The following is a 42,936-nucleotide window of genomic DNA, read 5'->3' as shown; positions in this document are numbered from 1 at the left end:
CCATAACAATGTTGTGAAATAACGATATTACGTCCTTCTAATTGTTCTTCGTTAAATTCTGAAATATGCTTAGATTTACTATTTACAGGTAGTTCTAACATTTGATTAAAATCACAATCAAATAAATAGCCATCCCAACTAATTGAGAGCGTATTTGTACACATTACGTTAGCAACAGCAGCTGGATTGTAAGCTTCAACAAGTGAGTACATATAATCTTCATAGTTTTCTGAAGCAATTAAATAATCCAGAAAACGTGCTATTGGTAAATTGGTAATAGCAAAAAGATTGTGAAATTCAATTCCAAAATCTTCCATTAACGCTTTTTTAAAATCTTTTTCCATTGCAGATTGATCTCCTGGTAAAAATGCTCCGGATGGGTTATACACCAAGTCTAACCGCAAGTCGCTATCTGGCATTCCGTAACCAACAGCATTGAGTTCTTGTAGTGCTTTTATTGATTTATCGAAAACACCATCTCCACGTTGTTTGTCTGTTTTTCCTTTTGTCCAGTGTGGCATTGAGCTTACGACATGAACGTTATGTTTTTTGAAAAACTCCGGCAAATCATAATATTTTTTGTTGGCTCTAATAATCGTTAGGTTAGAACGTACAATAAAATCTTTGACCCCAACTTTGGATGCTTCTTCAACGAACCATCTAAAATCTGGATTCATTTCTGGCGCTCCTCCAGTTAAGTCTAAAGTATGTGCTCCAGAAGTTTTTATAACTTCCAAGCACTGTCTCATTGTATCACGTGTCATGATTTCTTTCCGGTCTGGACCAGCATCAACATGGCAATGATCACAAACTTGGTTGCACATGTAACCAACATTGATTTGAAGAATTTCTAACTTTTTAGCTGTAAGCGGAAATTGACTCGTCTCAGAAATTTTAGTTTTGAATGTTGGTAATTCTCCGTTTTGAAAAATACCATTAGATAAAATGTCGAGCTGTTTGTTACTCTGAGCTAAATCGCTTCCTTTTTTTTGTAGGGATTGGGTCTTTAATTTCGTCATTTACTATTAACCGTCTAATTTATTTACTTTATTCATCATTTGGACACCATGCACTAAGGTTGCACCACTTTTTATAGCAGCACCAACATGAATGGCTTCCATCATTTCTTCTTTTGTCACACCACGTTGTAAACCATCTTTTGTGTAAGCATCTATACAATAAGGACACTGCTCAGTATGGGCAACAGCTAAAGCAATTAAAGATTTTTCACGAGCTGTAAGTGCGCCTTCCTCAAAAACTTTCCCGTAGTATTCAAAGAATTTGTTACCTAATTCTTCTCCCCATTCGGTGATTTTACTAAACTTTCTAAGGTCTGCAGGATCGTAATATGTTTTTGACATGTTGATTTTTCTAAGGGTTATCTTATTTACGTAATAATTATGTATCGGGTTTTTAAGTCGCTATTTTTTATCAAACTTAACAGAAAATTTAGGAGAATACTAATTTTTTTTTATCGCAAAAATGAAATATGGTTTGCACTAAAAAAGGCTTACTTTTAAATTCTCTTTTAATCAAGAATGAAGAATTGGATTGAATTATTATCAGAATTTAAAGAAAAGCAACAAGCTGTGGCACTTGTTACTGTGACAAAATGTTATGGGTCAACACCTTGTGTTCTTGGTTCTCGAATGATAATTACCGAAAACAATGAGCTCTTTGGAACTATTGGAGGCGGTAAATTAGAATATTTAGCTATTGGACAAGCCTCGAAGGCTTTGCGCGACAATAAAATAATTGAATCTGGCTATACTTTAGGGCCAGAGTTTGAGCAATGCTGTGGAGGAAAAGTAGAATTTATAATAGAACCGATGAACCAATCACCAGAATTATTTTTATTTGGAGCTGGACATATTGGGCAAGAAATCGTGAAATTGCTCATCGCGACACCATTTAAAGTGACCCTTATTGATTCTCGAAAGAATTGGTTTGAAGAAAAACAATTAGACGATAGTATCAATCAATGCGAGGTTAGTGAAATAGATTTTAAAACGTTTAGAGATGCTGTGCGCTGGGGACGAAGTTGTTACGTTCTAGTATTGACTCATAACCATGCCATCGATTTTGATATCATATCAATGGCCTTAAAAGAAGATACTAAATTTTTGGGTCTAATAGGCAGTAAGACAAAAAAAGTACGCTTTAATAATATGCTTATTAATGACATGGGGATTGAAGAAGGAATGAGTAATGTTGTGTGTCCAATTGGTTTGCCAATAGGTGGAGACACACCAAAAGAAATTGCGATAAGCGTTGTTGCACAATTACTGCAAGTGCATTATAAAAATGAAGAATAACAAATCCATCATAGATAAATTAACTGCACTTTGGGCTTTAAACGAGTCTGGTCTCGGGGGTTTTTTACATGTTTTTAATACACCTTTTACGGGGTTAATTGTTGGCGGAATTGCCATTTTACTTATTAGCTTAATTGCGTATTATGCTGAAAATAAATGGCAAACTATTTTAAAAGCGTTACTCATTGTTTTGATTATAAAAATGGCTGTAAGTCCGTATTCGCCGTTTGGAGCTTATGTTGCTGTTAGTTTTCAGGGGCTTTTTGGAGCATTTTTGTTTACTCAGTTTTCATGGAAAGGAGTCACTTTGATGATTTTAGGAATGGCGACGTTTTTAGAGTCTGCAGTGCAGAAAATATTCATTCTTACGATCGTATATGGCGGCGGACTTTGGGAAGCTATTGATCTCTATGGTGCTTGGGTTCAGAAGAAAATGGAATTTGTTTCAGAGATGTCTACAACCTCTGTTTTAATAACTATCTATCTTTTGGTCTATGGCATTTGCGGGCTTCTAGCAGGACTGTTTATCAAGAGTATTATGAATATTATCGCGAATAAAAAAGAAGCTTCTTTTTATATAAAGACGGATAATTTAGATTCAGATAAGACCACATCAAAAGTGTCTTTTAAAACTAAAGCAATTTGGATTTGGTTAATTACGGTCGCAGTAATTGTTTTAGCATTTTCATTCTTTGGAGGTGATTTGTTCGGGTGGAAAAAAGGTATTTATATCGTGCTTCGTAGCTTCTTAATTTTAATGCTTTGGTATTTGATTATTGGTCCTTTACTATTGAAATTAATTCGAAAACACCTCAATAAAAAAGAATCACAATACAAAGAAGATATTACGAATGCGATGGATTTGTTTCCCTATTTTAGACAGATTATTTCATACACTTGGAAAGAGACTAAAGAGTTAAAAGGTTACACGCGATTTAAATATTTTATGGCAAATAGTATATCTAACTGTATTCATTTTAAAATGCCATCACAATGATTTATATACTAACAGGAGATATCCGAACAGGGAAAACAACAGCCCTGTTAAATTGGACAGATCAAAGAGATGAGGTTGATGGATGGTTATGTCCAGATAATGAAGACGGGAAACGTTATTTCTTGAATGTGAAATCCAAGGTGGAATTTGAACTTGAAATTGAATCTGAAGTTGATAGCACAAAAATTGTATCAATAGGGCCATTTAATTTTTTGAGATCTGCATTTAAAAAAGCAAATGATTACCTAATTTCTCTTACTTCGGACAATGAAAATCAATATATAATTGTAGATGAGTTGGGGAGATTAGAACTTAATAAAGAAGGTTTACACACTGCCGCTGAAGATCTAATCCCTAAATTTTTGAAGGATACTAAGCATCATTTAATTCTTGTGGTTCGCAGTTATTTATTGGATGATATTATTCATTTTTATAATATTTCTGAATATCAAACTTTAAAGAAAGAAGATTTAAGTGATCTGTTATTCTAAACTTGATGGGGAATGTATTTTGCAGATTTAAAGAGATTCCTGATTTCGCAGGAATTTGTCAACTAAATAAAGTCTCACTCATCGCGTAATAAATCGCCATTAAAGCAGAAAAAAGAGCACTTCCCATAAATCGCCATTTTAGTTTAAATCGGTTTTGAATGATATAATTCGCCACAAATGAAATTGGAATATTCACTATAAATGACCAAAAAGCAACTTCCATAAGATTAACACCAATAGCTTCAAATTGTCCAGAGAATAATTTGATAAACAGCAAATGTCTTGCAATCCATAACGGGTTAAAATATAAAATAGCTAAAACAGTTTTGGTTAACGTTGCTTTTAAACCCTTGATAGATTCTGTTTTTTTGACGATCCAATCAAAATAATTTGGTATTTCAAAAGCGTAAAAAGTGGCGCCAACGAACATCATGCCTAATACACGATACCAAGAGAATTCATCTAATAAAAGTGCAGCAATCGTGTCACCAGCGCTATAAATTACAGCGCCTTTGAGAATGTTTGATTTTTTATAATGCAGTGCGATATCCTTGTTTTATCCTGCAAGGCTTTTAAAACCTTGTAGGTATTCGTTCATATTATCTTATTTGACAAAAGATTAAATAAGGTTTTGTCAATATTTGTGCTTAACGTTCGTTTTTGGAAAACGCTAACCTAGGCTAGCTGTTTTGTCTAAAAAGCATACCTGCAAGCTCAAAAAGAGACTTCGCAAGAGACTTGTACTCTTATGTTTAATCTGCCTTTGTTGGTGTTTTTACCAACAGTCGTTCTGTATAATCAATGTTTTTTGGAGAAAAACATTAACAAAGGCAATTTTATTTTTCATACAAACTCATCAATACTTTTTCAGGAGTCATAGGTGCATGGAATTTCAATTGATGTTCAGGATTAAAGGCTTTAATCGCATTTTGAAGCGCGAAATAGGCGCCAATTCCATACATTAAGGGTGGTTCTCCAACAGCTTTTGATTTTAAAATAGCCATAGCATCACCATCTGTTTCTAAAGGAATCACCTCTACATACTTAGGTACAGAAAATATGTCTGGTATCTTATACGTTGATAGTGCGTTTGATAGCAAGCGTCCTTCATTATTATAGGCAATTTCTTCCATTGTCATCCAGCCAAGACCTTGTGCTAACGCTCCTTCTACTTGACCTAAGTCAATGCCTTCACTCATACTTTTTCCGTAGTCATGAACAATCTTAACACTATCAAATTCATAAGTTCCACGAGTACAATCTACAGTGGTTGTAATAATCGCTGTACCGTAAACATGATAGGCAAATGGATGTCCTTTTTCTTTAGTTTTATCAAAGTGAATCTCTGGTGTCGCATAATGAGCATTTTCAGTTAGAGCCACTCGTTTTAACATGGTCTTACTAACGAGATCTGTCCATGATAATTCTGATTTTTTTTCATTGATATACACGAATTCAGCTTTTAATTTGATGTCTTCTACGGAAACATTTAAATCTTCTGAAGCGACTTTTACCAATCGTTCTAACAATGTATTGCAAGCCATTAAGGTTGCTTTTCCATTTAAATCTGCAGTAGAACTCGCAGCCGAAGGTGACGTATTCGCAACTCTAGTCGTATTGGTGGTTTCAATTTTTATTTTTTCAATGGGAACCGAAAACACATCAGATGCAATTTGCATCATTTTCGTATTGACACCTTGTCCCATTTCGACAGCAGCTGTGCTAATTCCAATACTTCCGTCGAGATAAACATGAACTAAGGCACGCGCATGATTCATAGGCGTATTCGTAAATGAAATCCCAAAAGTAATTGGCATTAATGCCAATCCTTTTTTGAAAGTTGAGTTCGCCTTGTTGAATTCTTTTACATTGCGTTCTAAGGATTCAAGATTAAATATAGATTTTGCAGAATCCCAAGTGTTTTTAGATTCCACCTTTTTAGCAATTTGACCATAAGAGAACGTGTCGTTTTCATCTAATAAATTCACTTCTTGAATTTGTCTAGATGACACTCCAATTTCACTTGCGGCTCTAGCAATAGCAGATTCAATGACAAACATGCCTTGCGGTCCACCAAACCCTCGAAAGGCAGTGTTAGGTGGTAAGTTAGTTTTACAACTAAGAACCGTTGTTTTTACATTTGGGACATAATAACTATTGGTCGCATGAAACAAGGTTCGTTCAGCAATTGCAGGTGATAAATCTGCTGCAGCTCCAGAGTTTTGAAGAAATTCTGCTTCGTAAGCCAGTATTTTTAAATCTTTTGAGAGTCCAATTTTATAAGAACTTTCATAGGGATGGCGTTTGCCTGTCATTCGTAAATCGTCGTGGCGATTCAATATTAATTTCACTGACTGATTTAAATGATAGCTTGCCAAAGCAGCCATTACAGCCCAAGGTGTTGCTTGATCTTCTTTGCCTCCAAAGCCACCACCAAGACGTGTGACGTCCACTTCAATTTTATGCATTGCAACACCTAAAACTTGTGCTATTGTTTTTTGAACTGCAGTTGGGCCTTGAGTTGATGAGGTGATTTTTATGTTTCCGTTTTCTTGAGGTTCTGCATAGGCACCTTGAGTTTCAATGTAAAGATGTTCTTGTCCGTTTGAGAATGTTTCTCCTTCAAAGACATACGCGCAAGCTGCAAATGCTTTTTCAGAATTGCCTAAACTAAAAGAGCGCGGTGCATTGATAAAACTACCTTTAGCTTTAGCTTCTTTTGCAGTTGTTATCACTGGTAATTCTTCTATGTCTATTTCAATTAATGCTCTGGCTTTTCTTGCAATAAATTCAGATTTCGCAACAATTAAAGCAATTGGCATTCCCCAAAAATGAACTTCGTCTTCTGCAAACAAAAGTTCGTCTGGTATGATGCCTCCAATTTGGTTTGCTCCTGGAATATCTTTATAGGTGAAAATACGTTCAACTCCTTCTAAAGCTTCTGCTTTAGAATAATCGATGTATTTGATTTTCCCATGTGCTTTTGGGGAATCAAAAACAACGCCATGAAACGTCCCTTGTTTAATATTAATATCATCAACATATACCGACTCACCGCGAACATGAGTGAAAGAGTCCATGTTTTTGATACTTTGTTTTATAGACATGGAAACCGCCTCTAATTTAGAATCTAAGGTATTATTTGATTTTTGTTTATGCATACTGAACAAAGTCGTTTAATGTGAATTGCTTCGGAAATAACTCCATGAAATGCGCAAAGAATAATTGTCGAGCCAATAGGCTTTTGTAATCACTCGTGCCACGAACATCGCTTATTGGCGAAATTTCACTTTGTAATAGATCATTGGCTTCTAATATCGTTTCCGAAGAGAGCCTTTTTCCTGTTAAAAATTTTGAAGTCTCATGTAAATACTTAGGAATAGCAGCAACACCACCAATCGATACGTGTGCTTTTGAAATTATATTGTTTTCTACGGAAATATAAATCGCAGAGTTGACACTTGCAATATCTAAATGGGTTCGCTTACAGACTTTCTCGAAATTGAAAAATGATTGCATAGGCGGTAATTTGAAGCTAATAGCTTTTAATAATTCACCGTCTTTTAAATCATAAGTTTTGTAGCCTTGATAAAAGTGTTTGAGTGCTTTTTTCCTTTCTTTTCCTTCGGGATCTAAAATAATGACATCACTATTAAGTGCTAAAAAGAAAATCGTCATATCTCCAATAGGAGAGGCATTAACCAAATTACCACCAAAAGAAGCCATATTTCTAATTTGCTCTGAAGACACTAATTTTAAATGTTCTTTTAACTTTGGAAAACAGGTGTTTAGTTCACTGTGATTCCATAAATCTGAAACCGTAGAATTGGTCCCTATTGTGCACACATCGTTTTCAATACTGATACCTTTTAAATAATTTTTATCTGCAATAAGATGTACCGAATTATCTACTAAATGGTCGGCTTGTTGTACATATAAATCTGTTCCGCCAGAGACATATTTTCCTTTAGGTTGATTGATATCTTTAGCTTCTAAATCTTTTAATCGTTCAGGAATTGTTGCAAAATATTTAGGTATAAATTCGTTTTCAATCAGCCAATTGAATGAGTAATCTTCCGTTTTGTCTTTTAAATTAGAAACAACTTGATGTGCCGCTTTTTCGATAGCTTTGTACCCTGTACATCTGCAAATATTACCACCAATAGCGTCTAATGCATTGCTGTAGTTTTTTTCAGAATTGGACAATGCAAAACCTGTAAGTGATACGACGAAACCTGGTGTGCAAAACCCACATTGAGTTGCATAATTTGCTTTCATGGCTTCTTGCTGAGCAGTGAGTTTATCTTTTAGATTTGTGCCTTCAATGCTAACAATGTGCTTGCCATGCGCATTTCCGAGGGGAGAAATACAAGAGGTGATACTTTGGTATTGGATCACATCATTTTCTACGGTGCCAACAAGAATTGTGCAGGCGCCACAATCGCCTTCACGACAACCAATTTTGGTTCCTGTAAGACGTTGTTCGTAGCGTACAAAATCCAATAAGGTCATCCCAGAATGTTCTGACGTTTTTATGGTTTTGTTATTTAGGATGAAGGTTATCATCTGCTAATACTCAGTTTTATCCATTTTTTTAGTCCATTCTTGGAAAGGTTCTAATGCGATTTCACGAGCTAATTGCTCAAATGGGATGCTTCTTTCTGAATAAGGCAAGGGGATTTCTTTGTAAATGAATTCATCATCAAAGCCAATATTTGCTGCATCTACTTGGTTACTTCCGTAATACACTTTATCTGGTCGAGCCCAATAAATAGCACCTAAACACATAGGGCAAGGTTCACAAGACGTATAAATTTCGCAACCGTTTAACTGAAAAGAATCTAAGTTTTTACAAGCATCTCTAATAGCTGTAACTTCGGCATGTGCTGTTGGATCATTGGTAGACGTAACTTTATTATTACCTCTACCAACAATGTTCCCATCTTTTACGACGACACAACCAAAAGGGCCACCTTCGTTGTTATTCATTCCTTTGAGAGCAGCATTTACTGCTTCTTTCATGAATTGTTCTTTATTTGTCATATATAATTATTTGAGTTGGGTTTGTATATTGAATGTAAGATATTAAATTCAAAACTAATAGGATAGATTGATTTAAACTAAGAACGCTTGAAATTTATAACACTTAAAATGAATAGCCAATTGCAAAATTAAGTACAGGCTGATCAAACTGAAAATCAAATCGCTGGCCTTCTTCTAAGGATGGATCGTGAAAAGGTGCAGCTAAGTTAAAACGTATTACAAAATCCTGTATGTCAACTCGTAAGCCAAGCCCTGTTCCCATCCCTAATGCATTAATAAAATTTGAAGTGAATGTATCATTACCGTTGAAAGCAGGATTGGCTTTTGAATTCCATACATTTCCTGCGTCAACAAAAAGTGCACCCTTAAAAAAGGAGTAGATAGGAAACCGATATTCTACGTTAGCCTCTAATCTAATGTTCCCAGTTTGGTCAAAAAATGTTCCATCGCTATTGGCATCAGTTCCTTCATCGTATGTTCCAGGACCTAAAGAACGAATTCTAAAAGCTCTTACACTACAAGGTCCTCCAGAGAAGTATTGTTTTGCAAATGGAAGAACCTCAGAGTTTCCATAGGCTACTCCATGACCTGCAAATAATCTTGCGGCAATAGTTCGTTGTTTATCTTTTTCGAAGTTGAAATGAAATCGTACGTCTACATCTGCTTTGGCATATTCAGCGTATTCAAGTCCTAAAAATGTTTTGGTGAACCTGTCGTGTTTTCTCCGCTTGCAAATTGCGTTTCATAACCAATATTTGTACTCAGATTAAGGGTTTCTCCACCTTTAAAAAGATTTTTGTTACTGCAGGTGAATGCGAGGTTTGGTCCTGCAAAGTTATTAGATTTTGTAACTGCTTGTAACTCTGCTCTAAAAGTACGTTTTATTAAAGGGGATAAGAAAATATTAGCTTCGAGTACACCCAAACTATCGGTTAGAAGAGAATCAATTTCTTTGTATTGAATATTCACATATTTATATGCACCAATGTCTGACAAGTGTCTGGATGTGTTTTTTGAAATTTGCGGACTGTAATAATCACCTTCCTCAATAGTGATGAATTTGTCTAAATGTTTTGATTTGAAAAATAACGAACCTTGATGATAACTTTTTAAATTGAATCGCTCTTCTTAAACCGTTATTGAATCTTGTAAATCATAATCTGGTTATACACTAACACGCTAAATTTGATACGAAACGGTTGCTTTCTTCGGAATGTGTGCTTCGAGTTTGCCTATTTGAAACCTACTATCAATTCCCGTAACTGCATTATTAAACAAAATATAAACAGTACTAAAATTGAGCTTGCCAATCAATAATGGGAGAGAAGTAGAACGGGTGTCTACAGCAACTGATGTCGCTTTAGCCCAAACAAAAGCATCAAGCAGAAATTGGAAATTATATCGATAAATACTGTCTTTTCGTATGACATTCGCACGCAAACCGTCCCAATCTACAGTGTCAACACCGACAGCTTCGCCATTGACGATTTTCCATAATGGAATGTTCGCCTCCAGTGATTTTGAATAGACTAATGTAGCGCCTTTTTTATCTTCTAATATAGAGGCCATCGAGTTGTAAATCGTCATCAAAAGGCTTGAATAGTTTGTCTATAACGACTTTCTTATGAGTTTTGTTGGAGGCGCAGTTTATTGCCTCATTAATAATAATATGTTATCCCCAAAGACTTCTCGCAAATGGAATAATTATGGTTCAGTCCAGGAGTAAACTTCTAATAATAATTAATTAAGCGAAGTTATTAAGTTGCTTCTAGTAGTCATTTAGTGCAATTAAGAATATTAATTTTTTAGTCAAATTGACCTTTAAAATATTTGAAAAGCGTTAGTTTACACTTTAGTGTTTAAAATCTATTTATGCTGTATTATATTATCTTTATTGCTCTTTTGTTCTTTATTATTTATGCATTTTTTAAAATGTATTCAAAAAAGACCAAACAATTTCCTTCACATTGGCATATTATCCTAGCTAAGGAAGTAGCGTTTTATGAGACTCTAGATTCTAATGAGCAAAAACGTTTTCAAAACAGAATGATGCAGTTTTTAGGTGAAGTTTATATTGATAGTGTTGGTTTTGAAATTGAAGAATTAGATAAAATTTTAATCGCTTCGAGTGCTGTTATACCTGTGTTTGGATTTAAAGATTGGCATTATCCAACGGTCACAGGTATTATCATTTATCCAGATAATTTCAACGAAGATTTTCAGTTTTCAGATAAGGATGGATCAAAACAAATTGCAGGAGTCGTGGGAACAGGTCGCCTAGAGAAAAAAATGATTTTATCTCGAAAGGCTTTGCATCACGGATTCAAGAATTCAAATGATAAGCGCAATACGGCTATTCATGAATTTGTGCATCTCATTGATAAAATGGACGATAATGTCGATGGGGTTCCCGAAGTCTTGATGCAAAACACATATGCGATTCCATGGATGAAACTAGTACATGATGAGATGGAAGCCATCAACAATGATACATCAGATATTAGAGCTTATGGAGGCACACAACAAGCTGAATTTTTTGCGGTGGCATCAGAGTACTTTTTTGAAAGTCCAAAACTAATGAAACGCAAGCATCCGCAATTATATAAGATGATGTCTGATTGTTTTAGGGTTACTTTTTAAATTAGGCATTAGGCATTAGGCATTAGGCATTAGGCATTAGGCATTAGGCACTTCAAATTTTATTTTCTTCAGAAATTTTAAACCTTCAAACCAGTCTTATGTTTAATTAAATATTTCAAAAAGGGTTGCTTGGTCAATATTTGTCCAGTTGCTGCTTTTATGGCGTTAGCCAAAGCGCCTCCAGCTGGTGGTAATCCTGGTTCGCCTAACCCTGTTGGTGAGAGATCATTTTCTACAAAGTAAGTGTTGACTGTAGGTGTTTCTTTCATCCTAATCAAACGATAAGTATTAAAGTTAACATCTTGAGGTTTTCCGTTTTTAAACGTGAAATCACCATACATCGCATGACCAATGCCGTCAATAACACCACCTTCAATTTGATTTTTTGCACCAGTTGGGTTGACGACGATTCCGCAATCTACCGCAACAGTTACTTTTTCAATGATTGGCAACCCATTTTTGAGTGTAATATCAACGACTTCTGCGACATGCGTATTGTGACTATAGTACGCAGAGAATCCTTGATGAACTCCCTCTTTTGTATTTCCCCAATTACTTTTTTCGGCAGCTAATTTAATGGTGTCTGTCATTCGCTTCGCGGAATATTGAATATTAGGATCTTCACCATCTTTGACGTTTTTAAGCAAGTCTAAACGCAGTTGTACTGGATTTGTTTCAAGAAGATCTGCAAGTTCATCAAAAAAACTTTGCTCAGCAAATGCCAGAAAGTTGGTGTAAGGCGCTCGCCAAGCACCTGTTGTAATATTGCTTTGGTAATTTCCAGATTCTACTTTATAATTTTTAATGGCTCCAGCAGGAAAGAAATGTGGTATTAGTCCATACATGTTCGAGTTAATAGCAGCTTCTTTTAAATGATAACCTGTCACTTTCTTGTCTTTTATTGAAGCAGCAATTCTATAGGAAATAGCAGGTCGATAAACACCTAATGACATGTCGTCTTCTCTGGTGGAAATCAACTTAACAGGTTTTTTGATCTTATTTGAAATTTCTGCTACTTCATAAACAAAATCCCCATAGAGGCGCCTTCCAAAACCACCACCCATACGGGTCATATTCACATGGATATCTTCAAGATTACGATTTAATAATGAAGCCACAACCTTCGCTGCTGCTTCGGGAGTTTGTATAGGTCCGACTAAATGTACTCTTTCATTTGTAACATCAGCGAAAAAATTCATGGGTTCCATGCAGTTGTGAGGAAGAAAAGGTGATTTGTAAGTACGTTCTAAAACTTTGTCAGCTTCAGCAAATGCCTTCTTGATATTACCATCTTCACGCCTTGTATCTAGATTTTTACCATCTAAAATTTTGACGAGTTCGTCGTTATGCATTTCAGTACTCTCAGTTAAAGAATCCTCTTTCCATATGGCTTTTAAGGCTTTTTTACCCTTTATCACATCCCAAGTGGTTTTTCCAATTACTACGACTTTATCTGTTTTACTTAATTGTACACTCCAATGCGCAGATGGATCAAAACTATCTTGATTTAAATAGTTTCTTGCTTGTTCTCCAATAGTAATTACATCGACAACGCCAGGTAAGGCTTTGGCTTCAGAACTATCATATGATTCTAAAATTTGCCCAAAAGCAGGAGGTCGCAGTACAGAAGCATACAACATTCCATCAACTTTATAATCTAAACCAAATAAGGATGCACCTGTGATTATTTCTCCAACATCTACGTTAAGAGCATCTTTTCCTATGATTTTATAGTCTTTGCTTTCTTTTAAAGTTACATTTTCAGGGACTTCAAGATGTGCAGCTTCATTGACCACATCGCCATAACCAAGCTCGTCACCATTAGCATTTTTTATAATGCCTAGTGATGCTGAGCACGACGATGGATCAACATTCCATTTTATAGCTGCTGCATTAATAAGCATTTGTTTTGCTGTTGCTCCTGTTTGACGAAGAGCATCCCAGCCAAATCTAATTGACTGACTTCCACCAGCAACTTGTCTTGTGAAGTTATTGGTATCTAAAATACCTTGTTCAACAGAAGCATGTTTCCATGGCACGTCAAGTTCTTCAGCAATGATCATTGGCATTGACGTTTTTACACCTTGTCCAATTTCAGGATTAGGAGAGAATATGGTGACGTATCCATTTTCAGCAATTTTTATAAATGCATTAAAATCTTTAAAGTTTAATTTTGAAATGTCTACTGGTGGAGTTGCAGTTTCGGAACAAGATATCAAAAAATTGAATCCAATTAAAAGTCCGCCAGAGGCTAGGGCAGAAGTGCGAAGAAAATTACGTCTGCTAAAAGTTAATTTGTTTTGATTTCCCATGATTATTTAGCTTAAGACATTTTTTTCGCAGCTAGAGCTACTGCTTTTTCTATTCGGTTATAACTTGCACATCTACATAGATTACCATTCATGGCATTTCTTATCTCTTTGTTATTTGGGTTTGGGTTTTGCTTCAAAAACGATGTAGCTGTCATAATTTGACCAGCTTGACAATAACCACATTGCGGAACGTCTAGCTCTTTCCAAGCCTCTTGTACTGGATGTAACTTGTCCTTAGCGAGCCCTTCTATGGTTGTAATATTGGCACCATCCAAACTAGCTATAGGAATGGAGCAGCTTCTTACAGCAGTGTCATCAAGATGCACAGTGCAAGCACCACATTGAGCTATGCCGCATCCAAATTTAGTGCCTACCAAATTAAGTTCATCTCGAAGTACCCAAAGTAAAGGTGTGTCTTCATCAACAGTTACGCTAACTGCTTTTCCGTTTATCTTTAGATTATAACTTGCCATAGCCAAAATATGTTTATATAAAGTTAAAGAATATTTGCTTTAAATGAACTGTGAGTTAACTTTTTATAGTGAATTCAGGAAATTTTGATACTCTTCTTGAGTGTCTATATCAATTAATTTTTCACTATTAATAGAAATGACTTGGGTTTTGTATGCGTTTAGAAAGTCTTTTGCGCCTTTATCGCCTCTTAGTTGCTGAAGTTGTTTAAAAAATAGCTTCGGAAAAATAGCTGGTACACCCGTATTATTTAAATATTTTGATGCAGAAATTTTAGTTGGATTTTTTTCGAAAGAAGTTACTAACATATTGAGATAATTGTAATCTACTTTAGGTTGGTCACCCAGCATAATTAAAACCGCATCAAAATGTTTGTCCTCAATATAATTGATACCTTCAACAATACTAGAGCTTAACCCTTCTTCATGTTTATCGTTAGGTATTGTTTCAATATCATATTGTGATATGGAGTTATAAATTGTTTTAGCATGAGCACCTAGAACACAAAAGACTTTATTTGAATTCGATTTTAGGGCACTTTCAATGCTTACACCTAAAAGGGTGGTGTCGCCAACGGGTAATAGCTGTTTTGCAGTTCCCATTCTAGTTGAACTTCCTGCACTGAGAATTACTAGGGCTATATTCATTTTTTAAGAGGCGTAGTTCCCTAAGTATTTAGTTTTTATAATTTGATCAACAGGTGTGTTATTTATTTTACTCTCCAACCAAGAAATAACATCCAAATATAAAAAGGCACGTCTTTCAAAAGGATGGTCTTCATACTGTTTGAGAGTTGCATGTAATTCTTTAAAAGCCTTTTTAAGTTCGTGTGGGTAGATATCTTGTAATCCTTTAATGAATTTAATCATCTCTTTTTGAACTTCATGAAGATCATTCATCTTAATCAGAAACTTATAAGTGCTTCTAAGTAAAGTTTCTAAGTGGTAGTCCAACCCTGCTTCGTAATGCGCTACAAGATTTAAAACTCTTGAGAAACATAATAAATCTTCACGCATTGACAGTGATTTATTTGAAATAATCTTATCTAAGTATTTTATACATTCTTTATTGTTTCCTGCTCCAAAATGGATACTGGCAAATTTGTAGTAAAACACCATTTTATGGTGATCGTCAATTTTATTTTGAAAGCGGATTAAGTCTTTTTCTATCTTCGGAATCAAATCTAAACCATCCTTGAAACTTCCATCGATAAAGTGCTTGTTGATTTCGTGAAAATTTAAATACAAGAAGATTAGTGTTTGCGTATTTTCATCCTTCGGAAAAGATTTGTCTTCAACTTTCAATTTTAGATTTGAAAGAAGCGCTACGAATTTTGGTTTATTTCTAATAAAAAAGATGGCCTCTAATAAATAATTATTCCCTTTCAAGAAAAATACAGGATTTAATTGAATCATATTAGGGTATTCTTCAAATAAATCAACCCATTTGGAAGCATACTTATAGCAATTTTTGAAATCTTGAAGGAGGAAGCTATACCATAAATGCGCATTATACAACCATAGTTTTTCCCTAAAACCTAGATTTTGAATCTTATATTTAGGCAATCTTGCTTTAAAGTAAGCTGTTACCTCTTGGCTCTCTTCTTCGCTTTTTACATATCCTGTTTTTAAAATAATACTGTACAACTGTAGCGATAAGTTAGATAGCTTGCTCGCTGTAACATTAAGACTGCTCAACTCTTTTGCTTGAATCGTTAGTTCATCTGCTCGGGTATTTATGCTTCTTGTGATGTATTGTGCTTCAATTATTTTTTCGAGTTCTACAATTTCAAAAGCAAGATTTTTTTCTTCATTTATAATAGCAACATCTTTAGCTTTATCTAAAATTTTTAAACTCTGCTTATATAAGCCTTTATGATACAAAATTGAAGCAAAGTCGAGTTGTTCTCTTATTTGAGAACGTATGTTTTGATGAGAAGGATTTAGTTTTAAACTAACTAGAATTTGTTTGTATAAGTGTGCCTTTACATTAGCTAACTGCAGCTTTTTTACAATTCCACTTTTTAAAATGATAGTTTCATCATATACTTGAGCCTTATCAAGCAGATTGAAAAGATTTAAGAATTTAGAATCAGAATTTACGTCAAGACGTCCAACATACAACTTAAATTGTCGTTTTTCAGATTTAGTTAAGGATTTAACTAATAGAAATAAATTATCTTTTTGACCCTTCGTCATCAATAAGTTTTTTGTTTAACTATTTGTCTTTCAGTAGTTAAATGAGTGTTTTGTGTTTTGAACATCGTAAAATTCATTTAATAGGCATGTGTAATTACAAGTTGAAAATATACATTCGATAGAGAATACGAAAATATATTTTGATAAATGTCAGATAATAACATAAAAATCTTCGATACAACGTTACGCGACGGTGAGCAGGTTCCAGGGTGTAAACTAAATACAGAACAAAAAGTGGTCATTGCAGAGCAACTAGATAAGTTAGGTGTAGATGTGATAGAAGCAGGTTTTCCTGTGTCTAGTCCAGGTGATTTTAAATCGGTTCAGGCTATTTCTAAAATTGTAAAAAATGCAACAGTTTGCGGATTGACAAGAGCTGTAAAAAACGATATAAAGGTAGCTGCGGAAGCCTTGAGATATGCATCCAAACCAAGAATACATACTGGAATAGGAACGTCAGACTCTCATATTATTCACAAATTTAGAACGAACAGAGTCGATATTATACAGCGCGCTTTTGATGCCGTGACATATGCGAAATCATTTGTTGAAGATGTAGAGTTTTATGCTGAAGATGCTGGAAGAACAGAAAACGAATATTTAGCAAGAGTTTGTGAAGCAGCAATCAAAGCAGGAGCAACAGTGTTGAACATTCCTGATACGACAGGGTACTGTTTGCCGAGTGAATATGGTGCTAAAATAAAGTACCTAAAAGAACATGTAAAAGGCATTGAGAAAGCAATTTTATCATGTCATTGCCATAATGATTTAGGACTAGCGACAGCAAATTCTATTGAAGGTGTTATCAATGGGGCTAGGCAAATAGAATGTACTATTAATGGAATAGGGGAACGTGCAGGAAATACTGCTTTAGAAGAAGTGGTGATGGTATTAAAACAACATCCATATCTTAATTTAGATACTAATATTAAAACTGAAATGCTCTACGGAATGAGCCAATTAGTATCTGATAGTATGGGGATTTATACGCAGCCAAATAAGGCTATTGTTGGTGCTAATGCATTTGCTCACAGCTCTGGAATTCATCAGGACGGAATGATTAAAAACCGTGGAACTTACGAAATAATTAACCCTAAAGATGTCGGTGTTACAGAGTCTGCAATTGTGTTGACAGCCAGAAGCGGTAGAGCGGCATTGGCTTATAGAGCAAAGAATGTTGGTTATGAATTAACCAAACTTCAATTAGATGATGTGTATGCCAACTTCTTAAGTTTTGCAGATAGGAAAAAAGAAATCAATGATGGAGATATCCATCAAATTATAGAAACTAGTAAGGTGTATAGACAAATTATTTCAGCATAAATGGGGAAAACATTATTTGATAAAGTCTGGGATTCACATGTGGTCAGTACAATACAAGATGGCCCACAGATTCTGTATATAGACACCCATTTAATACATGAGGTCACAAGTCCTCAGGCTTTTAATGAATTAGAAGATCGTGGAATTCCAGTGCTAAGACCAGAGCAAATTGTAGCAACTGCAGATCATAATACACCAACACAAAATCAAGACCAACCTATAGCCGATGAATTATCAAGAAAACAGTTGGAGCAACTTTCAGAAAATTGCAAAAAAAATAATATTATATTATACGCCTTAGGCCATAAATACAACGGAATAGTCCATGTAATGGCTCCAGAGTTAGGTGTTACACAGCCAGGCAAAACAATGGTTTGTGGAGATAGTCACACCTCAACACATGGCGCATTCGGAGCCATTGCATTTGGCATAGGAACAAGTCAAGTAGCACAAGTTTTTGCGAGTCAGTGCTTATTACTTACCAAGCCAAAAAGTTTAAGAGTTACGGTTAATGGCAGCTTAAAGAACAGCGTCTTACCAAAAGATATCATTCTTTACATTATTTCAAAACTCGGTACTAATTCTGGTACAGGTTATTTCTGTGAATATGCAGGTAATGTGTTTGAAGACATGAGTATGGAGGGACGTATGACAGTTTGTAATATGAGTATCGAGATGGGAGCAAGAGGTGGAATGATTGCTCCAGATCAAACCACTTTTGATTATGTAGAAGGACGAGAGTTTGCTCCAAAAGGAGAGGTTTTTCAAAATAAAGTAGCCTATTGGAAAACCTTGCCAACAGACAAAGATGCTCAATTTGATAAAGAATATTATTTTGAAGCTGAAGATATTGAGCCTATGCTTACCTACGGAACGAATCCAGGAATGGGAATTAAAATCTCAGAATTTATTCCAGAAGTTAGTGATGCTTCTTTTGAAAAATCACTGAAGTATATGAACTTCAAAAAAGGAGAATCTCTTATCAATAAACGAATTAATTTTGTGTTTATAGGTAGCTGTACGAATTCTAGAATTGAAGATTTTAGAGTTGCAGCTAATTATATAAAAGGGAAGCAAAAAGCTCATAATGTAACTGCTTGGTTAGTTCCGGGGAGTAAGCAGGTAGAAGCACAAATTATAGAGGAAGGCTTGAAGTCTATTTTTGAAGACGCTGGTTTTGAATTACGTCAACCTGGTTGTAGCGCATGTTTGGCTATGAATGATGATAAAATTCCGCAGGGTGAGTATTGTGTGTCCACTTCTAACAGGAATTTTGAAGGACGTCAAGGTCAAGGGTCTAGAACTATATTGGCGAGTCCGTTAGTTGCAGCAGCAACAGCCGTTGAAGGAAAAATAATTGACATTACTAAACAATTAAACTAATGGAAAAGTTCACAACAATACAATCTAGAGCCATTCCATTACCAACTGAGAATGTCGATACAGACCAAATTATACCAGCACGTTTTTTAAAAGCTACAGATCGCAGAGGTTTTGGTGAAAATGTATTTAGAGATTGGAGATATCACAGAGATGGCTCAGTCAATTCAGATTTCGTGCTTAACAATTCAAAATATAGAGGAAATATATTAGTGGCTGGCGATAACTTTGGATGTGGATCAAGCAGAGAACATGCTGCATGGGCCATTATAGATTTTGGTTTTAAAGTGGTGGTATCAAGCTTTTTTGCAGATATTTTTAAAGGTAATGCCTTAAATAACGGGTTATTGCCTGTTCAAGTTTCAGACTCATTTTTGAAAGCGTTATTAACTCAAATTGAGAGTCATCCAGAGACAATTCTTGAGGTTAATCTTGAGAATCAAACTATTTTAGCGAACAATTTGGGTTTGTCAGCACATTTCGATATTGACCCTTATAAGAAATCATGTATGCTTAACGGTTATGATGATATTGATTATCTCGTAAATAACATAAAATTAATTGAAGCTTTTGAAGCTCAAAAAACATACTAATAATAAATAAATCGAAAGTCAGGTGAGATCCCTGCTTTCGTAGGAAACATATGAAATTAGAAATTGCAGTATTGCCAGGTGACGGTATTGGTCCAGAAGTTACAGATCAAGCCATAAAGGTTTTAAAAGCTATTGCTTTAGAATTTGATCATATGTTTAAATTTAGAACAGCAGATGTGGGCGCTGTTGCTATTGATAATTATGGCGTTCCTTTGCCAGAGCAGACCTTGACATTGTGTGCCTCTAGCGATGCTATTTTATTTGGGGCGATTGGTCATCCTAAATATGATAATGATCCATCTGCAAAAGTTCGTCCAGAGCAAGGACTACTCAAATTGAGAAAAGAGCTTGGGCTATTTGCTAATATAAGACCAGTAAAAGCATATGATACGCTCCTAGATAAGTCACCTTTAAAACGGCATATTATTGAAGGCGTTGATATTAGTATCTATCGTGAATTGACGGGGGGTATTTACTTCGGAAAAAAAGAATTGAGTGAAGATGGTAATATGGCATCAGATTTATGTCAATATTCACGAGAGGAGATTGAACGAATTACGCATTTAGCATTTGAAGCTGCTCAGAGTAGGAGAGGTAAGGTGACACTTGTTGATAAGGCTAATGTTTTAGAGACTTCGAGATTATGGCGAAAAGTGGTGACTGAGATTGCTAAGCAATATAACGATGTAGAATTAGATTTCTTATTTGTAGACAATGCAGCAATGCAAATGATTTTGAATCCTAAACAATTTGATGTTATCTTAACCGAAAATATGTTTGGAGATATCATTAGTGATGAGGCGAGTGTGATAGGAGGATCAATAGGTTTATTAGCATCAGCTTCTGTAGGAAAAAAGCATGCGATGTTTGAGCCTATTCATGGTTCCTTCCCGCAGGCAACCAATAAAGGAATTGCCAATCCAATTGCTTCTATTTTGTCTGCAGCTATGCTACTGGAGCATTTTGAATTATTAAATGAAGCACAAATGATAAGAATAGCTGTGGAGAAATCTTTAAAATTGCATATTTCAACACCAGATATTAATTCAAAATATGATACTATCTCTACGAGTAAAGTAGGTGATTTTATAGCTGATTTTATTCATAATCCTGGAGACACTAATATGAATTTTAATAATATTCATGTCGGGCAGTCAACAATAATATAACTAGATGTCAACACAGCCAAAGCTTATAAGGTTTAATCAAAATGTATTGTCAAAATACCAGATTTACAATAGTATTTTTATGACATTGCCTTTTGATACCATTACAAAAACAGGAGCATTATTGCCATTGTTTCATGAAACCTGTAAAAAAGGTTTTGAAGCTGGAGAAAATCCAACAACCATCGTCAATGACTTTTTTAAGAAATATCAAGCAAGACGATCAGAAAAAAGTCAGATTGATTTATTGTTCCGTTTTATACAATATATAGAACGCCAAGTGGTATTGTTTGATGCTATTGAAGATGCCGCTTTTCCTGTAGTAAATAATATGGATGGGATTGGAACATTACGTAGTTTAAAAGAATCGGCTTCTGCAGAAAATAAACTGGCAACCCTTCAAAAATATCTTCAGAAATTTAAAGTTAGAATAGTGCTTACAGCGCATCCAACTCAATTTTATCCGGGATCTGTTTTAGGTATTATTACAGATTTGACAGAAGCGGTTAAAGAAAATGACTTATTGAAAATCAATGATTTGTTAGCGCAACTTGGAAAAACACCATTTTTTAAACACGAAAAGCCAACACCTTATGATGAAGCGGTAAGCTTAATTTGGTATTTGGAAAATGTATTTTATAAATCCTTCGGAATGATTTATGATTACATTCAACAAAATATTTTTGACGGAAAACATATTGATAATAATATAATTAATATCGGTTTTTGGCCAGGAGGTGATAGAGACGGAAACCCATTCGTTACTCCAGAAATAACTCTAAAAGTTGCCGACAGGTTGCACCGAACAGTCATTAAAAACTATCATAGAGATATCAGGATGCTACGACGTAAATTAACCTTTCAAGGTGTAGAAGATAGAATTGTCGCGATTGAGAGAGAGCTTTATAAAATTATAACAAATAAAAAATCTAAACTCACTATAGATTTCTTCAAGAATGAATTAACCGAAATCAAAGGGTTGATTATTGCTAAGCATCAATCGCTTTATGTTGACGAGGTTAATAGTCTTTTAAATAAAATTCATTTGTTTGGGTTCCATTTTGCAAACCTTGATATTCGTCAAGATAGTAGAAAACATGCTCAGTTTTTTGACGATATGGTTAATGTGTTAATTAAAAGTGGGAGTAAGATATTTCCGAAGAATTACCACGAATTATCCGAAAAAGAACACATCCAAATTTTGTCAAAAGTTGAAGGCTCAGTTGATCTGTCACTAATAAAAGACGAAGAAACGTTAAAAGCTTTACAAACAATGCGAGCTATTAAAACGATTCAAGATAATAATGGTGAGCTAGCTGCAAATCGATATATAATTAGTAATAATCAAACGACATTGCACGTGATGCAGTTATTTGCGATGCTTAAATTAGTAGCATTTCATGACAAATTAACTGTTGATATTGGACCCCTATTTGAAACGATTACAGATTTGGAGAATGCACCAGCAGTTATGGGTCAGTTATATGCCAATCCTGAGTACGCAACGCATTTAAAATCAAGAGGAAATAAGCAAACCATTATGCTTGGATTTAGTGATGGTACCAAGGATGGTGGTTATTTAATGGCTAATTGGGCAATTTATAAAGCCAAAGAAAATTTAACAACGGTTTCTAGACAACATGGAATTACTGTAATTTTCTTTGATGGCAGAGGAGGGCCTCCAGCGCGTGGAGGAGGGAAAACGCATAATTTCTACGCCTCATTAGGACCTACGATAGAAGATGATGAAGTTCAATTAACAGTCCAAGGTCAAACTATTAGTTCAAATTTTGGAACTTTAGAATCGTCGCAATATAACTTAGAGCAACTAATTAGTTCTGGGATTTATAATAGTTTAAGCGATAAGGATTTAAGAATGCATCCAGATAATAGATCGGTCATGGATGACTTGTCTAAATTGAGCTATGAAGCTTATAAAAATTTTAAAGCACATCCTAAATTTATTCCTTATTTGGAGCATATGAGTACTTTAAAATACTATGCTAAAACTAATATTGGGAGTCGTCCTTCAAAAAGAGGAAAGGCAGAAGGCTTAGTTTTTGAAGATTTAAGAGCTATCCCATTTGTAGGTTCTTGGAGTCAATTAAAGCAAAATGTTCCCGGATTTTTCGGAGTTGGCACAGCGCTTAAGCATTATGAGGATACCAATCAATTTGATAAGGCGCAACTTCTATTTCAAACATCAGATTTCTTTAAAACACTCATTGAAAATAGTATGATGTCCTTGTCTAAGTCATTTTTTGATTTAACTAAGTATATGAGTGAAGATCCTGAGTATGGAGGATTTTGGAATGTCATTTATAATGAATATCAAACCTCAAAACGTTTGCTTTTAAAGCTTACCGATTATAAAGAGCTTATGGAAGAAGAGCCTGCAGGAAAAGCATCTATCGCAGTTAGGGAGTCTATTGTTTTGCCATTGTTGACGATTCAGCAATATGCTTTAAAAAAGATACAGGAACTGGAGAAAAACGGTATTACTTCTGGTGAAGAAATAGAGATTTATCAAAAAATGGTAACACGTTCTCTCTTCGGAAATATTAATGCTAGTAGAAATTCAGCTTAAAGGTTATGAATTATATAGAAAGCGCTTGTTGATTTATAAGTGCTAAACGTTTTATTTTATGGTGCTCTCTTAATTAGACATTATATGACGACTTTGACTGGTTATTTCAGTTTAGAGCATAACAAACCCTCAAAAATTTCTTCTTGAGGGTTTATTCCCTAACTAATTAAATAAAATAACAATCTTAATGCTCATTCAATCTGAAGTCTGGATAGGCATCCATACCATGTTCATGAGCGTCAAGGCCTTCTAATTCTTCTTTTTCTGAAACTCGTATTCCAACTGTTTTCTTTATAATAAAAATGATTAAAAATGAAGACGTAATGCAGATTGCTGCGTAGGAAGCAACGCCAATCAACTGACTTGCAAATTGTGCTCCACTGGCTAAATTACCGAAGAGACCAACAGCTAAAGTTCCCCAAATACCACAAACTAAATGTACTGCGATAGCTCCAACAGGGTCATCGAGTTTTAATCTGTCAATTAGAGATACTGCAAAAACAATTATTGCTCCAGCTATTGCACCAATTAAAACAGCATCTGTTGGACTCATCTGATCCGCACCTGCCGTAATGCCAACTAATCCTCCTAAAATCCCATTTAAAAACATAGTTAAATCCATGTTTTTAAATCTTATAAACGATACTAAGGCAGCTACAATGCCTCCAGCTGAGGCGGCTAAACAAGTAGTAACTAATGTTATTGATGTTAATTCTGGATCTGCAGATAAAACAGAACCTCCATTAAATCCAAACCAACCTAGCCATAAGATAAAAACTCCGGCTGTCGCTAGTGGGATGTTATGTCCTGGTATGGCTTGGGGTTTTCCGTCTTTTAATTTTCCAATTCTAGCACCAAGTAAACAAACAGCTACTAATGCTGCCCATCCACCAACAGAATGCACTAACGTTGACCCTGCAAAGTCATAAAAAGGAGTTTCTAGAGTTTGTAAAAACCCACCTCCCCATTTCCATGAGCCTGCAATAGGATAAATTAAGCCTACGTAGATTACAGTAAAGACCATAAAAGGGCCAATTTTCATGCGTTCTGCGACAGCTCCAGAAACTATAGTCGCGGCTGTTGCTGCAAACATGCCTTGAAATAAGAAATCTGTCCAATACGTATAGCCTTCATTATAAGCCAAGTCTAAAGTGCCAGCGTCATTTAATGGAGCGTCCAGCCCAAATCCAGCAAATCCTAAAAACCCATTAAATTCTCCTGGATACATTAAATTAAAACCGACTATGCAGTACAGTAGTAATCCAACGGTAATTATAAATATGTTTTTAAATAAAATATTAATTGTGTTTTTTTGACGTGTTAGTCCGATTTCTAAAAATGCAAAACCTAAGTGCATAAAGAAAACGAGTGCAGTACAGATCATCATCCATACATTATTTGTAGTAAGTAATTCCATGTTTTTTATTTTAAAGTGTTTCCTCCTTTTTCTCCTGTTCTAATTCTGTAAACTTCATCGACGTTAGAGATAAATATTTTTCCATCTCCAACTTCCCCAGTTGAGCCAGCTTCTAGAATGGCTTTAATGGTCACAGCCTCAAAGTCATCATTAACGACAATTGATAAATAGCGACGTTGTATATCGCTTGTGCTATAGGATACGCCTCTATAAACATGTCCTTCTTTTTCATTACCTAATCCAGTGACGTCCCAATAGGAGAAGAAATTAACACCCACTTCATGCAGTGCTTTTTTTACTGCGGAAAATTTTGATTTCCTAATGATTGCTTCTACTTTTTTCATAATTTCTAGTGTTAGTTATTTTAATTAAAATGTGTAAATGGCACCAACTACAAAAGAGGCTAGGCTTTTTGTATTCATTAAATCTGTATCGATAAAAATGTCCTCAGACCCACTATCTAATCTTAATTCGGGCTTGATCGTTAAATCATCTAAAGTGTAGCTTCCTGTTAACGTTAATCCAATTACACTAAGGTCATCTTCTATAAATTCGCTCATGGTTTGGAAATATTCACCTCTTAAACCCAAGGAGAAAGACTGGTTTATGCTATATTGTGGATAAAGATCGACACCATAAAAGCCTTCGCCATCATTGTCTGCATAAGCAGCATTTATACCTATGAAGAATTCGTCTGAAGCATCAAATCCACCAGTATAATCGATTTCAAAGCCTAGGCCTGCGTCATCATATAGTAGATTTAAATAGTGACCACTATAGCCCAATTGAGCTCCGATTGCATAACTTCCGTCAGGATTAAACTCGGTAACATCTGTTTGATTGAATACACCCAACATTAAGCTTAGGTCTTCAGATAATGTGAAATCTGCTTTTATACCTGTATGAGAAAATGGACCATTTGAGAACAAATATGATGTCGAGTAGTTAAAGTTTCCTGCAGGCGCAATAACTTCATATCCTAAGAAGGTATTAAACTTTCCAAACGTAAGTTTTGTGTTTTCGCTTATATTGTAGAACACAAATAATTGATTTAGTACGGTTGCACTGGCAGCTTCGCCGCGTGGACCAAATACTAAATCTGCCACTCCTCCGACTTTGCCTTTTTCGTAAGAGGCAATAATATTTGCCATACCTAGCGAAAATCCTGCTGTGTCAGCAAACGATGTTCCCGGTGCAATTTGGTCTTGATCATTTGGTGCTGTTAAATTTGTTCTGTGGTAGACATCAACACTTCCCTCAAAAGAGAATTTTTTACCTGAAGTGTTTTCTGCTGTTTCTTGGGCTGTTAATAGTATTGATATAAATACTAAAATTAAAGTAAATAAATGCTTCATAAAAATTGTTAGTTATAGATTATTTGAATCAAATCTATATAAAAAGACGTATTACTATATAAAAAATAGGGTTACTTTAGATATTTTTATTAATTTATAATTTTTAACCCCTAAAATTTAGGGGTTAAATTATTTTAACATATTTTTTTGTTAAATTGATAATTGACTTTCGTGAAAAAGTAGAGGATAAACACTAAATATTTAAAGATCATAGTCGTACGCAAACCTTTTCGTAAAAAAAAGTGATTTATATTGATTTATTTTCATTGTTGATTTAACAGTGAGGTAACATGTTCATTATATATAGTGTAATTAAATAGAGTCATTTTGTGAATTCTTGAAAAGTGTTTCCGACTTTTTTTTAATCAAACTATAGCATCTATATTACAGATATAATGAGGTCTGAAAAACCTTTAAATTTTCTGAATTATGCTGAAGAAACAAGGGTTGTATTTACCAGAATTTGAACATGATAATTGTGGTGCTGGATTTATATGTAGTTTAACGGGTAAACGCTCCAATGATATCATTCATAAAGCGCTCGAAATATTAGTCAAATTAGAGCATCGTGGTGCTGTGAGTTCAGATGGTATAACTGGAGATGGAGCAGGTATTTTAATTGATATTCCACACAAGTTCTTTAAGATATTTTGTGAGTTCGATTTGCCTACAGCTGGAGAATATGCAGTTAGTAATGTGTTTCTTCCTAAAAAGGAGAATCAACGTCAATATTGTATTGATATTTTTGAAGCTGAAATTAAAAAACAAAATCTTAAATTAATTGGCTGGAGAGATGTGCCTGTTAATAGTGCTGTTTTAGGAGATATTGCTAAAGTGACAGAGCCTTTTGTAAAACAAATTTTTATTGGAAAGACTGACGACAAACAAACAGATAGAGATTTTAACTTAAAATTATTTGCAGCCCGTAAAATTACAGAACATACCATATATGACTCAAAGTTATCTGAAGCACAATTCTTTTACCTACCCAGTTTATCAACTAAAATTATAATCTTTAAAGGTTTACTAAAACCAGAGCATATTAATGAGTATTATCTCGATTTGTTTAATTCGGCTTTAGATACAAGGTTAGCTTTAGTGCACCAACGTTTTTCTACGAATACTTTTCCAACATGGGATTTAGCACAACCGTTTAGGTATATATGTCATAACGGGGAGATTAATACACTAAGAGGAAATGTGTCACGTATGTTTTCACGTGAAGAAATTATGGAAAGTCCCTTGTTTGGAGATGACATTAAAAAGATAATCCCAACGATTTTAAAAGGAAAATCAGATTCAGCGACCTTAGATATGGTGGTTGAATTATTATTAATGACAGGTCGTTCACTACCTGAAGCAATGATGATGCTCGTGCCAGAAGCTTGGGAAAAAAACCCAAACATGTCTGATGCTAAAAAAGCATTTTATGAATACAACTCTTGCCTAATGGAGCCTTGGGATGGGCCAGCTTCCATTCCGTTTACAGATGGTAATTTCATTGGTGCGGTTTTAGATAGAAACGGATTACGCCCTTCGCGTTACACCGTGACAAAATTAGGTAATGTTATTATGTCTTCGGAAACAGGAGTTGTCGACATTAAACCAGAAAACGTTGAATATCACGGTCGTTTAGAGCCGGGGAAAATGTTTTTAGTGGATATGAATAAGGGTAGAATTATAAATGATGAAGAAATAAAAGAAGAGATAGCTTCAAGACATCCTTATAGAAAGTGGTTAGATGAAAACCTGGTGCATTTACGAGATCTTAAAGCTAAAAAAGGACCAATTAAATATGATGAAATTGAATTAAAAAAGCGTGAAATAGTTTTTGGATATACGCAAGAAGATTTAAATACTATTATTAGTCCGATGGCCCAATTGGGTAAAGAGCCTATTGGTTCTATGGGAAGCGACACGCCAATTGCTATTTTATCTGAGCGTCCACAACTTATTTACAATTATTTCAAACAATTGTTTGCTCAAGTTACTAATCCGCCTTTGGATGGTATTCGTGAGGAATTAATTACTGATATCAGTTTAACTTTAGGCAGCGATGTTAATCTATTTGATGTTAACGCAGACCATTGTAAAAAGTTAAAAATCCAGAACCCTGTCATTTCAAAACATGATTTGGATAAGATTAGAGATTATGATACCAATCCTGATTTTAAAATCGAATCTATTTCTATGTTATATGAAGTAAATCGAGGTTTAAATGAATTGGAAGTCGCTCTTGAAAATTTAGTTATTAAAGCTTCAAAAGCAATTGATAATGGTGCAAATATTATAATCCTTTCAGATAGATATGTTGATGAAAACCATGCTCCAATTCCAGCATTACTAGCTTGCTCATATGTAAATCATGCCTTACATAAACTAGAGAAACGTTCGAGAGTTAGTTTAATTATAGAATCTGCAGAGCCTCGTGAAGTGCATCATTTTGCTTTATTATTTGGTTTTGGAGCGAGTGCCGTAAACCCGTATATCGTAAATGAAATTGTTCAGGAACAGATAAATAATTCAGACATAGATTTAGAATACCTCGATGCCATTAAAAATTACAATAAAGCAGTAGGTAAAGGCATCTTGAAAGTGATGAATAAAATTGGAATTTCAACGTTAAACTCTTATCGTGGTTCACAGCTTTTTGAGTGCATTGGAATCAATACAAAGACAGTTGAAAAATACTTTCCAAATACACCAACCCGTATTCAGGGTATTGGTCTTAGAGAAATTGAGCAAGAAATTGTAAAGCGTCATAAAAGAGCATTTCAGTCCAATGATACAGATGCAGATATAGAAATAGGGGGTGAATATAGGTGGAGACGTGGTCAAGAAAAACACATGTTTAATCCGTTAACGGTTGCCAAACTTCAAGAATCTGTAAGAACCAACAAGGCCTCTACTTTTAAGGAGTATTCTGATTTGGTAAATAATCAATCTGAGCACTTAATGACAATTAGAGGTTTATTTGAATTCGATCAATTCGATCCTATTCCTTTAGATGATGTAGAGCCTTGGACAGAGATCGTAAAACGCTTTAAAACTGGAGCTATGTCTTATGGTTCAATTAGTAAAGAAGCGCACGAAAATTTGGCAATTGCCATGAATAGAATTGGAGGTAAATCTAATTCTGGCGAAGGCGGAGAAGATCAAGAACGTTTTTATAAGAGTTCGCAAGGTGATTGGAAAAACTCGGCCATTAAGCAAGTGGCTTCAGGCCGTTTTGGAGTCACATCCAATTACTTAACAAGTGCGAGCGAAATTCAGATAAAAATTGCTCAAGGCGCGAAGCCTGGTGAAGGCGGACAATTACCTGGGCCAAAAGTGAATAAAGAAATTGCAAAAACACGAAACTCAACACCTTATGTTGGGTTAATTTCACCACCACCACACCATGATATTTATTCAATTGAAGATTTGTCACAATTAATTTACGATGTAAAGTCGGCAAATAGATCAGCACGAATCAATGTGAAGTTAGTTTCAGAAATTGGCGTAGGAACTGTCGCGGCAGGAGTTGCCAAAGCAAAAGCAGATGTTATTTTAATTGCTGGTTTCGACGGTGGAACTGGAGCAACACCTTTAACTTCTCAAAAACATTGTGGTTTACCTTGGGAGTTAGGGATCGCTGAAGCGCAACAAACATTGGTGATGAACGATTTGAGAAATCGAATCGTTTTAGAATGTGACGGACAGTTAAAAACGGGTCGGGATGTTGCGATTGCATGCTTGTTAGGCGCTGAAGAGTTTGGTTTCGCAACAGCGCCTTTAGTCGCTTCAGGTTGCATTATGATGCGTGTGTGTCATTTAAATACCTGTCCTGTTGGTATTGCCACACAGAATCCTGAGTTGCGTAAGAAGTTTAAAGGCAAGCCAGAGCACGTCGTTAACTACATGTATTTTGTAGCTCAAGAAGTACGTGAAATTATGGCTAAACTTGGGTTTAGAACAATCAATGATATGGTAGGGCAATCTCAAAAATTAAATAGAAATAAAGCGATTGATCATTATAAGTCGTCAGGTATCGACTTAACACCAATTTTACATAAAGTAAAAGTTGCTGACGATGTTAAATTATATAATACCTACTGTCAAGACCACAATTTGAGTGTGCATTTAGATTTCAAAATTATTAAACAAGCGCATCAAGCATTATTTCGAAGACAAAAAACACATCTAGAAATGCCTATTACGAATATAGATCGCGCAGTTGGCGCCATTATAAGTAACGAAATCTCTAAAATTTATGGAGCTGATGGTTTGCCCGATGACACTATTAATATTGATTTTAATGGATCTGCAGGACAAAGTTTTGGAGCTTTTGCAACCAAGGGGTTATCATTTACAGTACATGGAAATACTAATGATTACCTCGGAAAAGGATTATCTGGTGCAAAATTAATCATCAAAGTACCAGAAAAATGCACTATTATTCCAGAAGATAATATCATCACAGGAAACGTCACCCTCTATGGAGCAACGTCAGGAGAGGTTTACATAAACGGAAAAGCTGGAGAACGATTTTGTGTTAGAAATTCTGGAGCAAAAGCAGTAGTTGAGGGTATTGGAGATCATGGTTGCGAATACATGACTGGGGGAATTGCAGTTATTCTTGGTACCGTAGGACGAAATTTTGGAGCAGGAATGAGTGGCGGAATTGCCTATGTACTAGATGAAAAAGACCAGTTCAAACAAAATTGCAATTCAGACGATCTAAATATTGATCCAATTATATTCAAAGACGATATAGAGCAACTAAGACAATTAATCAGTAACCATGTTGTGGCGACGTCGAGTCCGTTAGCAAAGCGTATTTTAGAAGATTGGGAAAACTACCTTCCGAAGTTTAAAAAAGTGCTACCAGAGGAATACAGACAAGCCTTAGTGAGATTAAAACAAGAACAATTAGAATTAGCTTAGATTATGGGAAAGACAACAGGGTTTTTAGAGTATAGGCGTCAAGACGAAAGTTATATAGTTCCTGAAAAACGTATTGATAATTATAAAGAATTTACAATTCCGTTAGAAGAAGAAAAGCTAAAAAATCAAGGTGCACGTTGCATGGATTGTGGCATTCCGTTTTGCCATAGTGGTTGTCCGTTAGGAAATTTTATTCCGGACTTTAATGATAAAGTCTATAAAGGTAAATGGAAAGAAGCTGCTGAAATTTTACATAAAACTAATAATTTCCCTGAATTTACTGGTCGTTTATGCCCAGCACCTTGCGAAGAAGCTTGCGTATTGGGAATTAATGAAGATCCTGTAACAATTGAAAATATTGAAAAAAATATTGTTGAAACCGCTTTTAATGAAGGATGGATCGTTGCGAATCCACCAAAAGTAAGAACTAAAAAAACGGTTGCAGTCATTGGGTCTGGACCTGCTGGATTGGCTGCTGCACAACAATTAAATCGTGCAGGACATACCGTTACTGTTTTTGAACGCGATAAAAAAGTTGGTGGTTTATTACGTTACGGAATTCCAGATTTTAAAATGGAAAAAAATGTTATCGATAGACGGATAACAGTTTTAGAAGAAGAAGGTATTGTTTTTAAGACCAATGCTCATGTTGGAGAGAATATAGACGCGAATCATTTAAAAGATGAGTTTGATGCTATTGTTTTATGTGGAGGTGCTACCGTTAGACGAAGCATTCCAATTCCTGGAGCAAATTTAAAGGGTGTGACTCAAGCGATGGATTTCTTAAAACTAAACAATCAATATGTTGATGGTTTAGTTGATTTTGGAGCAGTGATTTCCGCAGAAAACAAAAACGTTATTGTTATTGGAGGAGGAGATACAGGTAGTGATTGTATTGGGACTTCCAATCGTCACGGAGCAAAATCAGTGACTAATTTTGAGATTTTAAGTAAGCCGTCTGAAGGTCGTCCAGCACACCAACCTTGGCCATATTGGCCTATGAAACTGAAAACAACATCGTCTCATAAAGAAGGCGTAGAGCGTTTTTTTAGTGTATCAACCAAAGAATTTATTGGAGATAAAAAAGGAAACTTGAAAGGGTTAAAGACTGTTGAAGTGGAATGGGTTTTTAAACAAGGCGAACGACCTCAATTAATAGAAGTTGAAGGGACAGAAAAAGAATGGGAATGTGATTTAGCTTTATTAGCTCTCGGATTTACAGGAGCTGAAAAAACACTTGCTGATCAATTTGGTTTAGATATGGATTTTAGAACCAATATTGAAGCATCAACAAAAGATTACACAACTAATGTTTCTGGAATATTTGCTGCTGGAGATATGCGTCGTGGACAGTCATTGATTGTTTGGGCAATTTCAGAGGGTCGTCAGGCTGCATATCACGTAGACAGGTATTTAATGGGAGAATCTTATTTGCCTTTAAAAGATGATAGTGATTTGCCTAGAGCCTAATACATGGGAAATCGAAGATTCACGAAGACCCAATTGTGAAATAAGAATCGATGGGTAATTCAGAAAGCTGTTAAACAAGAAATAGTAACACTAGATTATTAAAGCCCAAAAAATAAATTGATAGTTTGAGTGCCGTTAAAAAGCGTGTATTATTAAGACCTTTAGATAATCTTCAATATGTTATTTTGTTAAAGACAAAGAGCTTGAAGTGTCACTGGGTAGTAATCCTTTTGCAATTGATAAACCTGAATTGCCCGCTTCTATTGCGGCTATTTTCATTCAAAATATGTTGCCTTAAAGAACGAGATCCAATTTGATTAGATCTCGTTTTAGAATTAGTCTTAGATGATGTAATCTGTACTCACAAAATTTGACGCTCTAGAGTTTAATAAATCCTTTAAAATGGCATTATTATAAGCATTGTCTTTTGAAGCAACAAACGTTCTAATTGAAAATGCACGTAATGCATCGTGAACACTCAAAGTCGCAACAGCAGAATCTTTTCGGCCTGTAAACGGATAGACATCTGGTCCCCGTTGGCAAGAGCTGTTTAAGTTTACTCGGCAAACTAAATTTACTAGAGTATCGATTAAAGGAGCTAATGTTTTTACATCTTTACCAAACAAACTTACTTGTTGTCCGTAATTTGATTCGGCCATATCGTCTAATGGCTCCTCTATATCTGAAAATGGGATCACAGGAATTACAGGTCCAAATTGTTCTTCCGCATACACTCGCATATCTTTTGTTACAGGATACAAAACCGCTGGGAAAATATAATTATCAGTCGTTTCTCCTCCTTTTTTATTGATTATTTTCGCGCCTTTTCTATTAGCATCATCAATTAACTCTTGGATATATGCTGGTTTATCTGGTTCTGGTAAAGGTGTTAGTTTTGCGCCGTCATCCCAAGGGTTTCCAAATTTTAAAGCATCTACCTGTTCTGAAAAACGAATATTGAACTCATCAACAATATCTGTGTGCACGTATAGCACTTTTAAAGCAGTACAACGCTGGCCATTAAAAGACGTTGCCCCGGCAATACATTCACTTATAGCTAAATCTAAATCGGCATCTTTTAAAATAATTGCTGGATTTTTCGCTTCTAAGCCTAAAACCATGCGAAGACGGTTACTTTTTGGATGTTCGTTTTGTAAGGCATTAGCAGATTTACTGTGACCAATTAAAGCTAGTACGTCAACTCTACCATCTTTCATAATTGGAGTAGCCACCATTCTCCCTCTGCCATAGATGATATTCACAACACCTTTTGGAAAACTGTTTTGAAAGGCTTCTAATAAAGGGGATAACAATAAAACACCCAGCTTTGCAGGTTTAAAGACGGAAGTATTTCCCATAATTAGTGCTGGAATTAAAAGCGCAAAAGTTTCGTTTAGTGGATAATTATAAGGTCCTAAACATAACACGACACCAAGCGGTCCCCTTCTAATATGAGCGTTAACGCCCGCATTTTTTTCAAATTTAGCACTATCACGATCCATTTGTTTGTAGTCTTCAATAGTATCGTAAATATAGTCTACTGTTCTATCGAACTCTTTTTCTGAATCTGGTAAATTTTTTCCAATTTCCCACATTAACAATTTAACAACTTCTTCGCGTTTGGTTTTCATTTGCTTTACAAACTTTTCCATACATGCAATACGATCTATAACCTTCATCGTTGGCCATAAACCTTTGCCTTTATCATAAGCTAAAACTGCTGCGTCAAGCGCTTCTATAGCTTCTTTTTCTCCTAAATTTGGAATGCTGCCTAGTAATGTGGGTTGGTACTCTTCAGTAGAAGAGATTGAAGAATATACTTTGGATCTGGCGCCAGTCCAAGGGATTAATTCCCCACCTACTAAATACGTGTTTTGATTTACTATTTCATTAATTTGGTACTGCTTTGGAATCTTCATAATCTTTTTTAGACTAAGGTCTGAAATAAATCTGGTTTTTGGAATTTTAATAGGTTTTTTTTAAACTAGAAACTGAAACAAGTCAGGCTTATTATTTAAATAATCTCCATAGAAATTATGAAGCTTCATTTTGGTAATTAAAGGTTCTAAATCATTAGGTGATTTTAATTCTAAACCTACTACTGCAACATCGTTTTCACGGTTTGCTTTTTTTGTGTATTCAAAATGTGTAATATCATCTGTCGGACCTAAGATTTCTGCAACAAATTCTCTTAAAGCGCCTGAGCGCTGCGGAAACTTAACAATGAAATAGTGTTTTAGATTTGCGTAAAGTAGGGCACGTTCTTTAATCTCTGCAGTACGTGTAATATCGTTATTGCTTCCGCTAATCACACACACTACATTTTTGCCTTTTATCTCTTCGGAAAACTGATCTAAAGCAGAAAGACTCAAAGCTCCTGCAGGTTCAACAACGATGGCATCTTTATTATACAGGTCTAAAATAGTTTGACAAATTTTGCCTTCATCAACTTCAACTACACGGTGCAGAGTTTCTTTACAAATGGCAAAGTTTAAATCACCAACGCGTTTAACAGCAGCCCCGTCTACAAAGCTATCTATGGTTTTCAACTCTGTGTTTTTATTATTTCTAATGGACGTTAACATAGAAGCTGCGCCTTTTGGTTCGACACTAATAACTCTAGTTTGTGGTGATAAAATCTTAAAAACAGAGGATAACCCTGCAGCAAGTCCGCCACCTCCCACCGCTACAAAAACATAGTCAATTGGATGGTTTTTAGCCTGTTCTATAATTTCTAAACCCACCGTTGCTTGACCTTCAATCACTTTTTTGTCATTAAACGGATGAATAAAGGTTTTATTTAATCTTTCAGATTGTGTCATTGCGGCGTGGTAGGCGTCATCAAACGTATCCCCAACTAAAATAACATCTATGTAGTCTTCGCCAAACATTTTTACCTGCTCAATTTTTTGATTAGGTGTTGGTGAAGGCATAAAAATAGTGCCTTTAATTTTTAATAACTTACAAGAGAGGGCAAAGCCTTGCGCGTGATTACCGGCACTTGCACAAACAATTTCATTCTCTATTTGAGACGTATTTAAAGATGATATTTTATTATAAGCACCACGTATTTTATAAGAACGAACTTCTTGTAAATCCTCTCTTTTGAAATAAATGTTGGCTCCAAACTGCTTAGAGTAGCGTGTATTTTTTATTAAAGGTGTCACAGATGCGATACCTTTTAATTTTTTAGCAGCAGCTTCAATTGCTTCTAGAGTCGGTCTGTAGGTTGTTTTTGTTTCTTCCATAATTCCTGCGAAAACAGGAATTTCTTTTTCCTGTCATCTTTTTTAATACCTGTTAGGTTTGAAAAACCTGACAGAATAAATATATTTCTATCTTAGCCCTTCGTTCCGAGAATTATTGGGTGCGCTCAGTGTGATATTATAACTTCATTTATGTTCTAAGCGAAAACTGAATCTTTAACTGTAGTCGTTTCAATCCCTTTCATTAACGTCATAGCCGCTCTTAAACGTTGACCAACCGCTTCAATTGGGTGACTCCTAATTGCATTATTTACTGCAATTAATTCACTATTATCTACTGAGTTTGACGTCGAAAATGATTGACCAATAACATCCGTTTTTACGGTTTCCATAAAATCGGCTAATAAGGGCTTACAGGCATGGTCAAATAAGTAACAGCCATATTCTGCAGTATCAGAAATCACGCGATTCATCTCAAATAATTTTTTTCTAGCAATTGTATTTGCAATTAATGGTAATTCGTGTAAGGATTCGTAATAGGCAGATTCTTCAACTATGCCTGTACTTACCATCGTTTCGAATGCTAATTCTACGCCAGATTTTACAAAGGCTACTAACAAAACGCCATGATCAAAATAGGCTTGTTCACTAATATAATTGGAGGTTAGCTTTGTTTTTTCAAATGTAGTCTCGCTAGTTGCAGCCCTCCATTTTAATAGATTTACATCAGCGTTAGCCCAATCTTCCATCATTGTTTTTGAAAAATGACCTGAGATAATATCATCCATATGCTTTTCAAAAAGCGGACGCATAATATCTTTTAATTCTTCAGAAAGTTGATGTGCCTTAATTTTTGAGGGGTTAGATAACCGATCCATCATATTAGTTATTCCGCCATGTTTTAAAGCTTCAGTAATGGTTTCCCAACCGTATTGAATTAGTTTTGCAGCATAGCCAGCCTCTATTCCTTCTTCTATCATTTTGTCAAAGGATAAAATGGCACCTGTTTGTAGCAAACCACATAAAATAGTTTGTTCGCCCATTAAATCAGATTTTACTTCGGCAATAAAGGAGGATTCTAAAACGCCCGCTTTATGGCCGCCAGTTGCGACAGCATATGCTTTTGCCTGAGCCCAACCTTTTCCTTCAGGATCGTTTTCTGGATGTACAGCAATTAAGGTTGGTACTCCAAAACCACGTTTGTATTCTTCACGAACTTCAGTTCCTGGGCATTTCGGTGCGACCATGATCACGGTCAAATCTTCACGCACTTGTGTGCCTTCTTCAACAATATTAAAACCATGAGAGTAGCTCAATGTTGCTCCTTCTTTCATTAAGGGCATCACCTTTTTTACAACATTAGAATGTTGCTTATCTGGTGTTAAATTTAATACCAAATCGGCACTAGGAATAAGCTCTTCATAGGTGCCAACAGTAAAATCATTTGATCTTGCATTTTTAAAGGAATCTCGTTTTTGGTCAATGGCTACTTGACGTAAGGCGTAAGAGATATCTAAGCCAGAGTCACGCATATTTAAACCTTGATTTAAACCTTGTGCACCGCAACCTATAATTACGATTTTCTTTCCTTTTAAAATGTTGACACTCTCTTCAAATTCTGAAGCGTCCATAAAGCGGCACTTTCCTAATTGTTCTAATTGATTTCTTAATGATAATGTGTTGAAATAATTTGACATTTTTTCGGTTGTTTTTAATGTTGCAACGCCTTGAGCATTGTAGATATTTTCATTTCGTCTTTAGTCACTGCAATACGTCCAGAGCGGGTGAATTGCATGATTCCAAAAACGCTTAGTTCTCTGTGTAACAAGTCTATTTCTTCTTTTCTTCCAGATTTTTCAATTACAAAAAATTCTTTATTGACAGTGACGATTCTAGCGTAACTATCTTTTATGATATTCTGAATTTGACGTTCATTGAACAATAAGTCAGATTTAATTTTAAATAAACATGTTTCTTGGTAAATCGTCTCTTCTTCGGTATGATAATACGCTTTAATGACTTCGACTTGCTTTTCAATTTGACCTATGATTTTTTTCATTTGGTCTTCAGAAAGTTTAACGACCATAATCCATTTAGTGACATTTTCAATTTCAGAAACTGAAGAATTAATACTTTCTATGTTAATATGTCGTCTTTGAAAAATTGCCGAAATACGGTTTAACAATCCAATATTGTTTTCAGTGTAAATCGATACGGTATACAATTGATGTTCGTCCATTCTGCTTTTATGTTTAGCGCTCTAATATTCTGTTCATATGCTCTTTTTGTAGTCTACTCCAATCTCATCTCTGAAACACTTGCTCCTGTAGGAATCATAGGGAATACATTGCCCTCTTTTTCCACTCTTACTTCTAGAAAATAAGGGCCATCGCTAGCAATCATTTCTTTAATGGCATCTTTTAAGTCTGTTCTGGTTGTTACTTTTCTAGCATCAATAAAATACCCCTTGGCAATCGCTACGAAATCGGGGTTTACCATTTCCGTAGAAGCATAACGTTTATCGAAAAAGAGCTGTTGCCACTGACGAACCATACCGAGGAATTCATTATTTAAGACCACAATTTTAACCGGTACTTTTTGCTGAAAAATGGTCCCTAACTCTTGAATGGTCATTTGGTAACCGCCATCACCAATAATGGCGACTACTTCACGTTCTGGTGCAGCCATTTTTGCTCCAATTGCTGCTGGTAAGGCAAAGCCCATAGTGCCTAATCCACCAGAAGTAATGTTGCTTTTAGTGGTGTTAAATTGAGCATAGCGACAGGCAATCATTTGGTGCTGGCCAACATCACTCACAATAGCCGCGTCACCTTTGGTTTGTGTATTAATTTCTTTGATGACTTCTCCCATCGTTAAGCCCTCTTTGGTGGGATATAAATCGCCTTTAATGACTTTCTCGTATTCTATTTTATATAAATCCTTAAACTCCTGGTGCCACACTTTATGTGAATTCTCATTCAATAATGGTAATAACGCGTTTAAACTTGCTTTGGCATCTCCTAAAACAGCAACGTCTGTCTTTATAATTTTATCAATTTCTGCAGGGTCTATTTCAAAATGAATCACTTTTGCTTGCTTCGCATAGGTTGCTGTATTTCCTGTAACACGATCATCAAATCGCATTCCAATTGCAATTAAAACATCACATTGGTTGGTTAATACATTTGGAGCATAATTGCCATGCATCCCTAACATGCCGACGTTTAAATTGTGAGATGTGGGTAATGCTGAAGCTCCTAAAATAGTCCAAGCTGATGGAATTCCTGCTTTTTCAACTACGGCTTTAAATTCCGCTTCCGCTTCACTTAAAATCACACCTTGTCCCCAAACTATTAAAGGTTTTTTTGCGGTGTTTATTAATTTGGCAGCAGCTATTAATGAATTTTTATCTGTTTCAGGTATTGGAACATAACTGCGTATTCTTGTGCATTTTTCGTATTTAAAATCGAATTCTTCAAATTGTGCATCTTTCGTAATGTCAACTAAAACAGGTCCTGGTCTTCCGCTTTTAGCGATATAAAATGCTTTCGCCATCACTTCAGGAATCTGAGAGGCTTTAGTAATTTGACAATTCCATTTGGTCACAGGCGTAGAAATACCAATAATATCGGTTTCTTGAAAGGCATCAGTTCCTAATAAATGTGAGCCTACTTGACCAGTGATGCACACCATTGCAGTTGAGTCTATTTGCGCGTCTGCAATTCCTGTGATTAAATTGGTAGCTCCCGGACCAGAAGTTGCTATAGCGACACCAACTTTACCAGAAATTCTTGCATAACCTTGAGCAGAATGTGTAGCGCCTTGTTCGTGTCGTGTTAATACGTGATGAATTTTATCCTGATACTTGTATAGTTCGTCATAAACGGGCATAATTGCACCTCCAGGATATCCATAAAGGATCTCTACACCTTCGGCTAACAAACACTTTATGATGGCTTCGCTACCAGAGATTCGCTCAGTAGTTTGATTGTTTTTTATTTGGGCATTTATAGTTTGTGTATTCATGTTTTTTCTCCCTAAACCCTCCTAAAGAGGGAGCTGTTGTTTGATTACTCGTATTCTTGTGTTCTTAACTGTTGTGCTACTTTTTTAACTTTTAGTTTTCTCTGGTCACTTTCCTGTCTGCTCAGGACGGTGTTAGAACTCGTCAGTAACGCAGCCCTTAGATGCTGATGATACTGTTTTTGCGTATTTATAAAGGACACCACGCTCAAATTTCAGCGCTGGTGCTTTCCATGATTGTCTTCTTTTTTGTAATTCTTCTTCGGAAACTTCAACTGAAATAGAATTGGTTTCTGCGTCTATTGTAATGATATCACCATCTTTAACTAATGCGATTGTCCCTCCTTCTTGAGCTTCAGGAGTTATGTGTCCAACGACGAAACCGTGCGTTCCTCCAGAAAACCGTCCATCGGTAATTAGTGCAACATCTTTACCTAAGCCTGCACCCATAATTGCGGCTGTTGGTTTTAGCATTTCTGGCATTCCTGGTCCACCTTTTGGTCCTTCGTATCGAATGACAATAACATCTCCTTTTTCTACTTTTCCGTCTCTAATGCCATCATTCGCTGCGTATTCACCTTCGAATACTTTCGCTTTTCCTTTAAAACTTAAACCTTCTTTTCCTGTGATTTTAGCGACACTTCCTTCAGTTGCTAAATTTCCATAGAGCATACGTAAGTGACCAGAAACCTTGATTGGATCTTCAATGGGTTTGATAACGTCTTGTCCTTCTTTTAGGTCGTCAACATCTAATAAGTTCTCTGCGATTGTTTTTCCCGTGACGGTTAAACAATCCCCGTGAAGCATGCCTTTTGTAAGTAAATATTTCATCACTGCAGGAATTCCTCCAATAGTATGAACATCTTCCATAAGATATTTCCCACTCGGTTTTAAATCAGCTAGAAAGGGTGTATTATCACTTATATCTTGAAAATCTTTAAGCGTGAACTCTATTTGAGCTGCTCTTGCTATTGCTAGAAAGTGCAATACTGCATTTGTTGAGCCTCCTAAAATAGTGACTAATCGAACCGCATTTTCAAGAGATTTCCTAGTAATAATATCACTTGGTTTTATATCTTTCTCTAAAAGCAACCTCAAGGCCTCACCAGCTTTAACAGACTCTTCTTTTTTAGCATCGCTTAATGCTGGGTTAGAAGAATTGAAAGGTAGCGCCATGCCTAAAGCCTCAATTGCAGACGCCATTGTGTTAGCAGTGTACATGCCGCCACAAGCTCCTGCACCAGGACATGCTTTTTCAACGATACTCTGGTATTCGTTTTCATCCATTGTGCCCGCGACTTTAGATCCCCAGGCTTCGAATGCAGAAACCACATCTAATTTTTGTCCGTTGTGGCAACCAGAATCAATGGTTCCGCCATAGACTAGTATTGATGGGCGATCAAGGCGTATCATTGCCATTAATGCTCCCGGCATATTTTTATCACAACCCACAACAGTTATTAAACCGTCGTAACTCATGGCTTGAACTACAGTTTCCATAGAATCTGCAATGATATCTCGAGATGGTAATGAGTAACGCATTCCTGGTGTTCCCATAGAAATTCCGTCGCTTACACCAATGGTATTAAAAATTAATCCTATGATGTCTTCATTTTTCGTACCTACCTTTACCAATTTTGCTAATTCATTGAGGTGCATATTACATGGGTTGCCTTCGTAACCTGTGCTTGCAATCCCAACTATAGGTTTAAAAAAATCTTCTTTAGTTAATCCAATGGCATGCAACATTGCTTGCGCTGCTGGTTGCGTTGGATCTTGCGTTACGGTTCTACTGTATTTGTTTAATTGACTCATATTTCTATTTACTCAAACTAAAGTACTTGTTTGGTTTATGTTACCTTCTATTGTTATTCTGTAGAGGTTAAACTCAATAGTTTAAAATTGTAGTTAATTAATTGAATATCAAATTTTTAAATATAAACTTCTATGATGTTCAAAAAGCAGTTTTTATATATAAAAAAATCTCTATAAAAAGTAAGGCTATAAATTAGCTTATTGTTTAGGTCATTAACGGGCCACTTATCTCAATGAAATATTAATAATTGAAATGATTTAACTGTAAGTTGTAGTTTAAGGTGTTATTTTCTAATGTTAAATTGAAATAAACTGTTCAAATTCAAAAAAACCAATCTTTTTAGACTCAGTTTCTAAAGTGAAGCATTAATTATCAGCTTCGTTTGCAATCCATGCTATTCTATTTCGAATTATAAATGTAGTTAAGTGCTAAGAACTTTAGCGATAGGTATATATTTAGATAATTTAACTATTTTAAAAATGTTAATATTTAAATATTATTTTGCTTCTTTAGTAACTGGGTAAGGCTGTGAATTTATAAAGTTCAGAGTAAATCAATTTCAAATTGTCATTATGTTTTGCAATAAGATAAGGTTCTAAGAAATAACAATCGAGGGGAATTGATCGACACTATAAAATAGAAGAATAAAATTTAACTTAATACTAAATTATGTATATTTAGGCTGGCATGTATTTTAATTTCTAATGTATTATTACAAATTGATCCTTGTTATTTTATGAGCAACCTCTGGGCTAAGATTAAAAGAAATAGAGCCCTCCCCTATAAACGGGCGGGGTACTTAGAAAGTAAATGAACAGCTAAAAACAAAAGCGCACTAGATTTAATTTAAAATCGTGAAACTATGAGCAAACCTCCGTATAAAGAATTGGAAAAGGAGCTCGTTGCATTAAAAAAAAATGTAATTGCTTCTTCACAAGAACTACTATATAAAAAGTTCTTTGATAATATGGCAGACATGGTTGATGTTATAGAACTTATTTATGACAAGAATGGACAACCCATCGATTTCTATATCAGGGTAATAAATATTGCTTTCGCAAATTTTTTTGGCAAAACCCAAGAACAATTAATAAATAAAAAAATATCATCAATTGTTGATGTTATAGAAGACCATTGGTTTACCTCTTTTGCTAGTGTTGATAAGACAGGAGAAGAAATTAGATTTAAGAGTTATGGCGCAGCATAT

31 protein-coding genes and 2 pseudogenes are annotated in these 42,936 nt (G+C 35.3%); 12 read left to right on the top strand and 21 right to left on the bottom strand.

Going from position 1 to position 42,936, the window contains the following annotated elements:
* On the bottom strand, nucleotides 1–1,019 hold a 1,019-nt coding region (arsS, locus tag ACJAZK_RS10115), incomplete at its 3' end, for an arsenosugar biosynthesis radical SAM (seleno)protein ArsS (RefSeq protein WP_415223843.1).
* A 6-nt stretch (nucleotides 1,020–1,025) separates the two neighbouring features.
* The gene (locus tag ACJAZK_RS10110) at nucleotides 1,026–1,361 is read right to left on the bottom strand and encodes an arsenosugar biosynthesis-associated peroxidase-like protein (protein WP_047550776.1); all 336 of its coding nucleotides are present in this window, start codon (nucleotides 1,359–1,361) and stop codon (nucleotides 1,026–1,028) included.
* 177 nt (nucleotides 1,362–1,538) lie between these two features.
* Between ACJAZK_RS10110 and xdhC the strand changes: the two genes are divergently transcribed.
* The 3 genes from xdhC to ACJAZK_RS10095 are packed head-to-tail and all read left to right on the top strand — an operon-like array spanning nucleotide 1,539 to nucleotide 3,803.
* On the top strand, nucleotides 1,539–2,315 hold the full coding sequence (xdhC, locus tag ACJAZK_RS10105; protein ID WP_415223842.1) for a xanthine dehydrogenase accessory protein XdhC: 777 nt from the start codon (nucleotides 1,539–1,541) through the stop codon (nucleotides 2,313–2,315).
* Nucleotides 2,305–3,312, top strand: coding sequence for a hypothetical protein (locus tag ACJAZK_RS10100; RefSeq protein ID WP_415223841.1), 1,008 nt, complete (start codon nucleotides 2,305–2,307; stop codon nucleotides 3,310–3,312). Before xdhC ends, ACJAZK_RS10100 begins: the two co-directional genes overlap by 11 nt.
* Nucleotides 3,309–3,803, top strand: a complete 495-nt coding sequence (locus tag ACJAZK_RS10095) for a nucleoside-triphosphatase (protein ID WP_415223840.1) — start codon at nucleotides 3,309–3,311, stop codon at nucleotides 3,801–3,803. The genes ACJAZK_RS10100 and ACJAZK_RS10095 overlap by 4 nt, the downstream gene beginning before the upstream one ends.
* A gap of 58 nt (nucleotides 3,804–3,861) precedes the next feature.
* On the opposite strand, the gene ACJAZK_RS10090 is transcribed toward ACJAZK_RS10095, so the two are convergent.
* From ACJAZK_RS10090 to ACJAZK_RS10065, 6 genes and pseudogenes are all read right to left on the bottom strand, one after another.
* The gene (locus ACJAZK_RS10090; protein WP_415223839.1) at nucleotides 3,862–4,236 is read right to left on the bottom strand and encodes a hypothetical protein; all 375 of its coding nucleotides are present in this window, start codon (nucleotides 4,234–4,236) and stop codon (nucleotides 3,862–3,864) included.
* Between the two features lie 403 nt (nucleotides 4,237–4,639).
* Complete coding sequence (locus tag ACJAZK_RS10085) at nucleotides 4,640–6,964, bottom strand: xanthine dehydrogenase molybdopterin binding subunit (protein ID WP_415223838.1); 2,325 nt, start codon at nucleotides 6,962–6,964, stop codon at nucleotides 4,640–4,642.
* Nucleotides 6,957–8,369, bottom strand: a complete 1,413-nt coding sequence (locus tag ACJAZK_RS10080; protein ID WP_415223837.1) for an FAD binding domain-containing protein — start codon at nucleotides 8,367–8,369, stop codon at nucleotides 6,957–6,959. The genes ACJAZK_RS10085 and ACJAZK_RS10080 overlap by 8 nt, the downstream gene beginning before the upstream one ends.
* A gap of 3 nt (nucleotides 8,370–8,372) precedes the next feature.
* Complete coding sequence (locus tag ACJAZK_RS10075; RefSeq protein WP_415223836.1) at nucleotides 8,373–8,846, bottom strand: nucleoside deaminase; 474 nt, start codon at nucleotides 8,844–8,846, stop codon at nucleotides 8,373–8,375.
* 103 nt (nucleotides 8,847–8,949) lie between these two features.
* Nucleotides 8,950–9,968, bottom strand: a pseudogene (locus ACJAZK_RS10070) (BamA/TamA family outer membrane protein); the annotation flags it as partial.
* Nucleotides 9,969–10,025: 57 nt separating this feature from the next.
* Nucleotides 10,026–10,433 carry a hypothetical protein gene (locus ACJAZK_RS10065; protein WP_415223835.1) on the bottom strand — a complete coding sequence of 136 codons (408 nt, stop codon included), beginning with the start codon at nucleotides 10,431–10,433 and terminating at the stop codon, nucleotides 10,026–10,028.
* Between the two features lie 345 nt (nucleotides 10,434–10,778).
* Between ACJAZK_RS10065 and ACJAZK_RS10060 the strand changes: the two genes are divergently transcribed.
* Complete coding sequence (locus ACJAZK_RS10060; RefSeq protein WP_415223834.1) at nucleotides 10,779–11,486, top strand: zinc-dependent peptidase; 708 nt, start codon at nucleotides 10,779–10,781, stop codon at nucleotides 11,484–11,486.
* Between the two features lie 77 nt (nucleotides 11,487–11,563).
* Here the strand turns inward: ACJAZK_RS10060 and ACJAZK_RS10055 are convergent, their stop codons facing one another.
* From ACJAZK_RS10055 to ACJAZK_RS10040, 4 genes are all read right to left on the bottom strand, one after another.
* Nucleotides 11,564–13,798: a molybdopterin cofactor-binding domain-containing protein gene (locus ACJAZK_RS10055; protein ID WP_415223833.1), complete on the bottom strand. Its 2,235-nt coding sequence runs from the start codon at nucleotides 13,796–13,798 to the stop codon at nucleotides 11,564–11,566.
* A gap of 11 nt (nucleotides 13,799–13,809) precedes the next feature.
* Nucleotides 13,810–14,271 carry a (2Fe-2S)-binding protein gene (locus ACJAZK_RS10050; RefSeq protein ID WP_415223832.1) on the bottom strand — a complete coding sequence of 154 codons (462 nt, stop codon included), beginning with the start codon at nucleotides 14,269–14,271 and terminating at the stop codon, nucleotides 13,810–13,812.
* A 63-nt stretch (nucleotides 14,272–14,334) separates the two neighbouring features.
* Nucleotides 14,335–14,916, bottom strand: a complete 582-nt coding sequence (locus tag ACJAZK_RS10045; RefSeq protein ID WP_415223831.1) for a nucleotidyltransferase family protein — start codon at nucleotides 14,914–14,916, stop codon at nucleotides 14,335–14,337.
* A 3-nt stretch (nucleotides 14,917–14,919) separates the two neighbouring features.
* A complete protein-coding gene (locus ACJAZK_RS10040; RefSeq protein WP_028871474.1) occupies nucleotides 14,920–16,467 on the bottom strand; it encodes a hypothetical protein in 1,548 nt (515 codons plus the stop codon).
* Nucleotides 16,468–16,614: 147 nt separating this feature from the next.
* Here ACJAZK_RS10040 and ACJAZK_RS10035 point away from each other — a divergent pair, with 147 nt between their 5' ends.
* Genes ACJAZK_RS10035 through ACJAZK_RS10015 form a run of 5 tightly spaced genes read left to right on the top strand, consistent with a single transcriptional unit; the run spans nucleotide 16,615 to nucleotide 23,516 of the window.
* Nucleotides 16,615–17,790, top strand: a complete 1,176-nt coding sequence (locus ACJAZK_RS10035) for a 2-isopropylmalate synthase (RefSeq protein ID WP_415223830.1) — start codon at nucleotides 16,615–16,617, stop codon at nucleotides 17,788–17,790.
* Nucleotides 17,791–19,173, top strand: a complete 1,383-nt coding sequence (gene leuC, locus ACJAZK_RS10030; RefSeq protein WP_415223829.1) for a 3-isopropylmalate dehydratase large subunit — start codon at nucleotides 17,791–17,793, stop codon at nucleotides 19,171–19,173. It begins immediately after the preceding gene.
* Nucleotides 19,173–19,763 (top strand): 3-isopropylmalate dehydratase small subunit, encoded by a 591-nt coding sequence (gene leuD / locus ACJAZK_RS10025; RefSeq protein ID WP_415223828.1) that lies wholly within the window; start codon nucleotides 19,173–19,175, stop codon nucleotides 19,761–19,763. The genes leuC and leuD overlap by 1 nt, the downstream gene beginning before the upstream one ends.
* A 50-nt stretch (nucleotides 19,764–19,813) precedes the next feature.
* Nucleotides 19,814–20,932, top strand: coding sequence for a 3-isopropylmalate dehydrogenase (gene leuB / locus ACJAZK_RS10020; protein ID WP_415223827.1), 1,119 nt, complete (start codon nucleotides 19,814–19,816; stop codon nucleotides 20,930–20,932).
* 4 nt (nucleotides 20,933–20,936) lie between these two features.
* Nucleotides 20,937–23,516 carry a phosphoenolpyruvate carboxylase gene (locus ACJAZK_RS10015; RefSeq protein ID WP_415223826.1) on the top strand — a complete coding sequence of 860 codons (2,580 nt, stop codon included), beginning with the start codon at nucleotides 20,937–20,939 and terminating at the stop codon, nucleotides 23,514–23,516.
* A 184-nt stretch (nucleotides 23,517–23,700) separates the two neighbouring features.
* Here ACJAZK_RS10015 and ACJAZK_RS10010 read toward each other — a convergent pair whose 3' ends face one another.
* The 3 genes from ACJAZK_RS10010 to ACJAZK_RS10000 are packed head-to-tail and all read right to left on the bottom strand — an operon-like array spanning nucleotide 23,701 to nucleotide 26,288.
* Nucleotides 23,701–24,933 carry an ammonium transporter gene (locus tag ACJAZK_RS10010; RefSeq protein ID WP_415223825.1) on the bottom strand — a complete coding sequence of 411 codons (1,233 nt, stop codon included), beginning with the start codon at nucleotides 24,931–24,933 and terminating at the stop codon, nucleotides 23,701–23,703.
* 5 nt (nucleotides 24,934–24,938) lie between these two features.
* A complete protein-coding gene (locus tag ACJAZK_RS10005; RefSeq protein ID WP_028871480.1) occupies nucleotides 24,939–25,277 on the bottom strand; it encodes a P-II family nitrogen regulator in 339 nt (112 codons plus the stop codon).
* Between the two features lie 24 nt (nucleotides 25,278–25,301).
* Nucleotides 25,302–26,288: an outer membrane beta-barrel protein gene (locus tag ACJAZK_RS10000; RefSeq protein ID WP_415223824.1), complete on the bottom strand. Its 987-nt coding sequence runs from the start codon at nucleotides 26,286–26,288 to the stop codon at nucleotides 25,302–25,304.
* 429 nt (nucleotides 26,289–26,717) lie between these two features.
* On the opposite strand from ACJAZK_RS10000, the gene gltB reads away from it, so the two are divergent.
* On the top strand, nucleotides 26,718–31,214 hold the full coding sequence (gene gltB, locus ACJAZK_RS09995; protein WP_415223823.1) for a glutamate synthase large subunit: 4,497 nt from the start codon (nucleotides 26,718–26,720) through the stop codon (nucleotides 31,212–31,214).
* Between the two features lie 3 nt (nucleotides 31,215–31,217).
* Nucleotides 31,218–32,684 (top strand): glutamate synthase subunit beta, encoded by a 1,467-nt coding sequence (locus tag ACJAZK_RS09990; RefSeq protein WP_415223822.1) that lies wholly within the window; start codon nucleotides 31,218–31,220, stop codon nucleotides 32,682–32,684.
* A gap of 341 nt (nucleotides 32,685–33,025) precedes the next feature.
* On the opposite strand, the gene ACJAZK_RS09985 is transcribed toward ACJAZK_RS09990, so the two are convergent.
* From ACJAZK_RS09985 to ilvD, 6 genes are all read right to left on the bottom strand, one after another.
* Nucleotides 33,026–34,603: an NADP-dependent glyceraldehyde-3-phosphate dehydrogenase gene (locus ACJAZK_RS09985; protein ID WP_415223821.1), complete on the bottom strand. Its 1,578-nt coding sequence runs from the start codon at nucleotides 34,601–34,603 to the stop codon at nucleotides 33,026–33,028.
* A 60-nt stretch (nucleotides 34,604–34,663) separates the two neighbouring features.
* Complete coding sequence (gene ilvA / locus ACJAZK_RS09980; protein WP_415223820.1) at nucleotides 34,664–35,932, bottom strand: threonine ammonia-lyase IlvA; 1,269 nt, start codon at nucleotides 35,930–35,932, stop codon at nucleotides 34,664–34,666.
* Between the two features lie 155 nt (nucleotides 35,933–36,087).
* Nucleotides 36,088–37,587 (bottom strand): ketol-acid reductoisomerase, encoded by a 1,500-nt coding sequence (ilvC, locus tag ACJAZK_RS09975; RefSeq protein WP_415223819.1) that lies wholly within the window; start codon nucleotides 37,585–37,587, stop codon nucleotides 36,088–36,090.
* 14 nt (nucleotides 37,588–37,601) lie between these two features.
* On the bottom strand, nucleotides 37,602–38,129 hold the full coding sequence (gene ilvN, locus ACJAZK_RS09970) for an acetolactate synthase small subunit (RefSeq protein ID WP_028872384.1): 528 nt from the start codon (nucleotides 38,127–38,129) through the stop codon (nucleotides 37,602–37,604).
* A gap of 53 nt (nucleotides 38,130–38,182) precedes the next feature.
* The gene (ilvB, locus tag ACJAZK_RS09965) at nucleotides 38,183–39,916 is read right to left on the bottom strand and encodes a biosynthetic-type acetolactate synthase large subunit (RefSeq protein ID WP_415223818.1); all 1,734 of its coding nucleotides are present in this window, start codon (nucleotides 39,914–39,916) and stop codon (nucleotides 38,183–38,185) included.
* 132 nt (nucleotides 39,917–40,048) lie between these two features.
* The gene (gene ilvD / locus ACJAZK_RS09960; RefSeq protein ID WP_415223817.1) at nucleotides 40,049–41,728 is read right to left on the bottom strand and encodes a dihydroxy-acid dehydratase; all 1,680 of its coding nucleotides are present in this window, start codon (nucleotides 41,726–41,728) and stop codon (nucleotides 40,049–40,051) included.
* Nucleotides 41,729–42,591: 863 nt separating this feature from the next.
* On the opposite strand from ilvD, the pseudogene ACJAZK_RS09955 reads away from it, so the two are divergent.
* Nucleotides 42,592–42,936 (top strand): annotated as a pseudogene (locus ACJAZK_RS09955) (PAS domain-containing sensor histidine kinase); the annotation flags it as partial.

It is taken from the genome of Psychroserpens sp. (assembly GCF_047633235.1).
GTDB lineage: Bacteria > Bacteroidota > Bacteroidia > Flavobacteriales > Flavobacteriaceae > Psychroserpens.
This window is presented reverse-complemented; position numbering and strand designations above follow the sequence as displayed.

Excerpts from the sequence above, each read along its gene's own strand:
- ilvN (WP_028872384.1), bottom strand. The coding sequence starts at position 38,129 with ATGGACGAACATCAATTGTATACCGTATCGATTTACACTGAAAACAAT.
- ACJAZK_RS09990 (WP_415223822.1), top strand. The coding sequence starts at position 31,218 with ATGGGAAAGACAACAGGGTTTTTAGAGTATAGGCGTCAAGACGAAAGT.
- ACJAZK_RS10085 (WP_415223838.1), bottom strand. The coding sequence starts at position 6,964 with ATGCATAAACAAAAATCAAATAATACCTTAGATTCTAAATTAGAGGCG.
- ACJAZK_RS10050 (WP_415223832.1), bottom strand. The coding sequence starts at position 14,271 with ATGGCAAGTTATAATCTAAAGATAAACGGAAAAGCAGTTAGCGTAACT.
- gltB (WP_415223823.1), top strand. The coding sequence starts at position 26,718 with ATGCTGAAGAAACAAGGGTTGTATTTACCAGAATTTGAACATGATAAT.
- ACJAZK_RS10060 (WP_415223834.1), top strand. The coding sequence starts at position 10,779 with ATGTATTCAAAAAAGACCAAACAATTTCCTTCACATTGGCATATTATC.
- ACJAZK_RS10100 (WP_415223841.1), top strand. The coding sequence starts at position 2,305 with ATGAAGAATAACAAATCCATCATAGATAAATTAACTGCACTTTGGGCT.
- ilvA (WP_415223820.1), bottom strand. The coding sequence starts at position 35,932 with ATGGAAGAAACAAAAACAACCTACAGACCGACTCTAGAAGCAATTGAA.
- ilvD (WP_415223817.1), bottom strand. The coding sequence starts at position 41,728 with ATGAGTCAATTAAACAAATACAGTAGAACCGTAACGCAAGATCCAACG.
- xdhC (WP_415223842.1), top strand. The coding sequence starts at position 1,539 with ATGAAGAATTGGATTGAATTATTATCAGAATTTAAAGAAAAGCAACAA.
- ACJAZK_RS10040 (WP_028871474.1), bottom strand. The coding sequence starts at position 16,467 with ATGACGAAGGGTCAAAAAGATAATTTATTTCTATTAGTTAAATCCTTA.
- ACJAZK_RS10055 (WP_415223833.1), bottom strand. The coding sequence starts at position 13,798 with ATGGGAAATCAAAACAAATTAACTTTTAGCAGACGTAATTTTCTTCGC.
- ACJAZK_RS10110 (WP_047550776.1), bottom strand. The coding sequence starts at position 1,361 with ATGTCAAAAACATATTACGATCCTGCAGACCTTAGAAAGTTTAGTAAA.
- ACJAZK_RS10095 (WP_415223840.1), top strand. The coding sequence starts at position 3,309 with ATGATTTATATACTAACAGGAGATATCCGAACAGGGAAAACAACAGCC.
- leuB (WP_415223827.1), top strand. The coding sequence starts at position 19,814 with ATGAAATTAGAAATTGCAGTATTGCCAGGTGACGGTATTGGTCCAGAA.
- leuC (WP_415223829.1), top strand. The coding sequence starts at position 17,791 with ATGGGGAAAACATTATTTGATAAAGTCTGGGATTCACATGTGGTCAGT.
- ACJAZK_RS10065 (WP_415223835.1), bottom strand. The coding sequence starts at position 10,433 with ATGACGATTTACAACTCGATGGCCTCTATATTAGAAGATAAAAAAGGC.
- leuD (WP_415223828.1), top strand. The coding sequence starts at position 19,173 with ATGGAAAAGTTCACAACAATACAATCTAGAGCCATTCCATTACCAACT.
- ACJAZK_RS10080 (WP_415223837.1), bottom strand. The coding sequence starts at position 8,369 with ATGATAACCTTCATCCTAAATAACAAAACCATAAAAACGTCAGAACAT.
- ACJAZK_RS10045 (WP_415223831.1), bottom strand. The coding sequence starts at position 14,916 with ATGAATATAGCCCTAGTAATTCTCAGTGCAGGAAGTTCAACTAGAATG.
- ilvC (WP_415223819.1), bottom strand. The coding sequence starts at position 37,587 with ATGTCAAATTATTTCAACACATTATCATTAAGAAATCAATTAGAACAA.
- ACJAZK_RS09985 (WP_415223821.1), bottom strand. The coding sequence starts at position 34,603 with ATGAAGATTCCAAAGCAGTACCAAATTAATGAAATAGTAAATCAAAAC.
- ilvB (WP_415223818.1), bottom strand. The coding sequence starts at position 39,916 with ATGAATACACAAACTATAAATGCCCAAATAAAAAACAATCAAACTACT.
- ACJAZK_RS10035 (WP_415223830.1), top strand. The coding sequence starts at position 16,615 with ATGTCAGATAATAACATAAAAATCTTCGATACAACGTTACGCGACGGT.
- ACJAZK_RS10000 (WP_415223824.1), bottom strand. The coding sequence starts at position 26,288 with ATGAAGCATTTATTTACTTTAATTTTAGTATTTATATCAATACTATTA.
- ACJAZK_RS10075 (WP_415223836.1), bottom strand. The coding sequence starts at position 8,846 with ATGACAAATAAAGAACAATTCATGAAAGAAGCAGTAAATGCTGCTCTC.
- ACJAZK_RS10090 (WP_415223839.1), bottom strand. The coding sequence starts at position 4,236 with ATGATGTTCGTTGGCGCCACTTTTTACGCTTTTGAAATACCAAATTAT.
- ACJAZK_RS10005 (WP_028871480.1), bottom strand. The coding sequence starts at position 25,277 with ATGAAAAAAGTAGAAGCAATCATTAGGAAATCAAAATTTTCCGCAGTA.
- ACJAZK_RS10015 (WP_415223826.1), top strand. The coding sequence starts at position 20,937 with ATGTCAACACAGCCAAAGCTTATAAGGTTTAATCAAAATGTATTGTCA.
- ACJAZK_RS10010 (WP_415223825.1), bottom strand. The coding sequence starts at position 24,933 with ATGGAATTACTTACTACAAATAATGTATGGATGATGATCTGTACTGCA.